59 protein-coding genes and 2 tRNA genes are annotated in these 51317 nt (G+C 60.7%); 38 read left to right on the top strand and 23 right to left on the bottom strand.

Annotated elements, in window-relative coordinates:
- The first annotated feature begins 282 nt into the window (after positions 1 to 282).
- On the top strand, positions 283 to 741 hold the full coding sequence (locus QZ650_RS02130) for a phosphopantetheine adenylyltransferase (protein ID WP_292520455.1): 459 nt from the start codon (positions 283 to 285) through the stop codon (positions 739 to 741).
- On the opposite strand, the gene pyrI is transcribed toward QZ650_RS02130, so the two are convergent.
- Together pyrI and pyrB are read right to left on the bottom strand one after the other, a co-directional pair.
- Positions 734 to 1201, bottom strand: a complete 468-nt coding sequence (gene pyrI / locus QZ650_RS02125; protein ID WP_292520453.1) for an aspartate carbamoyltransferase regulatory subunit — start codon at positions 1199 to 1201, stop codon at positions 734 to 736. The two genes, QZ650_RS02130 and pyrI, sit on opposite strands and share 8 nt — an antisense overlap.
- On the bottom strand, positions 1198 to 2094 hold the full coding sequence (gene pyrB / locus QZ650_RS02120; protein ID WP_292520451.1) for an aspartate carbamoyltransferase: 897 nt from the start codon (positions 2092 to 2094) through the stop codon (positions 1198 to 1200). The genes pyrI and pyrB overlap by 4 nt, the downstream gene beginning before the upstream one ends.
- 185 nt (positions 2095 to 2279) lie before the next feature.
- Between pyrB and QZ650_RS02115 the strand changes: the two genes are divergently transcribed.
- Entirely contained in the window at positions 2280 to 2468 is a 189-nt protein-coding gene (locus QZ650_RS02115; protein WP_292520449.1) for a hypothetical protein, read from the top strand.
- 4 nt (positions 2469 to 2472) lie between these two features.
- Here the strand turns inward: QZ650_RS02115 and QZ650_RS02110 are convergent, their stop codons facing one another.
- From QZ650_RS02110 to QZ650_RS02095, 4 genes are read right to left on the bottom strand one after another with little or no spacing between them, the layout of a single operon-like run.
- Positions 2473 to 3198, bottom strand: a complete 726-nt coding sequence (locus tag QZ650_RS02110) for a methyltransferase domain-containing protein (RefSeq protein WP_292520447.1) — start codon at positions 3196 to 3198, stop codon at positions 2473 to 2475.
- A complete protein-coding gene (locus QZ650_RS02105) occupies positions 3195 to 3536 on the bottom strand; it encodes a nascent polypeptide-associated complex protein (protein WP_292520445.1) in 342 nt (113 codons plus the stop codon). Before QZ650_RS02105 ends, QZ650_RS02110 begins: the two co-directional genes overlap by 4 nt.
- The gene (locus tag QZ650_RS02100) at positions 3518 to 4018 is read right to left on the bottom strand and encodes a PUA domain-containing protein (protein WP_292520443.1); all 501 of its coding nucleotides are present in this window, start codon (positions 4016 to 4018) and stop codon (positions 3518 to 3520) included. Before QZ650_RS02100 ends, QZ650_RS02105 begins: the two co-directional genes overlap by 19 nt.
- Positions 3960 to 5357 carry a DHH family phosphoesterase gene (locus QZ650_RS02095; RefSeq protein WP_292520441.1) on the bottom strand — a complete coding sequence of 466 codons (1398 nt, stop codon included), beginning with the start codon at positions 5355 to 5357 and terminating at the stop codon, positions 3960 to 3962. Before QZ650_RS02095 ends, QZ650_RS02100 begins: the two co-directional genes overlap by 59 nt.
- 637 nt (positions 5358 to 5994) lie before the next feature.
- On the opposite strand from QZ650_RS02095, the gene QZ650_RS02090 reads away from it, so the two are divergent.
- The 12 genes from QZ650_RS02090 (at position 5995) to QZ650_RS02035 (ending at position 12911) form a co-directional block, all read left to right on the top strand.
- Positions 5995 to 7398, top strand: coding sequence for an NAD(P)H-hydrate dehydratase (locus QZ650_RS02090; RefSeq protein ID WP_292520439.1), 1404 nt, complete (start codon positions 5995 to 5997; stop codon positions 7396 to 7398).
- Positions 7399 to 7455: 57 nt separating this feature from the next.
- Positions 7456 to 7950 (top strand): cyclic pyranopterin monophosphate synthase MoaC, encoded by a 495-nt coding sequence (moaC, locus tag QZ650_RS02085; RefSeq protein ID WP_292520438.1) that lies wholly within the window; start codon positions 7456 to 7458, stop codon positions 7948 to 7950.
- Positions 7951 to 8071: 121 nt separating this feature from the next.
- Positions 8072 to 8662 carry a 50S ribosomal protein L15e gene (locus QZ650_RS02080; RefSeq protein ID WP_292520436.1) on the top strand — a complete coding sequence of 197 codons (591 nt, stop codon included), beginning with the start codon at positions 8072 to 8074 and terminating at the stop codon, positions 8660 to 8662.
- A 33-nt stretch (positions 8663 to 8695) separates the two neighbouring features.
- On the top strand, positions 8696 to 9340 hold the full coding sequence (locus QZ650_RS02075) for an RNase P subunit p30 family protein (RefSeq protein WP_292520434.1): 645 nt from the start codon (positions 8696 to 8698) through the stop codon (positions 9338 to 9340).
- The gene (locus QZ650_RS02070) at positions 9337 to 9819 is read left to right on the top strand and encodes an Rpp14/Pop5 family protein (protein ID WP_292520432.1); all 483 of its coding nucleotides are present in this window, start codon (positions 9337 to 9339) and stop codon (positions 9817 to 9819) included. The genes QZ650_RS02075 and QZ650_RS02070 overlap by 4 nt, the downstream gene beginning before the upstream one ends.
- Positions 9819 to 10541 carry an archaeal proteasome endopeptidase complex subunit alpha gene (psmA, locus tag QZ650_RS02065; protein WP_292520430.1) on the top strand — a complete coding sequence of 241 codons (723 nt, stop codon included), beginning with the start codon at positions 9819 to 9821 and terminating at the stop codon, positions 10539 to 10541. The genes QZ650_RS02070 and psmA overlap by 1 nt, the downstream gene beginning before the upstream one ends.
- A 7-nt stretch (positions 10542 to 10548) precedes the next feature.
- Positions 10549 to 11253, top strand: coding sequence for a ribosome assembly factor SBDS (locus QZ650_RS02060; protein ID WP_292520428.1), 705 nt, complete (start codon positions 10549 to 10551; stop codon positions 11251 to 11253).
- A gap of 55 nt (positions 11254 to 11308) precedes the next feature.
- Positions 11309 to 11599 (top strand): 50S ribosomal protein L37ae, encoded by a 291-nt coding sequence (locus tag QZ650_RS02055; RefSeq protein WP_292520426.1) that lies wholly within the window; start codon positions 11309 to 11311, stop codon positions 11597 to 11599.
- 6 nt (positions 11600 to 11605) lie between these two features.
- Positions 11606 to 11737 (top strand): DNA-directed RNA polymerase subunit P, encoded by a 132-nt coding sequence (locus QZ650_RS02050; RefSeq protein ID WP_250987419.1) that lies wholly within the window; start codon positions 11606 to 11608, stop codon positions 11735 to 11737.
- Positions 11734 to 12138, top strand: coding sequence for a hypothetical protein (locus tag QZ650_RS02045; protein WP_292520424.1), 405 nt, complete (start codon positions 11734 to 11736; stop codon positions 12136 to 12138). The genes QZ650_RS02050 and QZ650_RS02045 overlap by 4 nt, the downstream gene beginning before the upstream one ends.
- Positions 12135 to 12383, top strand: a complete 249-nt coding sequence (locus tag QZ650_RS02040) for a KEOPS complex subunit Pcc1 (RefSeq protein WP_292520422.1) — start codon at positions 12135 to 12137, stop codon at positions 12381 to 12383. The genes QZ650_RS02045 and QZ650_RS02040 overlap by 4 nt, the downstream gene beginning before the upstream one ends.
- 162 nt (positions 12384 to 12545) lie before the next feature.
- The gene (locus QZ650_RS02035) at positions 12546 to 12911 is read left to right on the top strand and encodes a prefoldin subunit beta (protein ID WP_292520419.1); all 366 of its coding nucleotides are present in this window, start codon (positions 12546 to 12548) and stop codon (positions 12909 to 12911) included.
- A 182-nt stretch (positions 12912 to 13093) separates the two neighbouring features.
- Here the strand turns inward: QZ650_RS02035 and QZ650_RS02030 are convergent, their stop codons facing one another.
- Positions 13094 to 14638 (bottom strand): 2-isopropylmalate synthase, encoded by a 1545-nt coding sequence (locus QZ650_RS02030; protein ID WP_292520509.1) that lies wholly within the window; start codon positions 14636 to 14638, stop codon positions 13094 to 13096.
- 147 nt (positions 14639 to 14785) lie between these two features.
- Here QZ650_RS02030 and QZ650_RS02025 point away from each other — a divergent pair.
- The 4 genes from QZ650_RS02025 to QZ650_RS02010 all read left to right on the top strand — a co-directional run bounded on the left by QZ650_RS02025 (position 14786) and on the right by QZ650_RS02010 (position 16073).
- Positions 14786 to 14892: transfer RNA gene (locus tag QZ650_RS02025), tRNA-Tyr, on the top strand.
- 16 nt (positions 14893 to 14908) lie between these two features.
- A tRNA-Asp gene (locus QZ650_RS02020) sits at positions 14909 to 14981 on the top strand.
- Between the two features lie 215 nt (positions 14982 to 15196).
- Positions 15197 to 15322, top strand: a complete 126-nt coding sequence (locus QZ650_RS02015; protein WP_292520417.1) for a hypothetical protein — start codon at positions 15197 to 15199, stop codon at positions 15320 to 15322.
- A gap of 256 nt (positions 15323 to 15578) precedes the next feature.
- Positions 15579 to 16073, top strand: coding sequence for a HEAT repeat domain-containing protein (locus QZ650_RS02010; protein ID WP_292520415.1), 495 nt, complete (start codon positions 15579 to 15581; stop codon positions 16071 to 16073).
- A gap of 60 nt (positions 16074 to 16133) precedes the next feature.
- On the opposite strand, the gene QZ650_RS02005 is transcribed toward QZ650_RS02010, so the two are convergent.
- From QZ650_RS02005 to QZ650_RS01980, 6 genes are all read right to left on the bottom strand, one after another.
- Positions 16134 to 16865, bottom strand: a complete 732-nt coding sequence (locus QZ650_RS02005; RefSeq protein WP_292520413.1) for a protein phosphatase 2C domain-containing protein — start codon at positions 16863 to 16865, stop codon at positions 16134 to 16136.
- Positions 16866 to 16913: 48 nt separating this feature from the next.
- Entirely contained in the window at positions 16914 to 17852 is a 939-nt protein-coding gene (locus QZ650_RS02000; protein ID WP_292520411.1) for a radical SAM protein, read from the bottom strand.
- 184 nt (positions 17853 to 18036) lie between these two features.
- Positions 18037 to 18405, bottom strand: a complete 369-nt coding sequence (locus QZ650_RS01995; protein ID WP_292520409.1) for a hypothetical protein — start codon at positions 18403 to 18405, stop codon at positions 18037 to 18039.
- Positions 18406 to 18442: 37 nt separating this feature from the next.
- Complete coding sequence (locus QZ650_RS01990; RefSeq protein ID WP_292520407.1) at positions 18443 to 19066, bottom strand: ArsR family transcriptional regulator; 624 nt, start codon at positions 19064 to 19066, stop codon at positions 18443 to 18445.
- Between the two features lie 36 nt (positions 19067 to 19102).
- Positions 19103 to 20569, bottom strand: coding sequence for an IMP dehydrogenase (gene guaB / locus QZ650_RS01985; RefSeq protein ID WP_292520404.1), 1467 nt, complete (start codon positions 20567 to 20569; stop codon positions 19103 to 19105).
- A gap of 3 nt (positions 20570 to 20572) precedes the next feature.
- Positions 20573 to 21262, bottom strand: a complete 690-nt coding sequence (locus QZ650_RS01980) for a (5-formylfuran-3-yl)methyl phosphate synthase (protein ID WP_292520403.1) — start codon at positions 21260 to 21262, stop codon at positions 20573 to 20575.
- Between the two features lie 44 nt (positions 21263 to 21306).
- Here QZ650_RS01980 and QZ650_RS01975 point away from each other — a divergent pair, with 44 nt between their 5' ends.
- Positions 21307 to 21987: a HisA/HisF-related TIM barrel protein gene (locus QZ650_RS01975; protein WP_292520401.1), complete on the top strand. Its 681-nt coding sequence runs from the start codon at positions 21307 to 21309 to the stop codon at positions 21985 to 21987.
- Positions 21981 to 22598, top strand: coding sequence for a dTMP kinase (gene tmk / locus QZ650_RS01970; protein ID WP_292520507.1), 618 nt, complete (start codon positions 21981 to 21983; stop codon positions 22596 to 22598). The genes QZ650_RS01975 and tmk overlap by 7 nt, the downstream gene beginning before the upstream one ends.
- Here the strand turns inward: tmk and QZ650_RS01965 are convergent.
- Positions 22555 to 25146 carry a valine--tRNA ligase gene (locus tag QZ650_RS01965; protein WP_292520399.1) on the bottom strand — a complete coding sequence of 864 codons (2592 nt, stop codon included), beginning with the start codon at positions 25144 to 25146 and terminating at the stop codon, positions 22555 to 22557. The genes tmk and QZ650_RS01965 overlap by 44 nt on opposite strands.
- A gap of 193 nt (positions 25147 to 25339) precedes the next feature.
- Here QZ650_RS01965 and QZ650_RS01960 point away from each other — a divergent pair, with 193 nt between their 5' ends.
- Positions 25340 to 26536, top strand: a complete 1197-nt coding sequence (locus QZ650_RS01960; protein WP_292520397.1) for a DUF92 domain-containing protein — start codon at positions 25340 to 25342, stop codon at positions 26534 to 26536.
- Between the two features lie 152 nt (positions 26537 to 26688).
- Here QZ650_RS01960 and QZ650_RS01955 read toward each other — a convergent pair whose 3' ends face one another.
- Together QZ650_RS01955 and QZ650_RS01950 are read right to left on the bottom strand one after the other, a co-directional pair.
- Positions 26689 to 27516, bottom strand: a complete 828-nt coding sequence (locus tag QZ650_RS01955) for a hypothetical protein (RefSeq protein WP_292520395.1) — start codon at positions 27514 to 27516, stop codon at positions 26689 to 26691.
- Positions 27517 to 27518: 2 nt separating this feature from the next.
- A complete protein-coding gene (locus QZ650_RS01950) occupies positions 27519 to 28109 on the bottom strand; it encodes a pyruvate kinase alpha/beta domain-containing protein (protein ID WP_292520393.1) in 591 nt (196 codons plus the stop codon).
- 267 nt (positions 28110 to 28376) lie between these two features.
- On the opposite strand from QZ650_RS01950, the gene QZ650_RS01945 reads away from it, so the two are divergent.
- Complete coding sequence (locus QZ650_RS01945; RefSeq protein ID WP_292520391.1) at positions 28377 to 29546, top strand: redox-regulated ATPase YchF; 1170 nt, start codon at positions 28377 to 28379, stop codon at positions 29544 to 29546.
- A 112-nt stretch (positions 29547 to 29658) separates the two neighbouring features.
- A complete protein-coding gene (locus tag QZ650_RS01940; protein WP_292520389.1) occupies positions 29659 to 29979 on the top strand; it encodes a hypothetical protein in 321 nt (106 codons plus the stop codon).
- Between the two features lie 183 nt (positions 29980 to 30162).
- On the opposite strand, the gene QZ650_RS01935 is transcribed toward QZ650_RS01940, so the two are convergent.
- From QZ650_RS01935 to larB, 4 genes are all read right to left on the bottom strand, one after another.
- Positions 30163 to 30999: a hypothetical protein gene (locus QZ650_RS01935; protein WP_292520387.1), complete on the bottom strand. Its 837-nt coding sequence runs from the start codon at positions 30997 to 30999 to the stop codon at positions 30163 to 30165.
- A gap of 75 nt (positions 31000 to 31074) precedes the next feature.
- Positions 31075 to 32376, bottom strand: coding sequence for a hypothetical protein (locus tag QZ650_RS01930; RefSeq protein WP_292520385.1), 1302 nt, complete (start codon positions 32374 to 32376; stop codon positions 31075 to 31077).
- 44 nt (positions 32377 to 32420) lie between these two features.
- Entirely contained in the window at positions 32421 to 32927 is a 507-nt protein-coding gene (locus QZ650_RS01925; protein WP_292520383.1) for a nicotinamide-nucleotide adenylyltransferase, read from the bottom strand.
- Entirely contained in the window at positions 32924 to 33697 is a 774-nt protein-coding gene (gene larB / locus QZ650_RS01920) for a nickel pincer cofactor biosynthesis protein LarB (protein ID WP_292520381.1), read from the bottom strand. Before larB ends, QZ650_RS01925 begins: the two co-directional genes overlap by 4 nt.
- 47 nt (positions 33698 to 33744) lie before the next feature.
- Between larB and QZ650_RS01915 the strand changes: the two genes are divergently transcribed.
- The 4 genes from QZ650_RS01915 to QZ650_RS01900 are packed head-to-tail and all read left to right on the top strand — an operon-like array spanning position 33745 to position 38196.
- Positions 33745 to 34077, top strand: coding sequence for an ABC transporter permease (locus tag QZ650_RS01915; RefSeq protein WP_292520379.1), 333 nt, complete (start codon positions 33745 to 33747; stop codon positions 34075 to 34077).
- 16 nt (positions 34078 to 34093) lie between these two features.
- Positions 34094 to 35326, top strand: coding sequence for a histidine--tRNA ligase (hisS, locus tag QZ650_RS01910; protein ID WP_292520377.1), 1233 nt, complete (start codon positions 34094 to 34096; stop codon positions 35324 to 35326).
- Positions 35313 to 37115, top strand: a complete 1803-nt coding sequence (locus tag QZ650_RS01905) for a DNA topoisomerase VI subunit B (RefSeq protein WP_292520375.1) — start codon at positions 35313 to 35315, stop codon at positions 37113 to 37115. The genes hisS and QZ650_RS01905 overlap by 14 nt, the downstream gene beginning before the upstream one ends.
- Positions 37108 to 38196 carry a DNA topoisomerase IV subunit A gene (locus tag QZ650_RS01900; protein WP_292520373.1) on the top strand — a complete coding sequence of 363 codons (1089 nt, stop codon included), beginning with the start codon at positions 37108 to 37110 and terminating at the stop codon, positions 38194 to 38196. The genes QZ650_RS01905 and QZ650_RS01900 overlap by 8 nt, the downstream gene beginning before the upstream one ends.
- A 73-nt stretch (positions 38197 to 38269) precedes the next feature.
- On the opposite strand, the gene QZ650_RS01895 is transcribed toward QZ650_RS01900, so the two are convergent.
- Positions 38270 to 38629 carry a helix-turn-helix domain-containing protein gene (locus QZ650_RS01895; protein ID WP_292520370.1) on the bottom strand — a complete coding sequence of 120 codons (360 nt, stop codon included), beginning with the start codon at positions 38627 to 38629 and terminating at the stop codon, positions 38270 to 38272.
- Between the two features lie 87 nt (positions 38630 to 38716).
- Here QZ650_RS01895 and hcp point away from each other — a divergent pair, with 87 nt between their 5' ends.
- The 4 genes from hcp (at position 38717) to QZ650_RS01875 (ending at position 41676) form a co-directional block, all read left to right on the top strand.
- Positions 38717 to 40333, top strand: a complete 1617-nt coding sequence (hcp, locus tag QZ650_RS01890; RefSeq protein ID WP_292520368.1) for a hydroxylamine reductase — start codon at positions 38717 to 38719, stop codon at positions 40331 to 40333.
- Between the two features lie 202 nt (positions 40334 to 40535).
- Entirely contained in the window at positions 40536 to 40793 is a 258-nt protein-coding gene (locus tag QZ650_RS01885; protein WP_292520366.1) for a type II toxin-antitoxin system HicA family toxin, read from the top strand.
- Positions 40783 to 41037, top strand: coding sequence for a type II toxin-antitoxin system HicB family antitoxin (locus tag QZ650_RS01880; RefSeq protein WP_292520364.1), 255 nt, complete (start codon positions 40783 to 40785; stop codon positions 41035 to 41037). The genes QZ650_RS01885 and QZ650_RS01880 overlap by 11 nt, the downstream gene beginning before the upstream one ends.
- A gap of 228 nt (positions 41038 to 41265) precedes the next feature.
- Positions 41266 to 41676 carry a nucleotidyltransferase domain-containing protein gene (locus QZ650_RS01875; RefSeq protein WP_292520362.1) on the top strand — a complete coding sequence of 137 codons (411 nt, stop codon included), beginning with the start codon at positions 41266 to 41268 and terminating at the stop codon, positions 41674 to 41676.
- Between the two features lie 299 nt (positions 41677 to 41975).
- On the opposite strand, the gene QZ650_RS01870 is transcribed toward QZ650_RS01875, so the two are convergent.
- Complete coding sequence (locus tag QZ650_RS01870; protein ID WP_292520360.1) at positions 41976 to 42644, bottom strand: cyclase family protein; 669 nt, start codon at positions 42642 to 42644, stop codon at positions 41976 to 41978.
- A complete protein-coding gene (locus tag QZ650_RS01865; protein WP_292520358.1) occupies positions 42617 to 43291 on the bottom strand; it encodes an HAD family hydrolase in 675 nt (224 codons plus the stop codon). The genes QZ650_RS01870 and QZ650_RS01865 overlap by 28 nt, the downstream gene beginning before the upstream one ends.
- 391 nt (positions 43292 to 43682) lie before the next feature.
- Here QZ650_RS01865 and gmd point away from each other — a divergent pair, with 391 nt between their 5' ends.
- From gmd to QZ650_RS01830, 7 genes are all read left to right on the top strand, one after another.
- Entirely contained in the window at positions 43683 to 44759 is a 1077-nt protein-coding gene (gmd, locus tag QZ650_RS01860) for a GDP-mannose 4,6-dehydratase (protein WP_292520356.1), read from the top strand.
- Positions 44756 to 45823 (top strand): hypothetical protein, encoded by a 1068-nt coding sequence (locus QZ650_RS01855; protein ID WP_292520354.1) that lies wholly within the window; start codon positions 44756 to 44758, stop codon positions 45821 to 45823. Before gmd ends, QZ650_RS01855 begins: the two co-directional genes overlap by 4 nt.
- Entirely contained in the window at positions 45820 to 46764 is a 945-nt protein-coding gene (locus QZ650_RS01850) for a GDP-L-fucose synthase (RefSeq protein ID WP_292520352.1), read from the top strand. Before QZ650_RS01855 ends, QZ650_RS01850 begins: the two co-directional genes overlap by 4 nt.
- 210 nt (positions 46765 to 46974) lie before the next feature.
- Entirely contained in the window at positions 46975 to 48057 is a 1083-nt protein-coding gene (locus QZ650_RS01845; RefSeq protein WP_292520350.1) for a class I SAM-dependent methyltransferase, read from the top strand.
- 109 nt (positions 48058 to 48166) lie between these two features.
- Positions 48167 to 49357, top strand: coding sequence for an acylneuraminate cytidylyltransferase (locus QZ650_RS01840; RefSeq protein WP_292520348.1), 1191 nt, complete (start codon positions 48167 to 48169; stop codon positions 49355 to 49357).
- Complete coding sequence (locus QZ650_RS01835) at positions 49345 to 50214, top strand: N-acetylneuraminate synthase family protein (RefSeq protein ID WP_292520346.1); 870 nt, start codon at positions 49345 to 49347, stop codon at positions 50212 to 50214. The genes QZ650_RS01840 and QZ650_RS01835 overlap by 13 nt, the downstream gene beginning before the upstream one ends.
- 15 nt (positions 50215 to 50229) lie before the next feature.
- Complete coding sequence (locus QZ650_RS01830) at positions 50230 to 51087, top strand: hypothetical protein (protein ID WP_292522447.1); 858 nt, start codon at positions 50230 to 50232, stop codon at positions 51085 to 51087.
- The last annotated feature ends 230 nt before the right edge of the window (positions 51088 to 51317 follow it).

The raw sequence follows: 51317 nt of genomic DNA, 5'->3' as shown, positions 1-51317 counted from the left end.
CTCCCCTGTCTCAACTCACACAGATTTGCACTGCTCTCCCAACGATCCAAACTTCTTGTGTCACCCCCACCCCGCCCGGCCTTCGGCCTCCTCCTCTGCACCTAGCGGTGCTCATGCTCCGGCCCTGCGGCCCATCGCACCCCACACCATAGGGCGGGGGCAGTGCGTGGCGATACCCCACGGTCCAACTGCACGGGTTTCTCTATCGTCAGCCGTTTGACTTTCCCCCTTCTTCCGCCCCCAACCACTACCCATAAAACCCCTCACGGCAAACGCCTCCAGATGAAAGTGATGGTCGGGGGGACGTTCGATCCCCTGCATGCCGGGCACCGGAAACTCCTCGCCCGTTCCTTTGAGCTCGCCGGGCCTGACGGAGAGGTGATCATCGGGCTGACGACCGACGAGTTTGCCGGCGTAAAGGTGCACCCCGTCCACTCCTACAGCGAACGGCTGGAAAACATTGCGTCATTCGTCCGCGAGCACGGTTATACCGCAGCGTGGAAGGTCGAGCCGCTCACCGACCGCTACGGCAGCGCCCTTGATACGGACTTCGATATCCTCGTCGTCTCCGAGGAGACCTTCCCGGTTGCCGTGGAGATCAACGACCTCCGGCGGCAGCGGGGGCGAAAAAAAGTGGATCTTCACGAGATCTCGTGCGTCCTCGCCGAAGATGGCCGGCGGATCTCGAGCACCCGGATCTGCCGGGGGGAGATCGACCGGCACGGGCGCCTGATCAGATGATGTGGCTTGCGATATCGTTCTTAACCAGCCAGTCGCAGTAGAGGCAGTGCAGCCCTTTTGGAAGCACCTCGAACGTGCTCTCGACAGGCTCGTTTGCGTTCGTGATGCAGCCGGGGTTCGGGCACCTGACCACGCCTTTGAGGACTTTCGGGATCTCCACGCCCTTCTTCTCCACGACCTGGAAGTCCCGGATGATGTTGATCTTTGCCTGCGGCGCAAGCAGGGCGATCCGGTCGACCTCCTCCGTGCAGAGTTCGCGGTTCTCGATCTTGACGATATCCTTCCTCCCCATCCGCTTGCTTTTGACGTTCGTAGCGATACTCAGACACTCCCGCGTCGACCCGGTGATGCCGAGTATCCGCAGAACGTTTAACGCCTCACCGGCCGTGATGTGGTCGATGACGGTGCCGTTCTTGATCGGGCTGATGATCAGCCCGCCTGATGGGTCTTTCCTGGTCACTTCATCACCTCGTGGAGGAGCGCCATCCTGACGGGGACACCGTTCCTCGCCTGCTCAAAGTAGCGCGCATACGGCGTCTGATCTACCGCCGGGTCGATCTCCCCGGCGCGGGGGAGAGGGTGGAGGATCATCAGGTGATCCCGGACGCCGGCAAGGAGGTCGGGTGTTATCCGGTAACTGGACGCGACGTTGTAATACGATGCCGAGTCCGGGAACCGCTCGCGCTGGATCCTCGTAACGTAGAGGACGTCGAGGTCCCGGACCACCTCCTCGACATCCTCGTGCTCGACGACCTCCATCCCGCGCTCCCGAAGTTCGAGGGTGATGTTTGCCGGCATCTCGAGCCCTCCCGGCGCGATCGTGTGGAGCGTGACGCCGTAGAGGGAGAGGGCGAGGGCCAGCGAGTGCGCGGTCCTGCCGTAGCGGAGATCCCCTAATAGCCCGACGTCGAGCCCCTTGATCGGCATCGACTGCCGGATGGTGTAGAGGTCGAGGAGTGTCTGGCTTGGGTGCTGCCCCGCGCCGTCCCCTGCGTTGATGACCGGGACCGAGGCGAACTCGCTTGCGAGCCTCGCCGCCCCCTCCTTCGGGTGGCGCAGGACAATGGCGTCTGCATAGCCGCTCACCACCCGGATGGTGTCGGCCAGTGTCTCCCCCTTGACGATGGAACTCGCCTCCACGGAGTCCACGCTGATCGACCGTCCGCCGAGCCGTGCCATGGCCGTCGCAAACGACATCCTTGTCCGGGTGCTGGGTTCGAAGAAGAGGAGCGCCGCAAGTTTGTCCTCAAGCATCCGGGGCTGGTAGTTCCCGGTATCAAACTCCTGCGCCCGGTCCAGCAGGTAATCGAGTTCTTTTCGTTCAAGATCGCGGATCGATATAATATGGTACATCGTGTGGCTACCTTCCGGGGCCCGTCTCCTGCCGGCTCGTCCCGGACCGTCGCCGGGTTCAGGGAAAGCCCCTCTTCTCTCAAGAATAATGGTTCACCGCACATCCACTAATACCTTTTTTCCGATCCCATGCACAACAACCTTTCTCATCTCCCCCTCCTAACACTACACGGGAAGGAGAGTTCATGTCGGAAGATCCGGAAACATACGCCCCTGAGACCTGCTGCCACTGCGATGGGCTTGGCTGTCTGTACTGCAACAAAAAAGGCACGGTGATGGTGCCGCAGCCCGCACAGAAGTGCAGGCAATGCGGCGGCGACTGCTGTATCTACTGCGGCTACACCGGGTGGGAACGCCCGCTGAAGGAGTATTAACTCTCTATTTTCGTGCAATCGTGACGTAGCCGCTGTGGGCGACCCTTGTCGACGGCCGGGTTCCCCGGGCGGAGCGCGTCAGTTCCCGCTCCATGCACTCGTAACAGTGGACGTCGCGGAAGAGCGGCGTTGCGGCATCGAGCGCGGTGAACGTGTGCTCGAGAAACGGCGTGTAGCAGGCGAGGTAGCCGCCGGGCAAAAGGAGCGAGAAGGCATGCTCCACGTGTGCCGCGGTTATCGTGAGGTCCAGGTGGACGACATCGAACTTGCCGGTTGCTTCGAGCATATCGGCCGCGACCACCTCGACGTTATCGAGGCGGGCGTCCCTGACGTTCTTCTCCGCGAGCCGGGCAAACTCCGGGCGCACCTCGTAGGTCTTCACCTCGCGGGCGATCTTTCCAAAGTAGATCGCGGCGACTCCGCTCCCTGTGCCGGAATCAAGGACCGCGTCCTCGCGGTTCATCCCCGTGTAGGCGATGACGATCCCGATATCCTTCGGGAGCATGGGTGCTCCGCTCCGTTTCGCATGAACGAAGAAGTCGGTCGGCCGGGGACGCAGGACCCTGAACGGGACGTTGAGGTGGGTCCGGATCTCGTCTCCGGGGCTCATGCCCACGAGCGCCCCGCGGTCGATCATCCCGCGGTCGGTCGAGAACTGGCCCTCGCCTGCCGTTACGAAGTACTCGCGGTCCTCACTGACGAGCAGGAGACGTTCGCCCGTCTCGATCATTGCTGCGAGAGTTTCAGGATTGCCTCGGCGATATCACCGCGGGTCTCGATGAGCGCCGCTCTCGCAACCTCTTCCGCCGCTCCGGTCTGGGATGCGACGAGAGCGACGTCGTCGTCGGGGATCTCCGGGATAGCCTCCTCGAACCGGGCCTCCCCGGTGAGCTGGTAGGTGGTGACCCCCTGCATCGTCGTCGCGACGACCTGGGCATCGTCAAAGACGTAGTTTCCCGCGGGCGTGTAGATAACCACCTTCTCAACGCCCTCGATCTCCTCCATCTCCATGCCCATCTGCTTCATCATCTGCTTCATCTTTTTTGGGTTTATCTTGCCTGGAAACATTCTGATCCCCTTCCCTGTCGTACTTTTACCGCTACACCGTAATTAAATGCCAGCATCTCCCGGCCGGAGAGCAGGGCTCCCCCGGTGGCGAGGAGCACGTCGCCGGCGGTCACCACCAGCACCTCGTCGCCGGGGCGGATGCCTTCGTCGGCAGCGAGAACGTGCTTTGCCATCGCGTTCTTCCCGTCCGCGACGAACGGCGCCACGTCCTCCTGCACCGTCACCCGGTAGGCCGGGGGGGCAAGATGAGCGCAAAGCCGCGCCGCTCCGGTGATCCCGAGGGTCAGGCGGCCGTCCTGTGCCCTGACGGTTGCAAGCCTCTCCTTTCCGAGCCGCACCTGACGGATGCGCCCCGTCGTGGAGAACTGGAAGGTGCATTCGTCGGGGAATACCGCAACTCCGGCCCCGGCACCGAACTGGAAGTCAGCAATTGTCCGGATTCGCCGAAGCGAACTGTCTCTTGAGTATTCGGTTGACACCATCAATAAATTCCTCCTCTCTCTCGCGGGGGATGAATGCCCCGGCGGCGATCCGGTGCCCGCCGCCTGCGCCGCCCACCGCTGCCGATGCCTCGACGAGCGCTTCCTGAAGGTCGACCCCCTGGCCGAGCGCCCACTCGTTCGTCCGCATCGAGACCTTCGTGACCTCCGGCTCGTCCACCATCGCGGCGAGCACCATCATGGGTTTCTTCCAGTTCAGCTTGGAGAGCGCCATCCCTGCCCCGATACCGACGATGGTGTCGGGGAACCGGTCGCCGGTGTGGATGTACTGGAGGTGGGATAACTCGGTCACCCCGGCATCAAGGATGTACTGGAGCAGGTCGCGGATGATCGTCCGGTGATGGCTGAGCATGTGCCCCGCATCACGGTACGCGTCCCCGCGCTCCCCGCGGCAGATCCTCCCCCCGATACCGGGCTTTGCCCACCGGCCGCAGGCGTTCAAGAGGGTGGCGTACTCAGAGGCGTTCCGGAGCGGTGTCCGTTCCGGCTCGTCGGGGAAGATGTAGGTCTCGGCGAGCAAGCGGTCGGTTTCCCTCCCGTGTGCGATGAGCTGCTGGACGAGGGCACTGATGATCGTGCGCCGGTCCTCAAACGGGAGTTCCTCCCAGACGAGCCATCCGCCCCGTGGGTTCTTCAGTTCGACACCGAGCCTCTCAAGGAACCGGAGCGCCGCGTTTGGGTTGTTCGAGATCCCGTCGATGTAGGGATCGTCACAGTAGCCCAGGCAGATGTGGATCGGGCGGGTGGACGTCCCGTAGCAGTTTAAGTCCCGGTCCTGCACGACGATATTGCCGTACTCCACGCCGTCCTGGACGATCTCGCGCGCCGGGCCGACCAGCCCGCAGTTCTCTCTGGCCATCATGTCCCCGACGTTCCCGACGACGGCGAGTTTCGCAAGGTCGGTGCCTGTCGGGTCGATTGCCTTTGCAACCAGATAAGCGATCCCGGCGGCGCTCATGCGGGTGACGCCGTGATCGAGGCTGTTCACCTGGGGGTAGGCCGTGCCGCAGGGCTGGCTGACGTGGTGGTCGAGGATGAGGACTTCGTCCACCGAGAGCCCGTGCTCCTCAAGGAGACCCTGCTGGCCGGCACCGAGGTCGGTGAAGAGTTTCAGCGACCTGTCCTTTCGGACGTGGCGCATCGCCATCGGTTCGAGCTGGCGGACGAAGACGGAGTCGACCGGCATGCCCTCGCGGGTGAGTGCCTGCGCGAGGATCGACTCCGTGCTGATGCCGTCGGCGTCGATGTGGGAGACGATCGTCACCGTGTCCGCATCAAGGATGATGTCTGCCGCTCTCCGCACATCTGTTTCGAGGCCCATCTCCATAGTAGTGCGTCGTGAGGTGTCAATAAAGCATGGGAGTGTGAGAGACGGAGGGGTGTTTGGGCGGGTAGGTAATGGAAAGTTAGGGTTTGGGCTTGAGTCTTGGAATAAAGGTTGCCTGCTGGTAATAGGTTGGGATGCTGGAGCAACTGTAACGATGATGAACTCCGTACACTGGACCGTGGGAGTATCGCCTTTGGGGGAGGGGCTGGCGGGGAGGGGGCTTGTCCCCTCCCCTGTCTCAACCTACACAGATCAGTACTGGAATCACAAAGATCCACACTTCTCGCTAACCCCACCCCACCCGGCCTCCGGCCTCCTCATTCGCACCTAGCGGTGCTCCAACTCTGCTCCTACGGAGCATCGTTCCCCGCCCCTCCAAGGGGCGGGGGCAGTGGGTGGCGATAGCCGATGCAAATCCGTGCATGGGTTTATGCGGTCAAATGAGGCGTAAGCCGCACTTTCTAGGGTGAAAGAGCTTGTTTATCGAAAGACTGCATTGTGCATCTGTCATCAGCATCCCTCTGCACACCTGCCCTCTGGCCAGTTGCGCTCCGAACCGTCGCGTCTTCAAAAGATATCTATCAGAGAAACGCCATAGCACCAATCAGACAACGCTCCAGGAGGGCCATAAATGACACCAGACAGTATGTGGGAGTTTCTGGAGACCGGTATAATCGATGCCGGCAGGATGCGTGCAGTCGAAGGGAACGCTGTCGCGCTCGGGCAGCCGTCGCTTCTGATGATGGAGAGCGCCGGGCGGGCCGTCGCGGATGCCGTCCTCGCCGGCAGTCCCTCCCGCGTCCTCGTCCTCTGCGGGAGGGGGAACAACGGCGGCGACGGAATGGTGGCGGCCCGGTATCTCCAGCACCTCGATGCGGTCGACGTCGTCTACCCCGACTGCGGCTCGATGACCTCATCGACCGCCTCCCAGGTGTCCCTTCTCCGGCACTGCTCCGTCACCCTCCGCCCGGTCCGGTGCGCCGCCGATGTCGATCGGCTCACGCCGCTCTTTGACTCGGCCGACGTCATCGTCGACGCGATGCTCGGCACCGGGATATCGGGCGCAGTGCGGGAGCCGTTTGCAACCCTCGTTGCCCGGGCGAACGCGAGCGGCGCACCGGTCGTCGCCGTCGACGTCCCCACCCCCGGAATCCGGGCGGACCGGATCATATCGTTCCACCGGCCGAAGGTCGAGGGCGCGGATGTCGCGGATATCGGCATCCCGCTCGAGGCCGAGGTCTACACCGGCCCCGGCGATCTTGCACTCGTCCCGGCACGGGCAGAAGGGGCCCACAAGGGCGCCGGCGGCGAGGTTCTCGTCGTCGGGGGCGGGCCCTATCAGGGCGCGCCCTACATCGCGGCGATGGGAGCGCTCCGCGCCGGGGCCGACATCGTCCGGGTGGCCTCGCCTGCGTACATTCCCATGCCCGACCTGATCTACGAGCGCCTGGAGGGGAGGACGATCACGGGCGATCACCTGGAGACGATCCTCTCGCTCGTCGAGCGGGCTGATGTCGTCGTCTGCGGCATGGGCCTCGGGAAGGAGAGCCACGACGTCGTCCTCGCCATTGCGGAGGCTGCCAAGCGGGCGGTCTTTGATGCCGACGCGCTCGCTCGTCCCCTGCCGGTGGCCAAGGAGACGATCTACACCCCGCACGCGGGCGAGTTTGCCCGGATGACCGGGACGGAACTCCCGCCGGATCTCGTCACGCGGGGCCGGAGCGTGAAGGCTGCCGCGACGGCGGGGACCGTCCTGCTCAAAGGGCCGGTCGACGTCATATCCGACGGGAGACGGGTCAGGTTCAACCGGACCGGAACCCCCGCGATGACCGTCGGCGGGACGGGCGACCTGCTTGGCGGGGTTGCCGGGGCGCTCTTCTGCCAGCTCCCCGCGTTTGAGGCGGCCTGCATCGCGGCATACGTCTGCGGCAGGGCCGGGATGCGGGCCGCGGAGGAGCGAGCGAACGGCATGCTCGCGACCGATATGCTCGACCGCATCCCACAGGAACTCTTCCGACACGGAGCGCCGGAGTGACCATCCCCAAGACGCCCTCTTTTATCCCCGAAAAAACGAAACGATCTCCTGATACACATGAACGAGTCCGGCAAACAGAGCGAGAGCCCGGTCTTCACCCATATTGAGAACGACCGCGCGCAGATGGTGGACATATCGGGAAAGTCCGAGGTCACCCGGGAAGCGGTTGCGAGCGGGAGGATCTACCTGCGGGGCGAGACCCTCCGGGCCATCCGGGAGGGTACCGCGGTCAAGGGCAACGTGCTTGCGACCGCACGGGTGGCGGCCACCCTCGCGGTGAAGGAGACCCCGCGCATCATCCCCATGTGCCATCCCATACCGCTTGCGGGGATCACCATCGACTTCGAGGAGGGCGACGGCTACATCGAGGCGACCGCCCGCGTGAAGTCCTACGGGAGGACGGGCGTCGAGATGGAGGCGCTCACCGGGGTCTCCGTTGCTCTCCTCACCGTCTGGGATATGGTCAAGTCGGCGGAGAAGGACGAGAACGGACAGTACCCGGTCACCCGGATCGAGGCCATCCGCGTCGTTGAGAAGCGCAAGGGAGTCTAAGTCCCCCTGAAGGCGGGCAAAAGGAATCCTTTATTTGTGCTCTCGTCAACCTGTTAGGAACCACGGGATACGTCCCGGAAAGGAATGTGGCGGAAACGCTGAACCTGAGGTGATTAAAAGAATGGCAAAGTCAATGTATGCCTACGTTCGCGAGGCATGGAAGCGGCCTGACAGGTCCGAAGTGAAAGGTCTCCTCTGGGAGCGCCTCCAGACATGGCGGCGCGAGGGGAGCATCGTGCGCGTGGAGCACCCGACCCGGATTGACCGGGCTCGCTCGCTCGGCTACAAGGCCAAGCAGGGAATCGTCGTCGTGCGGGTCAAGGTCCGCCGCGGCGGCCGGAGGAAGCCCCGGTACATCCGCGGGCGCAGGACCGCACGCATGGGAATGCGCCGGCTGACCCCGGCAAAGAGCCTGCAGCGCATGGCCGAGGAACGTGCATCCCGCAAGTTCCCGAACATGGAAGCCCTGAACTCTTACTGGGTCGGGGAGGACGGACGGGCAAAGTGGTTCGAGGTGATCATGGTTGACGGTCACCACCCGTCGATCCGGAGCGACCGCAACCTCGCGTGGCTGGCCGACCCGGTTCACCGCGGCCGTGCAGAGCGCGGCAAGACCTCTGCCGGCATGAAGGGGCGCGGAATGCGGACGCGCGGACGTGGAACCGAAAAGACCCGCCCGAGCATCCGTTCCCACGCGAACCGCGGGAAATAAATAACCCTTTTTTTTACATACGGCCTGCCCACGATGAAGATCACAGATGCCAGTGTATACCCCTATCCTGCCGGTGACTCGACGCTTGCACGCATGGCGCTCGAGGCGGCGGAGCTCGGGTTCGATAGCATCGTTGCCGTCGGAGAGATCAGATCTCAACCCTCCGGGATAAAGATCCTCAGGGGGGCCGTTATCAATGCAGCCTCTCATAAAGAGGTCATCAAACGGGTGCGCGACCCCGCTGTCCGGCGGGCCGACGTGGTCTTTGTCAACGCCGGGGATATCTCCTTCAACCGGGCCGTCGTCTCGGTAAACGAGGTGAACGTCGTCAGGAACATCCATGCCGCCCGGCGAAACGCCTTCGATCACGTTGCTGCACGGACGGCGGCGGATCGTGGCGTTGCGGTGGACATCTCGCTTGCCCCCATCATCCAGTTCCGCGGGACGAAACGCCAGAAGGCGCTCCAGCGTTACGCGGATATCCTCTCGCTGCAGCGCCGCTACGGCTTCCCGCTGACGATATCGTCGGATGCGCGCTCGATCATGGAGCAGCGGTCGGTCCGGGAGGTCAGGAGCCTCTGCGCCCTCTTCGGGATGACCGGGGTGGAAGTGAGTGACGCTCTCGCTTCTGTCGGCCGGCTCACCGAACCGGAACTGCCGGTGAAGGTGGTCGCGTGAAACCGAGACCGCCGGCGATGCGGGCAAAGCGGCGCTACATCCTTGCACGGATCCTCCCGTATGGGGTGGCCGTGGACCAGAGACAGGCCTACTTCTCGGTCATCGAGGCCGCGACCTCCCTTCTCGGAGACGCGGCCGTCGGTCTTGCACAGCCCGCGGTGGTCTTCTGCGAAGGGGGGTATATCGTGGTCCGGTGCCGGCGGGGAACGGAGAAGGATATCGCCACCGCTCTCGCAACAATCACCACGATCGCCGATGAGCGGGCTGCACTGCGGACGGTCGCCACCTCCGGGACCATACATGCATTGCGGCGCCGGATGAGGCCGATCCGCCCCCTCTCTGAGGCCGGAGAAGCACAGGTCGGAGAAACTTATTTTACGGTGTACCGCTATCCCCGTCAAAAGGTTGATTTGGTCGAAAAGGGTATTAAACATCAGAAGTCATTGTTTTTCACCGAAGCCGATTTGGAGGAACGATAATGCAACCACAATATCAAATGGGATATGACCGGGCGATCACTGTCTTCAGCCCGGATGGAAGGCTCTATCAGGTTGAGTACGCCAGAGAAGCGGTTAAGCGGGGCACAACAGCCGTCGGAATCAAGTGCAGCGAAGGTGTCGTGCTGATCGTCGACAAAAGGGTGACATCCCGTCTCCTTGAGCCGGTATCCATCGAGAAGATCTTCAAGATCGACACGCATATCGGTGTGGCGTCCTCCGGCCTCGTCGGCGATGCGCGGTCCCTTGTGGATAGGGCGCGGGTCGAGTCCCAGATCAACCGGGTCTCCTACAACGAGCCGATCAACGTCGAGATCCTCGCCAAGAAACTCTGCGATCACATGCAGACTTACACCCAGTTCGGCGGTGCACGCCCTTACGGGACGGCTCTCCTGATCGCCGGGATCAGCGACGGGGAGGCCAGGCTGTTTGAGACCGACCCGAGCGGCACGCTTCTTGAGTACAAGGCGACCGGGATCGGCACGGGCCGGCCTGCGGTCATGAAGGTCTTCGAGGACGAGTACCAGGAGGAGGCGGACTTCGCCGGTGCCATCAAGCTCGGTATCAAGGCCCTGCATGCCGCGACTGAGGGGAAGCTGGACGTGAGCGCAATCGAGATCGGTGTCGTCTCCACTGCGACCAGGGAGTTTAGGAAGCTCGAGAGGGACGAAGTAAAGACCTACGTCGACCAGTTCGAAGAGTGACCTCCGTATGATACCCCTGGACCAGGCAGTTGTAGCGCGGCTTGAGAGTTACGGAGAACGGTTTGAAGTGCTCGTCGACCCCGACCAGGCCATGCGCATCCGGCAGGGGGAGGACGTCGACCTGGAGGACGCTGTTGCAGCTGACTCCATCTTTTCGAACGCCGCCCATGCCGAGCGTGCCTCCGACGAGGCGCTCCTGAAGGTCTTCAAGACGACCGAGTTCGAACCGGCAGCACTCCGGATCATCCAGAAAGGCGAGATCCATCTCACCTCCGAGCAGCGCCGCCATCTGATTGCAGAAAAACGGAACCGGGTCATCACGTTCATCTCGCGAAACGCCATCAACCCGCAGTCCGGTTTCCCTCACCCCCCGCAACGCATCGAGCTTGCTATGGAAGAGGCGAGGGTGAATATCGACCCCTTCAAATCGGTTGAGGAGCAGGTCAAAGAGGTGGTCAAAGCACTCCGACCCATCCTCCCCATCCGGTTTGAGGAGATCCGGATTGCCGTGAAGATCCCGGCGGACTATGCCGCGAGAGCATATGGAGAACTCCAGAGCGCGGTGACCCTTGAGCAGAACGAGTGGCAGAAGGATGGTTCCTGGATTGCTGTCGTCAGGATTCCGGCAGGTATCCAGGAAGAGTTCTACGACCTGATCAACAAGATATCAAAGGGCAATGCGGAGACCCGGATTATCGAACGCAAGTCGTGAGTAAGTATATTAATCGACAGCACAAAAATTAGAGGACATACAAGAGGTACGCTAAATGGCAAGTCGCAAACAGAGTGCCAAGGGCAGGGTAGTCGGAAGTTCCGGGCGTTTTGGCCCGCGGTATGGCCGGTTTATCCGGAAGAGAGTCAACCAGATCGAGAAGGTCTCTCGTGCGCGCCACGCCTGCCCGCGCTGCGATCAGGCAGCGGTCAAGCGTGAAGGGACGGGGATCTGGGCCTGCCGCAAGTGCGGATTCAAGTTTGCCGGCGGTAGTTACGTCCCCGAGACTCCCGCAATGCGTGTCGCTGTGCGGAGCATCGAGCGTTCACTGCAGAAGGAGGGCTAATCGGTCGTGGCTGCCTATAAGTGCGCTCGATGTAAACAGAAAGTGGAGATCGACGTCAATATCCGCTGTCCCTACTGTGGACACCGCATCCTTTTCAAAGAACGCGGCGCCGCAATAAAAGATCTGAAGGCTCGATGACGGTCGTCACGACGTCACGCAAACCACTCCCCGAGGTGCGCTCCCTCTCCCGGGACCTTGCGTTCGCGATCGAGGGAGAGTATGTCACCCGTGGCAAGGCGGGTATGGGTGACCTCTTCTCCCTTGACGACTCGATTCTGATAATCTCCAGATCAGGCCCTTTTTATCTCATTCAGGTCTTCTCTAATGCTGAGCTGGCAGCCGAGATCACCGTCCGGTCGTTTGCCGTCGGGGAGCGGCCCGGGGTGATTGCCCGCGGTCTCTTCGTCTCGGATCGCTCCGTGTACGATGCGCTCAGGGATCACGTCAACGCCGTCTTCGCCGGCGAGACCCTCCCGAAACACCGGATCGTCTTTGACGGAACGCAGCGGAAGCGTTACACGCTGGAGGTCGTCCCGTGAAGCACGCGGCAGTCTTCCGGTTCGTGACGGACGATGCCCGTGCCCTCTACCTCTCCGTCTGCCAGGAGATGGGCGACGTGGGGGACCGGTCGTCCGTCCGCGTACAACTTGCGGGCGAGGACACGCTCGTCCTCGATGTGGCCGCAAGCGACATACCGGCGCTTCGCGCGGCCCTGAACACCTGGCTGCGGCTGATCAGCATAGCAATCGAGATGCGGGAGATCGCCGCCCCGTCCGGAACCTGACGGGCTGAGAGTGGACCGGCGCGGTTCTCTTCCCCGAACCATCACATTTTATGGGCTTTACGCCCCTATCATGTAGAGAAAGGGCATCGGGCCGGGGTGGCCCCTGTCCGCATCCGAAATATTGTTACCGATCTTCGTCCCACTCTGGGAGGGTTGATGAATATGGAAAATATACCACCAAAAGTACAGAACCAGCTGGCGATGCTCCAGCAGATGCAGCAGCAGTTGCAGACCGTGGTCTCACAGAAAGCGCAGTATGAACTGACGATCCGCGAAGCCCGGCGGGCGGTCGAGGATCTGGCCGACGTCCCCGAGGATGCGGCGGTCTTCATGAACGTCGGCAGCGTCATGATGCAGAAGAGCAAGGAGCAGGTCCTCGCTTCCCTGAACGAGCGGGTCGAGACGCTCGAACTCCGGGTCAAGTCGCTTGAGAAACAGGAGAAGGCGCTGCAGGGCAGGTTCGAGCAGTTGTCCTCGCAGATCAGGGGAGCACTGGAAGGAAAGCAGCAGCCTCCCGGCGCTGCCTGAATCTTAATCAATTCTTTTTGGCTCCGGGAAAGATCCCCGCCGGGGCTATATCATCTGTTCCCATCACCGGCCTGATGCCCATACACTGTTCACCCAAATCCTGGAACAGTCGGCAGCCTGGAGTTCTCCTTCGCGTGAGGTGGCTGGAATGGGATGCTGACGAGACCGCAAAAGGGGGGAATTCACCCCTCCCGCTCGCGGTCGTTCTTCTGCGTCCGGCAGACGAGGTTGATGGCGTTGATCACCGCCTCGACCGATGCGAGGATGATGTCGTCGCTTGAGCCGCTGGCGTCAAAGACCCTGCCGCGCTCGTCTTCGACGGCGATGGTGACGTGCCCGAGAGCATCGGTGCCCCCGGAGATTGCCTCGATGTTGAACTCTTTGAGGTGGACCGGGGCCGGGATGATCCCGAGGATCGCCCGGACCGCCGCGTCCACCGGGCCGTTGCCGACGCTTGAGAAGATGTGCTCAACGCCATCGACGGTCGCCCGGACGCTTGCTGTCGGGATGACGTGGTTGCCGGTCATGATGGCGACGTCCTGGAGTTTCAGGGTCTTCTCGTCAGGCGCAAGTTGCATGACGCTCTCCGCAATCTCATAGAGGTCTGCGTCCGTCACCCGCTTGCCTTTGCCGGCAATCTCCTTCATTCTCAGCACGATCTCGTCGAGCTGCGGGTCGGTGGGCTCCATATGCACCTCGGCGAGCATCTGCCTGACCGCGTGCCTCCCGGCGTGTTTGCCGAGTTTGAGCCTGCGCCGGTGACCGACCATCTCCGGGGTCATGATCCCGGGCTCGAACGTATCCGACCGGGTGATCACCCCGTGGGAGTGGATCCCGCTCTCGTGGGCGAAGGCGTTCTCGCCGACGACAGGCTGCGTGGCGGGGATGCTCATCCCCGCGTAGCGCGCAACAAGCCGCGAGGTCTCGACGAGGCCCGTCGTCCGGATCCCGGTATCGATCCCGTGGATGGACGAGAGGACCATCACCGTCTGCGCGAGATCCGCGTTCCCGGCCCGCTCCCCGATCCCGTTCACCGTCACCTGCACCTGCGAGGCGCCGGCCTCGACCGCCGTGATGGTGTTTGCCACCGCTAGTCCGAAGTCGTTGTGGCAGTGGACGTCGATCGGGCAGTTCACCTCCCGGTCGATCCGGGTGATGAGCCGTTTCATGGCTGCCGGGGTGATCACGCCGACCGTGTCGGGGACGTTGATGACTGTGGCCCCGGCATCCACCGCAACGCGAAAGACCTCTATCAGGTAATCCCAGTCGGTCCTTGTGGCGTCCATCGCGGAGAACATGCACTGGCCGAGGTGGTCGCGGACGTAGGCGATGATATCGCCGGTTGCATCAAGGACCTGTTCGCGGGTCTTTTTAATGGTGTACTCCCGCTGGATGTCGGACGTCGGGATGAAGACATGAACCATATCGACGTCGCAGTCGATGCATGCATCCACGTCGGCCCGGAGCGACCGCGCAAGGCCGCAGACCTGTGTCGAGAGCCCGAGGGCCTTGATGGCTTTGACGATCTCGCGCTCGGCATCGGAGGATGCGGGAAAGCCCGCTTCGATGGCGTGTACTCCTATGCTGGAGAGCTGCTCTGCAATACCAAGCTTCTCCTCGATTGTGAACGAGATGCCCGGTGTTTGTTCACCGTCGCGCAGTGTGGTGTCGAAAACAGTGACGTTCTTTTTCGCACGGCTATCGGTGAAGAAGACAGTACGCTTCAGCGTTCCCAGGTGCTTTAGCGTTTGTAGGGTTCATATCTATCCATTATCAGAGGTTGTATATATAGAATAACGTCCTGACCGTGCAGTGCCGGGTGGGGCAGGCGAAACTTATATTAACTGCTCGTGACAACATTATTAGAGCAGAGACCCGCCTTAACTCAGACTGGTAGAGTGCGCGGCTGTAGTATAGTCTTCGCTCTCGGGCGAACTGCGCGGCTACCGCGATGTCCCCGGTTCGAATCCGGGAGGCGGGATCCACCAACAAAGAGTGCCCAGGTAGTGTAGTGGCCTATCATGACGGCCTGTCACGCCGTCGACACGGATTCGAATTCCGTCCTGGGCGTCAATTTTTCCCATTCTTCCAGCAAGCAGCGGAGCGCATCCTGCATCCCCGGTGCGGATGTTGCACGACTCCTGCGCCCCGATAAGCCTGGGAGATTGCCGGAAATCCCAAACCGCTCGAATAAACTATCCTCTGGAATTGGAAATGGTTATATACTCACATTTAATTTTATTTCTCGGATAAAATATATATACGTGGATGCAGTATCCGGTGTCATGCACGCTCTGGCAAAATGGATCGAGAGTGATCCCGTATTCAACAAACTGGGAACGCTCATCATTGCGATCGGTATTCTTGCTCTCGCAAGTCTGACGTTATATACCTGTGGAATCCTGATCTGACGACGGAACTGAGATACCGGGATACGAACCTGCAGCGGATCCCGGCGTCTGTGGAGATTGCATTCACTTCGTTTTCCGCCGGCTGTCACCCGCGCCGGGAAGGGAGTGGTCATGGTGAGTTGTCGGGGCAGGCGACACCGGACCTGCCTGAAACATTTTCCTGTCGGTTATCGCCCTTTGAGGCGAATGATCAACGCTTATTGCAAATCCCTCTCAACGTGATATACACGGCTATCACCCGTGGATGTGACACCTGATGACCGGGATTATGGATGAACAGGACCTGACAACCCATCTCTATCGGCTCTCTGACCCGGACAAGCGGATCCGGGCCGAAGCGACGCACAGGCTCGTAGAACTCGGGAGACCGGCCGTACCTGCCTGCATTGCCCTGCTCGGAAACAGCGACTGGAAAGTGCGTTACCGTGCGGCGGAGGCCCTTGGACTGATTGGCGATCGTGAGGCGTATGCGCCCCTTGTCAGTATCCTTGGCGATGAGAAAGACCATGTCCGCTACATGGCGGCAAAGGGGCTCGGGCTGCTCGGCGATTCGCGTGCAGTCACGCACCTTGGAGCCATGCTCGGCGACGAGAACGAGTTTGTGCGGCGGAGTGCCGCCTCCTCCCTCGGAAACCTCGGCGGCAGGGAGGCGGTCGGGATGCTGCGTGCAGCGCTGAGAGACGAGGCGGCCGAAGGCGTCCGCGCGGCAATCCTCGCGGCGCTCCGTGATGCGGGAGCGGATGAGGTTTAACGCCGGGGAGGCTGTTCAAGGGGATCGTAGCATCCGCCTGCCCGGATGGCCGAACCGCCCTCACGCTCTCGTGACGATCACCGTGATGTTGTCGGTGCTTGCGGCATCTTTGGCGGCATCGACCAGTCCCCGGCAGGCCTCGTCGGGGTCGCCGGCCAGAACAATGGCCTGGATGGCGCTCTCCGGGACGTAGTCGTGGAGACCGTCCGAGCTGATCACGAGGACCGCCCCGGCAATCTCCTGCACATCGACATCGACCCGCACCCGTGTCGCGAGGCCGAGCGCCTGGGTCAGGATGTTCTTTCCCGGGTGATGCATCGCCTCGGCCGGGGAGATTGCCCCCGATTCCACCAGGCTCTGGACGTAACTCTGGTCACGCGTATGCCAGACGGACGACGGGGTGATGATATGGGTCCTGCAGTCGCCGACCGTGCCGATCCAGCACCGGCCTGACCCGTCGACGATAGCCACCGAGAGGGTTGTTCCGGCGTTCAGGGCGTTCTCCTGATTATAGGCGTATATTGCAGCGTTTGCGCGCTGAAATGCGCGTTCAAGCACTGCAGGAAGTTCCATCGTGGAGAGAGACTCGCCTGCGGTCTCCCGGAGGGCCCGGATCGCCATCCCGCTCGCGACCTCTCCGCGGGCATGCCCCCCAAGGCCGTCCGCCACGGCGAATATGTGATACCCGTTCGCCCGGCCGATCCAGTAAGCGTCCTCGTTCTGCTCCCTCCCCCCGGTGTCGCTTATTGCCGCGTACCGGAGTTCTGACTCTCCCTTCACCTGTTCCTGCACCACACATCCTCTGGATGGCGGAGTGAATATGCTTTTGTGTTCCGTCTCTCAGGGGAACCCGCGGGAGAGCCTGTTCTCCTTTGCGCATTGAATGGCATACGCAAACTCCCGCGCGGTGACCGGGCGCTGGAGTGCTGCAAGCGCCGGGCTCCTCCCCCCCTCGGCCGCTCTCCATGCCGGGTGGTACTGGGCCATGATGTTCACGTAAGAGTCCCGCGATATCTCGTCGGCGATGAACTTCATCACGATCTCGCTGTTTGCGAGGTTCCCGGGGAGCACCAGGTGCCTGATGATCAGCCCCCGCACCGCAATCCCGTCCCTGACCTCCAGGTCTCCGACCTGCCGGTGCATCTCCACGAGGGCGGCCTGCATGCGGCCGGTGTAGTCGGCGGCATGGGAGAGTTCCCACGCTACATCGTCCCGCCCGTACTTCGCGTCCGGCATGTAGATATCGATGACGCCGTCAAGGAGCCGGAGGGTCTCCACGGAGTCGTAGCCGCCGCTGTTGTAGACCAGCGGGAGGTTGAGGCCGCGATCGGCAGCGAGAGCGACCGCACGAAGGATCTGGGGGACGACGTGCGAAGGAGAGACGAAGTTGATGTTGTGGCATCGGCGTTCCTGCAGGCGGAGCATGACTCCGGCAAGGTCTTCGCACGAGACTGCGTAGCCGACCCCGCACTGGCTGATCTCGAAGTTCTGGCAAAACTCACAGCGCATATTGCAGCCTGCGAAGAATATCGTCCCCGACCCGTTCTTCCCCACGAGCGGAGGCTCTTCACCGAAGTGCGGGCTGTAACTCGAAACTCGCGGCAAAAGGCCGGTCCGGCAGAACCCCTGTTCCCCCTCAATCCGGTTCACGTGGCATTCCTGGGGGCAGATGACGCAGTCGCGGAGCACCTCGTGCGCTTGCTCTATCCGCTCCTCCAGTTCGCCGCTCCGGGACAGGCGTATATACCCGGGCAGTTGGACTCGTTCCGCCTCAGTCATGTTCCCCACACCGGGCATGAAGCAGGAGGTACTTAACTCTTGCCCGGCCTGAGAGCAGCAGGGTTGCGGCCCACCAGAGGCTATCGCCGGTGGGGGCAGCAGGCAGGAGCGGAAGATGGGTGACGGCCGACTATACCGTTTGGAACCGGCTGGAAAAAAAGGGGTTTGAGTCCCGGGCCTGACCCTACGAACGGGCAATCTCGCCCGGCATGCTCTTCTTCCGGCAGACGGCATCGATCACGCCGTGCTGCACGTTGTAGAAACTATGGGGGACGTCAATCTCGCAGTCGAGATCGATGACCGTCTCCTCTTCACCGCCGACGCAGAGGGTCACGGATTCCTTCTGGAACGTGACGTAGGGAGCGCCCTGTGCCCGGGTATCCACCGCTGCGGTGATGTAGATGCAGTCGTCCCCCTCGATCACCTCAAACTCGGACTCTTCCTCCTCATCAGACAGGTCGAGATAGGGTGCGCCTTCGGGTGACCCGCTGATGATGGTGAACCCGATGATCTTCGGGTCATGGAGAGGCATATCGCTCAGGATCTTCTCCATTAACCGCGCAATATTCCTGAACATTTCGTCGTATGGATTATTCGCCATGTGTACCACGTATCTTGTATCGGTTGTTGGTCCGTTCGACAACTCCAGTGTACATGAGGTTGCCGAGTCTCTGTTTCAGTTCATCCGTGGGCAGGCTGCTCACTTCTTCGAGTTCAGCGAGCGTCAGGTCGGCGTGAGAGAGGGCAAGGATGATCGCCAGATCGCCGTCGTCGGAGATGAAGTTCCCCCTCGTGCGCATGATCTCGGTGAACCTCGATTCGATCTCCCGTTCCAGTTGTTCGAGATTTTCCAGAAGTTCGTCGCGTACCCGGACCATTCTCCTGAATGTCTCGAGGTTTCTCGTAAATCTTGTCTTCTGGTTCTCTTCAACCAGGGGGAGCGTAACCCCGTCCTGCTTCTGCAGGTTTACGATGACATTGATGTCATGCGAGAGATAGTAATACTTTCGCCTGCGCTCGTCCTGGCAGGAGACGAGGAGTTCCTCGCGCTCCATCAACTGCAGGTGCTCTATCACTGCTTTTGGACTGATCACCAGACGTTCTGATATCTCGGTCACAAAACACGGCTTCTGCCTCAGCAGTTCTATTATTCGCCGCCTGTTCCGGTTTCCCAGAATATCAAGAAGGCGGGAAACCTCACTGCCCTCAAGCATGTTTACTAAACGTTAGTGCTTTTGGTATAAAAAAGGTTACTCGAAGAGGCGGTAGTTCGGTGCCTCATCGGTTATCATGATGTTGTGCGGATGGCTCTCGCCGTAGCCCGCAGACGTGATCCTGAGGAATTTGCCGTTCTTCTTCAGATCAGGTATCGTCTTTGACCCTGTATAGCCCATTGCTGACTTCAGGCCGCCGACGAGCTGGTAGATGACGTCCGAGACCCTGCCGACATAGGGAGTGACCCCCTCGACGCCCTCGGGAACGAACTTGGTCCTCCCGATCTCCTTCTTCTGGAAGTAACGGTCGCTCGACTCACCGCTGCTCATGACACCAAGCGACCCCATCCCGCGGTACTGCTTGTAGCGCCGGCCCTTGATCGTCGTAACCCTTCCCGGCGCTTCGTCGGTGCCGGCAAAGAGGCTGCCCGCCATGATACAGTCCGCGCCTGCGGCGATTGCCTTCGCGATATCCCCGGAGTAGCGGATCCCGCCGTCCGCGATGACCGGCACTCCGGCCTTGTGCGCCACCTCTGCGACATTTGCGATCGCCGATACCTGCGGGACGCCGACGCCCGCGACGATCCGTGTCGTGCAGATGGAGCCCGGTCCGATGCCGACCTTCAGCCCGTCGATGGTATCGACCAGGGTTTCTGCCGCCTGCCTTGTTGCGATGTTCCCGGCCACCACATCGACGGCGACGCTCCCCTTGATCTCTTTGACCGCGTTCACGACGTTCATGTTGTGGCCGTGAGCACAGTCCACCACCAGGGCGTCGACACCCGCCTCAACGAGCATCATCGCCCGATTGAAGTCGAAGGGTCCGACCGCGGCGGCGACACGGAGTTTCCCGTTCGCGTCGCGGTTCGCGCGGGGATACTGCCTCTTTTCAAGGATGTCCCGCATCGTGATGATGCCGACGAGGCGCCCTTCGCCGTCCACGACGGGAAGGCGCTCGACTTTGTTTGCATACATCGTCTCGAGCGCACTCTCCGCCGTGATGTCTTCGGAGGCCGTGATCAGGTTCTTGGTCATGTACCCGGTGATCTTCGCCTCGCCCTTCTTGGGCAGGATTGCCCTGATATCCCTGCGGCTGACGATACCGATCACGCGGTCGTCCTCGATGATGGGGACGCCGCCGATACCGTACTGTTTCATGACCCGCTCGACATCGGTGACGGTGGATTCCGGGCCGACCGCCACGACCTCACGCTCGATCAGGTCCTCGGCCTGTTTGACGACCCGGACTTCGGCGACCTCACGTTCCGGGGTCATATTCCGGTGAACGACGCCGATACCCCCCTCCCGGGCTATTGTTATTGCCATCAGCGACTCGGTCACCGTGTCCATGGCGGCGCTCACGAGAGGGATATTCAGGGGGATGTTGCGCGAGAACCGCGACCTGACGTCGGCCTCGTCGGGCTCGACCCATGACTCGGCGGGCTCGAGCAGCACATCATCAAATGTGAACGTCGTTTCCAGTTTCATCTTCTCGGTATACATACATCACCTGATCATCATCATTGCTTTCTCGACCAGTTCGGCCCTGACGGCGGTGGACCGGTCGCCCCCGCAGACCATCCCCCGGACGCCGATGATCTCGGGGTCGATCCGCTTTAAGGCATCGAGGTCCTCGAACTTCAGCGAACCGGCAAGGGCCGTCTGTAGTCCCAGTTCACGGTTCCGTTCGGTGAACCGGGTCAGCGTCTCCTCGTCCATGAACTCAAAGAGGCTCTTCCCGTCTTTAATACCTGTGTCGATCATGGCGACATCCGCTCCGGCGTCCGCAACCAGCGGACTGATGGCGAACGGAGAGATCGTGCCCATCCTCTCAAAATCGGCGTATGCGGCGATGACGACGTATTTCTCGGGAAACTCCCGCTTCACCGCCGTTGTCACCGCCTCGATGACGTCGCGGGCACGGTCGGCCCCGTCGAACATCAGGCCGACCTTGATATAATCAGCGCCTGCATGTGCGGCACCGTAAGCAGAGAGAGCAGCCGTTCCCGGTTTATACTCATTGTCCCCGATTGCAGCACTGACAGGCTTGGCGCCGGCGATCTCCTTGATCCCCCGGATGATCCAGGGAAAATTCGCACCCAGCGACCCCTCTGAGGGTTTTTTCACGTCGATGATGTCAGCGGAAAGCGAGCTTTTTGCCTCCTCAATGCTGCTTGGACTGACGAGTAATTGCATAGAAATTAATGATCCTTCACCCTAATAGTGATTGCGTTGAGGACATGGAACTAATTCTTGCAGTCGATCTGGCAGGCGGTCTTGTTGTGCATGGGAAGTCCGGGATGCGCGCCGGCTACCGCCCCCTCACCTGGGGGTTGGCCCCTTCCGCCGAGCCGGAGGCCTATATATCCGCCCTGCAGCCGCGGTATATCTACATCGCGGATCTTGAGAGTATCCAGGGCAGAACCCCGCAGGACGACCTTGTCCGGCGCTGCGCTGCCCTGGTCGAACGGTGTTACCTTGACCGGGGCTGCCGGTCGCCAGGCGAATGCATGGCGGTCGAGGGAGTGACGCCGGTCGTCGGGACCGAGACGGCGGCGAGAGCGATCGAGGACCTCGCAGCATACCGGGCCGGCTATCTCAGTATCGATATCAAAGGGGGCCGGGTGCTTCCCTGGGGCATCCGGCCGGTGGAGATACTGCGCCACGCATCAACTCTATCGTTTGAGGGGTGCATCATCCTCAACATCGGGGCTGTGGGGACAGAGCGCGGCCTCATCCGGGAGGAACTTGAGGAGATGCGGGCGTGTTATCCCGGTCGCCTCCTCTACGGGGGCGGCGTCGCCGGGGTCGACGATATCCGTCTCCTCACCGACATCGGGTTTGACGGGGCGATCATTGCAACTGCCGTCCACCACGGCACGGTGCCGCTCGAATGGGTCCGGAGGGGACACCCGTGCTGATCACCATCGAGGGGATCGACGGGAGCGGGAAGAGCACGCTTCTCTCCAGTCTCGGGGAACTGCTCGCCGACCTCGACCCGCTCTTCACGCGCGAGCCCGGCGCCACCTGGGTCGGCGCCTCGGTGCGGCGGGCGATCGCCGAGCGGATGGACCCGATCACCGAGGCGCTGCTCTTCTGCGCCGACCACGCAGCGCATATCGAGGGGGTGATCCGGCCGGCGCTGGATGCGGGAAGACTCGTCATCTCGGACCGCTACTCCGACTCACGGTTTGCCTACCAGCCAGTCGTCCTCGATGGTGTCCTCCCCGACCCGCTCCAGTGGCTCCGGCAGATCCATGAAGGGTGGTCGATCCGGCCCGACCGTACGTTCCTCCTGGTCCTGCCGGTTGAGGATGCCGTCGCAAGGCTTGATCCTGCAAAACAGAGAGAGTATTTTGAAAATGCCGGGATTCTCGAGCGGGTGCAGGAGAACTACCTGGACCTTGCAGCCCGGGACCCCGCGCGGTTTGTCATCGTCGATGCGCTGCTAAAAAAGGATGAGGTTGCGGAGTTCATCGCGGGCGAGATCAGGACGAGTGCCCGATCGTCACAATCACGTCCCCGAGCGTGAGGACGTCCACCTCTTCTCCCGCCACCTGGTAGGCGACCTTCGGCGTGAAGGAGTCTGGCGGGACCGGGATATCCTCACCGTCGACTGTGACGGTTGCGGGCGGGTTCTTGAGCAGGTCTGGCGGGAGGGCCTCCACGGCCTGCATGAATCCCCGTGCCTGCTTTCTGAGCGCCGGGCCGATGACCGCCATGTTGAAGTTCACGCCGGTCGTGACCTCTTCGAGCCGGGGCGTGCCGGTGCTCCACCTGGCGTCAGCGGCAAGCGCCCGCCCGGCATCGCCGGCGTCATCGACCGGTTCCGGCGCGTAGATCATGACGTGGCCGAGCGGCGCGTTCAGCGCCATGCCTTTGTCGTGCTTGTAGCGCCGGAGTTCGGCGACCGTCTTCACGAGGAGGTCGCCGTGGCGCCGCGCCTCATCGTCGGCATACGCAAAGTCCGGCCAGGCCTCTTTGTGCACGCTTCTTCCGGTGAGGTTGTGGTAGGACTCTTCCGCGAAGTGCGGGATGATCGGGGCAAGGAGGCGGCAGAGTACGTCCACGGTCGTCCGGAGTGCACTGCAGGCGCTGGCACTGCTCTCATCCTCGGCATACAGGCGGCCCTTTGCGATCTCGATGTAGTCGTCGGCGAGCGTGTTCCAGGCAAACTCCCGGATCGCCCTGAGCGCCCGGTCGAACTGGTAGCCTTCCATCGCGGCAGTCACCTCAGCGACGGTATCCGAGAGCCGGACAAGCAGCCACCGGTCGGTGAGTTCTGTCACCGGTGCCGGATTCTCCGTCCCGGAGTCCAGGTGCCCCATGACGAACCGGAAGATGTTCCAGAGTTTGGTCTGGAAACGGGACGCTGCGACGACGTCGTTCCAGTTGAACATGATGTCCGAGCCGGTTGCGGCACCCCCGGCACCCCACTGCCGCAGCGCGTCCGCACCGTACTGCCCGACAATCTCCTCGGGGGAGATGATGTTATTGCGGCTCTTGCTCATCTTGAACCCGTCTTCCCCGAGCACCATGCCGTTGACCAGGATCTCGTCCCAGGGATGGCCGCCGACCAGAGCGTTCGCCCGGAGGATCGTGTAGAACGCCCATGTTCGTATGATGTCGTGGCCCTGGGGGCGGATCTGTGCCGGGAAGAGCGGGGGTTTGCCGGTCCCGTCCCACCCGGTGACGTGGAGCACCGATATCGAGGAGTCCATCCAGGTGTCGAGGACATCTTTCTCGCCGTTGAACTCCGATCCCCCGCACTTCGGGCAGGGCGTCTTCGGCTTATCGACCGTCGGGTCGATCGGGAGATCTTCCTCGGCCGGGAGGACCATCTCGCCGCAGGTGGAGCAGAACCAGACAGGGATCGGGGTCGCAAAGATCCGCTGCCGGGAGATGCACCAGTCCCACTCCATCGAGTTTGCCCAGTTCTCCATCCGGGCGAACATATGCTCCGGCGTCCAGGAGATCTTTTTCGCCTGGTCAAGGATCTGGTCCTGGTGAACCTTCACGAACCACTGGCGCTCCGAGAGGATCTCGATCGGGGTCTTGCACCGCCAGCAGGTCCCCACCCGCTGTTCGAGTTCCTCCTGCCGCTTCAGGATCCCCGCTTCCTGCATATCGTGAAGGATCGCCTCCCTGCAGTCCTCCGACGTCATCCCCTCGTACGGGGCCGCCGTCGCGGTCATGACCCCCTGCCGGTCGATCGCTTTGCGGAGGTCAAGGCCGTGCTGCTTCCACCAGTAGACGTCCGTCTTGTCGCCGAACGTACAGATCATCACCGCACCGCTGCCGAACTCCGGGTCGACCACGACGTCCTCGATGACCGGCACCTGGTGCCCGAAGATGGGGACCTTGAGTCTCTTCCCCGCAAGATCGCGGTAGCGCTCGTCTTCGGGGTGGACCGCCACGGCAACACAGGCCGCGAGCAGTTCCGGCCGGGTGGTGGCAATCTCGACGCCGTCGAAGTCGAAGTAATTGAGTTTGGTCGTCCGGGGAGCGTAGTTGACCTCGGCAAAGGCGATGGCCGTCTCGCACCGGGTGCAGAAGTTCACCGGATGCTCGCTCTGGTAGATGTCGCCGGCTTTGAGCATCTGCAGGAACGACGCCTGGGTCTTTCGGTAGTACTCCGGGAGCATGGTGATATACTCGTGGCTCCAGTCGGTGGAGAACCCGAGCCGGCGCATCGTCGTCCGCATCTTCTCGATGTTTGAGAGCGTGAGGTCGCGGCACATCTCCCGAAACTTCTCCCGCGGTACGTCGTTCTTGGTGATCCCGTAGGTCTCCTCGACCTTCACCTCGGTGGGAAGGCCGTGGCAGTCCCACCCCTGCGGGAACATGACGTTGTAGCCGCGCATGCGTTTGTATCGCGCGATGAAGTCGATATAGCACCAGTTTAAGGCGTTTCCGATATGGAAGTTGCCGGTGGGGTACGGCGGCGGCGTGTCGATGATGAACCGGGGTTTTTGCGAGTTGGGGTCGAAGTAATTGTCCTCATCCCGCCAGGCACTCTGCCAGCGCCTCTCCACTTCTTCGATATCGTAGTTTTTGGGTAGTTGATGTGACGGCGACATTTTCAGCGTATGATCTCTCTTCTTCCTGTGAAATATATTGTTCGACGGGGCTTTGGCGCTGCCGGGTGCTCTGTGCCGCGCGCGGATTGCCGCTCATGATCGGGACTTTCTCGACTTTCGCCGTCAGAAGCGGTAAAGTCAGCAGGCGCCCGGATCCTAAAGGCTTTTTCCCTGCACCGCCAATGATGTTAGAATGATAAAGCCGCTGGGGTTGGTTCTGGCATCGGCGCTCACCCTCGCCTTTATAGGCCTTGCCCCACTGCTCCAGCCGGCATGGCTGCTCACGCTCCTCCTCGTACCGTTCTCGCTCGTCCTCTTTCTTATCAGGGACACCCGGTATGTCTCGCTCTCGATCATCGCACTTGCGGCGCTCTACGGGCTCGGGTGGCTCTCGACGTTCGTCTTCACCTGCACGCTCGGCATCGTCGTGATCGGCGAGCTCGCGTTCCGGATTGTCGGGGAGAGGCAGGCAGCGTACCTCTCCCACCTGATTGCCGCCATCGGCATATCGCTCGCGGTGATGCTCTACCTCCAGTATACCGCGCCGCTCGTCGTTGTGATGGGTGTGGTTGCCGCGGTCCTCCTCCGGGCGGCTCTCCGGGGGCGGGACGACGCCCTGATGATCGAGGCGCTCGGTGTGGCGATGACCATGTTCCTCTTTGAGGAGATCAACTTCGAGGTCGACCTGACCATCCTCGCTGCTGCGGCCGCGATAGCGTTCGGGTTCGGCTACACATCCTACCGGCTCAGAGTGGCCGACGTCAGCGGGCTCTTCTCGGGGGCGATGATCGGCATCATCCTCATCGTCTTTGCGGACGTCCGGTGGTTCCTGATCATGCTCACCTTCTTCATCATCGGCGCCGGGGCTACCCGCTACCGCTACGCCGATAAAGAGCAGCTCGGGGTCGCCCAGGAGCACGGGGGTGTGCGCGGCTACTTCAACGTCTTTGCGAACGGTCTGGTGGCGACCGGCGCCGCCATCCTCTTCGGTGTGACCGGGCATCCTGCCTTCGTGGCGCTCTTCATGGGGAGCGTCGCCTCCGCCGCCGCCGATACCGCGGCAAGTGAGATCGGGGTCACGGGAAAGACGCCCTACCTGATAACGACGCTCCGCCCGGTCCCCCGGGGGACGAACGGCGGGGTGACTCTCCGGGGCGAGGCAGCGGCCATCCTTGCGTCTGTCATCGTTGCCGCGGTCGCGTGGGTTATGGGCGTCGCCGATCCCTGGATGGTCGTCGTCACGGTCATTGCAGGGTTCGTCGGCACCAACGTCGACAGCCTCGTGGGCGCAACGCTCGAGAACCGCGGCAGTATCGGGAACTCGGGCACCAACCTCGCGGCGACATTCTCCGGCGGCGTCTCGGGGATGCTGCTCTATCTGCTGGCGTGAAGGGGTGCCCGGTGCAGTTTTGAGAAGGTATGGCCCGGTTGACTGCAGAACTCAATAGGGCCTATGCCCGTGGTGCGATAACAAGTATTCAGAAGAGCCTGAGCGCCCAAACAACGCGCTAAAAAAGGAATTCGGTGTCCACCGGACACCCGTCAGTACTTATACCACCGGCCCTTCTCGTCGTACTCGCCCTGCTGCATGATCGCGCCTTCCGAATGGCTGCGGAAGAAACTCGCCTTGTAGGCATACAGGAATGCCGAGAAGAGCATGATCACGACCGCATAGACCGCCGCGGTGATCCAGATCCCCTCGGTCCCGATGAGAGCGAGGATATCCTGCGGCATCATCGTCTCGAGTTCGGCGGGGCTCATGCTGGTGAGCGGTTCGAGTTTGTTCACAAGGAGCGCAGTCCAGGCGAAGAGTGCCGCAAACCCGAGCACCACAAGGGCGGCGATGTTTACCAGGTAGAAGATGAGGACGCTGCCGAGGTTGTTCATGACGAACTCGATGCTCCGCCGGATCGACTCAAAGACATTCGTCTCTTCAAAAACCGCCACGGTATCGTAGAAGAACGTGAAGAAGACGATCGAGACGAGCACCCCGAAGAGGAGCGGCGCCATACCCGCGGCGGCACCGGCTCCGAGGAGCGCGAGCGGGATCGCGAGCAGAAAGACCGTCAGGATGACTGCAAAGAAGATGACCAGCGCGGGCAGGAGTATCCGGAAGTAGTGAGTCTTGCCGGACTGCAAGAATTCTCCCGCGGAGAATCTCTCTTCCTTGACCATGCCGTAGACCCCGCCGGCCAAAAACGGCGCCACGAGGAGCTGCAGGAGTGCCAGTGGCTCTGCGTAGAACGTCCCGCCGTATACGGGGATGACGAGGTTGAGGACCGCGAGGACGCCCATGACGAGGCCGACCGACCAGAGGACCGGGTGCTGCCGGAGGAGCCCGGCGGCATTCGTGACCGATTCAAGCGTCATGGTCACCGGTTCCTCGGCATGGCGACGATCTCGCGCACCTGCAGGTCAAAGAACGCCGCAGTATGTGCCGGGCGGATGACGCAGACGGTATCCGCGCCGCTCATGGTGCCCCCCACCGCGATCACCTCTTCATCGACGCCGACTGCACCCTGGTCCGCCGCGATGAGGGCGCACTCCACCGCGACCTTCAGGCCGACCGCGACGGTGCGCCGCAACGCTTCGGCGATCGCTTCGGTGCGGGAACTCCCGCCGAGTCTCGGCGAGCGGGAGATCGCGCGTTCGAGCCCGGAGAGCGCGTGCGTCCCGGTGACGATCGTTGCACCATCGGCACGGAGGGTCTCGGCCGCCTCCGGTGAGAACTCCCACTCACCGGGCTTTGAGAACCCGACCGCGTGGGTGACGACGATCAGGTCGAGATCCTTCCCTGCCATGGCGTCCCGGAAGGCAAGCGCCGTCTGGCCGCTCGAGCTCGCGACCACAATCTTTCGGACGCCAAGTTCCTGCGCCCTCTCGACGGCGAACCGGGCGGCGTCGAGAGTGTTCTCGGCGCCCGGGGCATCGAAATAGTAGGCATTTCTGGTTACGAAGCCCATACAGTCATGTTGTTCTCGCTCCTAATTCAATCCCCCGTTTCGGCGGCGCCGGATGATCTGGAGTGGGAAGGCGGTGCCTCGGCTTGTGGCAGCGGGTCCGGCGAACGCCGGGCCGGACGGTTCATCCGGGCCGGAAGTTGGGATGGCGGACGTACCGGCGACGACGGATACAACGGCACGGCCGCGGTCGCACTACCGGCGAAAGAAGGTGATAAATGGTGTATAGCTCAACACTACTCTCAACCGAACGGTGCGGTAGGAGTTCTCATGATCACACTGGCCATTGCAGGAAAACCAAACTGCGGGAAATCGACGTTTTTCAGGGCAGCGACCCTGGCCCAGGTAGAGATTGCCAATTACCCGTTCACGACCATCGATGCCAATCACGGTGTCGCGTATGTCCGGACAGCCTGCCCCTGTCAGGAGATGCGCGTCCCGTGCGAGAACTGCCTGGACGGTGTCAGGTTTGTTCCGATCGGGCTGATCGATGTGGCGGGCCTTGTCCCCGAGGCGCACATGGGAAAGGGGCTCGGGAACCAGTTCCTCGATAACCTCAGGCAGGCGGACGCGATACTCCAGATCGTCGATGCCAGCGGGGCAACGGACGCGGAGGGGAATCCGATCGATATCGGCTCGCGCGACCCGGTGAAGGATATCGAGTTCCTCCAGTACGAGATGTCGATGTGGATGTACGGTATCCTCTCGCGGAACTGGGCGAAGCTCCAGAGGCAGGCCCAGGCAAGGGACTTCTCCCTTGCGGGCGCGATCGCCGAGGTCTTTGCCGGTCTCGGGATAACCTTCGAGCACGTCCGCGACGCCGTCGAGGCGACCGACGTCGACCTGCGGACCGCCGGGGAGGAGGACCTGATCCGGTTCTGCCGGGAACTGATGACGATCAGCAAACCGATGCTGATCGTCGGGAACAAGGCCGACCTGGCGCCGAAGGCGTGCCTTGACCGGCTCGCAGAGCATGACGTCGTCTTTGCGAGCGCGGCAGGTGAACTCGCGCTCCGGATGGCTGCGGAAGGGAAGTTCATCCGCTACCTCCCCGGCGACCGCGGTTTCACCGAGAGCCCTGGAGCAAACCTCAGCGCCGCGCAGCGTGCCGGGCTCGCGAAGGTGGCGGAGTTCATGCAGACGTTTGGGGGCACCGGTGTCCAGAAGGCGCTGGATGCCGCGATCTTCAACCTCCTTGACCGGATCGTCGTCTTCCCGGTCGAGGACGAGCACAAGCTCACCGACGGTAAGGGTCGGGTGCTCCCCGATGCGTTCCTCATGAAGCGCGGGTCGACCCCTCGCGACCTTGCTTATCAGGTCCACACCGATATCGGTGAGGGGTTCCTGTACGCCATCGATGCGAAGACCGGGATGCGGATCAAGGACAGCCACGAACTGAAGAACGGCGATATCATCAAGATCGTCAGCGTCCGGAAGTGAGCCGGAGCTGACCGGACCCCACCGTTCCCCCCCCTGAACGCGAACCGGGAGTTTACATGGATGAGCATGAACCGGCACCCTTTTATAGGGGATTGAGAAATACTCGATCACCATGAGCGGCGAGGTCTACCAGGCGCAGGTCCTCCGGAACTTCTTCGATACCATCACCGGAACGGACAGGAACCTGACCCGGATCTACATGTGCGTGATGAGCCTCGCCAAGCTCCGTATGGAATCTCCCGAGAGGATGACGTTCCTCGTGGACCAGCTCCGCAAGTCCAAACAGAGGCGGGAACTCTCGGTCGATATCATCGATTATATGTGCGACGTGGCGCGCGACCTCGAACTCGCCACGGTCCAGACCGCGTTCGGCGTGAAGGACATCAACGCGGTCGCCGACGAGTTCACCGGGATCAGCCTCGACTCACTCTGATTTCTGGTGCCGGGAGGGGGGGCCGGACCGTGCACCATGACGGACCGGGCCGCCCATCGCCTCCCGGCCGTCCGGCGAAGAAGAGGTCGATCCGTTCGAGGCCGCTCTACAGCAGATTCACGGCCACGAAGAGCGCCGCTATTGTTATGAGCCCCGGAAGAGATTGCCTCCTGTCAGGCTCTATCATGCAGTCAGTTTTTCCCTGTAGGACTCCAGGATCTGGATGACAAAGCGCTGGTGCTCCTCCAGTGCCTGCTCATCATCGGGGGAGGTCTCGATCCCGACGGCGTAGAGCAGGATCAGCGCGTTGTCGAGGTCAAGGGCCGCAGGATCCTCGATCTGGTCGGGCCGGAGGCGGATGGCGAGATCGTCGTAGTCCGCCTCCGTGAAGGTATGCTTGGGGTTGGTCGTCACCCGGGAATCGGCGAAGTTGCCGGCACGCTCCCGGAGGATCAGGAGGGCGCGTTCCAGCGCGTCTGGATGCGGGGTGATTCTCTCAAGCCGGGCAAGCGCCTCCGTGCTCTTCTCTCCTGCGTTCTCATAGAGCCCGAACTTATACGTCAGCAGGGACTGCGCGACCTGATGGCCGGTCTCTTCATCGATCACGGCGAGGAGCGGCTCAATCCTGCCGATATATTCGTTTAACATCTGCTTCATTGTTATCTCCTGTCGTTTCGGCGCATTAAACACTTTTTCTACCCGCACCGCAAGGAAGGTGATCGTTGCCGCGAAGATCGTCTGCACAATTACGCCGCCTGAGCTGATCTCGTTTGGTATGACCAGGATGAGAAGCGCAAAGAGCGGCGTGAAGAGCGAGACGAGATCCTTGCGAGGTTTCAGATACGCCTGGTAACAGAGGATGCACGAGGCGATCACGCATCCTGCGACGCCTGCCCAGATTGCATGGGGAAAGCCGGCGGATGCGAGCAGCAGCTCGATCCCGATTCCCAAAAATGAGACTGCAGGAACCGCTATCCAGAGGCGTGGGTTTGACTCTGGTGTGGTAGTGTTTGTTGTCATTGGCTGTTCTCAGCAAGTGTTTGTACGCGGTGGATAAACAGGGTTTCCTTTTTTGGCGGGTTTAGCATATCCCGGTCAGGTGGACGGGGGCGGGAGATCGGGGATTGCCATCTCCACATCCTGGCCGGCAAGAGCGTTCGTGCGTGATCGGAGATTTTCGCGTTCTCTGGCATACTCAGCCTGCGCCGTCTCCCGCTGGCTCTCCGCCCGGGTGCGGGCCGCATCCTTTGCTTCGCGCTCCCGCCGCAGCTCCGAGAGCGCGAGCGCGAGGCGCTGCTCTTCGACCACTCCCGGGAGTGCGGCCAGAGCGTCCTGCAGTGCCGCCCGCTGCTCCCGGACTTCACGCTCCCGCTCAAGGACGCGTCTCAGCCCGGCCGGCAGGGTGTCGGGGTCTGAGAAGAGACGGATCTCATCCTGGTTCTTGAGAACAAGGTCACCCTGTCGGATCATGGCGAGCGTCGCCGGCATCACCCGTTCGGTCAGGCTGACCTGGTTCTCCTCGTCATCCGGCGAACTGCCTGTGTACGCATCGAGGACCCGGCCGATCGTCGCGGTCACAGTGCTGCTCCCGGTCTTTCCCGCAACCTTCTCGGCTTTTCTGAAGACATGGATGGCGGGGATCCGGAGAGTTGCAATCTCTCGCCCGACCTCTTCTTCCATGACCTCAAGTTCCCGGATCTTCTCCTCAATCTCATCTTTTTTAGCGTAATCCGGGCGCAGTTTGAGGGCGGCCAGGTCTTCTTCCGTCTCCCTGATCTTCCTGTCCGCCACATCGAGTGCCGTCCCGCATTCCCGCACCTGGCCGGAGGCGACCGCGTACTCCTCCTGGATCCTGACAAGGGACCCATACGACTTCCGGGCCTCTTCCACCTGCTGCCGGCCTGCCCGGGCGCGGGTGATCGCCTCTGTCATTGTGTTGATCTCCCGTCCCAGATCCCTGACGGCGGCGCGCACCTCCTTCATATCGTCCGGGTAGAGGGCGGCGAGGTACTTCCCCTGCCCTTTCACCGCCCGGAGCGCGCTCTTTAAGGTCTCGGCTGCGGTGGCGTAGAAGGCCTCCGGGTCGCCGGAGGGCTCGCGGGAGAGGATCTGGGCCATTGACTTCGTAAACTGAGGAAGTGCCTTCTTTGATATGTCGCGGAGCCGGGGATGGACCTCCTCATCGCCCTCCGCCGTCTCCATACGGGCGACGATCTCCCTGAGACGTTCGAGAGCGCCCCTGATTGCCTCCCTTGACGGCTCCGTCGCATCGGAGAGTTCGCGCCCGATCTCCTCCTCGTGGGAATCCAGCCATGCGGGAAGTTCCTCAAAGGAGAGTTTAAGGATCTCTTCCTCCGGTTCGGCTCGCCTGAAGAGGTCTCGCAGTTGCTTGAACATGACTCACCTGATTATGACGGCGGTTCCCATCAGGGTTTTGTCCATCAGTCGCTCCTCGCGATCTGCCGCAACCGCTCTACTCCATGGACCTCCCGGATGACGTTCACCACGGCAGGGGGAACCAGGTGCTCCCAGGGCTCGCCGTCGAGCATCCGCTGCCTGATAACGGTGCCGGAGTGTGTCAGCCGCTCGTGCATGTCGGGCGACCGGACGTTCACCCCCGCCTCGGTGAAGAGCTGGACGACGAGGGGGTTTGCCGAGTAGACCGTATCGAACGGCGGGGTCATTGCCCGGACGTGGGCGACCCAGAGAGCGTTGCGCTGGACGTCCTCGATAGGGATGACATAGAACGGACATTCGAGGTCGGCGAGGGACCGGGTGAGCATCAGCACCCGTTCTCCTGCCGTGAAGGGGTTCGCCACGGTATGGGACACCTGGGCGCTCCCCACCCCGATGACGATCTCGTCGGAAGAGCAGGCTATCTGCTCCAGCACCGATTGGTGCCCGTTATGAAACGGCTGGAACCGTCCGACGTAGAACCCCCTGCTCATGCCCGGTCGCCCCCGTGCGCGATCTGTGCGGCAAACGCGCCCGCCGTGAACCCGGCGTCGATGTTCACGACCGCCAGGACCGAGCAGGCCTGGAGCATACTTGCAAGCGCCGCCTCGCCGCCGCCCATGTAGCCGTAACCGGTGCTCACGGGGACGCCGATCACCGGTTGATCGACGAGCCCTGCGACGATCGCGGGGAGCGTCCCCTCCCGGCCGGCAGCCACGATGAAGACGTCGGCCGGGATCAGGTCCCGGAGCGCCGAGAAGAGGCGGTGGATCCCCGCCACGCCGACGTCGTATGCGGTCCTGACCTCGCACCCCATCTCCTCGGCGATCAGCCTTGCCTCTTCGGCGACAGGGATATCGGATGTCCCTGCGGTGAGGATGGCGACGGTTCCGCGCCGGGGGGCGGGTCGATCCCCCGTCGAGAGGATGACCGCCCGCGCTGCCTTCCGGTGCTCCATCCGGACCTCCGGCGGCAGCCGGGCCTGCAGGGCCGCGAGGTGCTCCGCCGAGACCCTTGTTCCGACGCACCGGCCGGCCGCCTTCACCTGCGCGAGCATGATCTCGGCAAAGGCTTCCGGCTCCTTCCCTTCGGCGAGCACCACCTCCGGCATCCCGCAACGCACGCTCCGCCCGGTGTCGATCCGGGCCATCCCGTCGATCACCTCGATGCGGAGCCCTTCGAGGGCGCCCGCCGCCTCGTCCTCTGATACCTCGCCGTTACGATACATCCGGAGGATGTCCCTGATGGTGGCATTCGGCAGCATAGTTCGATAACAAAAATAGGGGTGGAAGTATAATATTACTTCATCTCATGTCCTATCTTGCCTACGTTGCAGGGTTCGGCGTTGCCGTCACTGTTTTCCTGTGGCTGCGCGACCTGCGGATATTCTACCGGACTGGCCTTCCCGGCTACCGGACGGCGGCATACCGGGGGGTTCCCTACACGGCGCTCGCCCTGCTCGGTTTATCCGTCACCGTGTACGCCGAAGCCTGGGAGTACCTCGGCCTCGGCCTGGTCCTGTTAGCCCTCTACCTCCAGGGCCGGGTCGACCGGGAGAACGTCTGGCACGGCGAGAGCACGGCCGAGCGATTCTTCGGCAGGGCGGAGCGCACAAATGATAAGGGTTCACACAAGAGACTTTAGTTCAGGAGATTACCGAATGCTTCAGAAACCACGGGGAACACGGGACTTTTTACCCGACGAGATGGAACGGCGGCGGCTGATCGAGCGGCGGATGCGAGGAGCGGCGCGCCGGTGGGGATACCGCGAGGTCTGCACGCCCGACTTCGAGCACCTGGAACTCTTCACGATGAAGTCCGGCGAAGGGATCATCCAGGAGATGTATGTCTTTGAGGACAAGGGCGGGAGAAAGATGACGCTCCGGCCGGAGGTGACGGCAGCAGTCCTCAGAATGTACGTCAACGAGGGCAAGGTGCTCCCGAAACCGCTCCGGTGGTGCTACTTTGCCGACTGTTTCCGCTATGAGCGCCCCCAGAAAGGCCGCTACCGGCAGTTCTGGCAGTTCGGCGTCGAGCTCATCGGTGCGGACACGGCACTCGCCGATGCCGAGGTGATCATGCTCGCCGACGACACGCTCCGGTCGACCGGGGTCACCTTCGATCTCCATGTCGGCCACCTCGCGCCGATGAAGCATCTCCTCTCCGATCTCGCCCCCGGCGACCAGCGGGCGATCATGGCATACCTCGACAAGCACGATCCGGAGGGGCTTGAGGCGGCGCTTGTGGAGAAGAACCTTGCCCACCTCGCCGAACCGCTCGCGGCCCTCTCGGAATGCCGCGACGTCTCCGAGGTCTTTGAGGTCGCGGGCGACGTCCCGGATCGCGCCCGGATCGAGGAGACGTTCTCGCTCCTTGACTCCCAGAACATCAACTACCGGCCGGACTTCGGGATCGCCCGGGGGCTCGACTACTACACCGGGATGGTCTTTGAGGGGTTCGCGAGGAACCTCGGCGCGGAGAACCAGATCCTCGGCGGCGGCACCTACCGGCTTGCCCACCTCTTCGGCGGCGACGACGTCGCCTCCTGCGGGTTTGCGATAGGGTTCGACCGGGTCATGGTCTCGGTCGGGGATTTCGAACTCGCGCACGAGCCCGTTGTCGGCGTCGTCTGCACGCCCGACGCACGGGCGCGGGCTCTCGAGGTCGCCCGGGCCTTCCGGGACGCCGGTATCCGGGCAGAGGTCGACCTGATGCAGCGGGGGATGGGCGCCCAGGTCTCCCACGCCGCAAAGACCGCGGACTTTGCCGTGGTTCTCGGAAAGCGCGAGGTTGAGGCGGGCACGGTGACCCTCAAGGACCTCCACTCCGGGGAGCAGCGGGAGCAGAGCCTGGCGGACGCCATCGCCGAGGTGGCACGGCATGGTGCTTGCTGAGGATCTCGCCAAACAGCAGCGGAGTATCAGCGTCGCGGAGTTCTTCGAGAAGAACAAGCATCTGCTCGGCTTCGACTCCCCGACGCGGGGCATCATCACCACGATCAAGGAGGCGGTGGATAATGCGCTCGACGCCTGCGAGGAGGCGGAAGTCCTCCCCGATATCTTTGTCGGCATCAAAAAAGTCGACGCCGAGGTCTACCGTATAACCGTCGAGGACAACGGCCCCGGGATCGTGCCGGAGAACGTCCCCCTGGTCTTCGGGAAACTCCTCTACGGGTCCCGGTTCCACCAGATCCGGCAGAGCCGCGGGCAGCAGGGTATTGGCATATCGGCGGCGGTGCTTTATGCTCAGCTCACCACCGGCACCCCGGCGCGGGTCACCTCCCGGACGGGGGCGAAGGCGAGGGCTCACCAGTTTGAGTTGATGATCAAGACCGAGACGAACGACCCGGAGATCGTCAGCCACGAGGAGATCGACTGGGACCGGACGCATGGCACCCGGATCGAGATCCAGTTCAAGAGCACTCTCGCCGCAAAGAAGCGGCTGGTGGACTACCTCCGCCTCACCGCGATCGTCAACCCGCACGCCCGGATAACGGCTGATATCGACGGCGAGGTGACTGTCTTCGAGCGGGTGAGTGGCGAGGTCCCGCCGTGCCCGAAGTCCATCCTCCCCCACCCGCACGGGATCGAGTTCGGGGCATTAAAGCGGATCGCGGCCGCGAGCACCGGGACCGTTGAGGAGTTCCTCATCGGCAGTTTCTCCCGGGTCGGCAAGAAGACCGCGGACGAGATGATCGCGCTCGCCAACCTCAAGCCCACCCGGAAGGTGAACAAACTTGAATCCGAAGAATTGAAAAGCCTCCTCGACGCCATGCAGGCCGTGAAGGTCCCGGCCCCGCCGGCGCAGCAGTGCCTCTCCCCCATCGGGGAGGACCTGATCTGCAAGGGGCTTGAGAAGGAGATTCAGCTCGACTTCATCAAGGCCCGGACCCGCCCGAGCGCGGTCTACGGGGGGCACTCGTTCATCATCGAGGCGGCGATAGGCTACGGCGGCAAGATCCCCGCCGAAGGGAGCGCCCAGATATTCCGGTTCGCAAACCGTGTCCCGCTCCTCTACCAGCAGGGCGCCTGCGCGATCACGAACTGTGTCACGCAGGTGAACTGGAAGAGTTACGGCCTCTCGCAGCAGGGCCTCCCCATGGGCCCGGCACTCGTCATGGTCCATGTGGCGTCCACGAACGTCCCCTTCACGAGCGAGAGCAAGGACGCGGTCGCCTCGATCCCGGAGATCGAGCGGGAGGTCGTCCTCGTCCTCCAGGAACTCGGGCGGGAACTCAAGACCTACCTCTCCCGCCGGGACAAAAAAAAGCAGCAGGACGACCGTGCCCGTGCGATATGCTCGGTCATCCCCGCGATTGCCATGAAAGTGAGCGAGATCGTGGAGCTTCCCCTGGTGGATACCTCCCCGATCGAGGGGAAGATCATGCGAAAGGTCGTCGCGAAGAAGCGGACGAGCGACGGAAAGGTCCGCATCGACGTGAACAACTACACGGCAAAGGAAGTAACCCTCGTCCTCTACAACCTCTCCGGCGACGCTGCGGTGGATGCAGAGCCCCGGCCGGACTTCGTGGACGATATCGGCGGGGAGTACAACAAGGTCTGGCGGTGCACGCTCGCTCCCGGCGCGGCCTGGCAGGTCGCCTACACGGGTTCGGGCGACGGTTCGCTTGATCTGCGCGGCGTGGAGGACGGCATGAAAGTGGTGGTGGATCTCGATGTCTAGGGAAGAGATGGATGCGCTGGCAAAGGAACGGCTCGTCGGTATCGCCCGCACCTGGTACGACCAGATGCGGGACGGCATCGTGCCCTATATCCGGCTGCCGACGCGGACGAAACAGAATATTGCATACGACGACGAGAGCGAGGTCTGGAAATACGGCGAGCGGGAGAGCACCCGGGCGGCGACGACTGAAAAAGGCGCGGTGCACCTCCTGAAGATGGCCTATGTCATCTGGTTCTTAAAGCAGCAACTCGTGGAGAACCGGTCGTCGACCTTGAGAGAGTTGTATTACATCTCTGAGGGCTGGAAGAAGGGGAAGTTCGCCGCCCAGGATGAGAGCAATCTCCTGATCGAGGATCTCGAGATCATCACCGAGGTGCAGCGAGAGGCGTTCCACCTCCGGCCGGAGGAGGACGGCGCATCGATCTTCGGCCCTCTCCGGATCCGGGAGACCACCCGCCGGGGCGTCAAAGAGATGCACTGCCAGGAGGACGTCGGGGAGGCGGGTTATCCCATCCCGAACAACGTCGATAACCTCGAGTTCGTCGACCACGACGCGAAGTTCGTCATCGCCATCGAGACCGGCGGTATGTACGCCCGTCTGATGGAGAACGGGTTCGATGAAGACTACGGGGCGATCCTGGTCCACCTCAAGGGGCAGCCGGCCCGCTCGACACGGCGGGTCCTACGAAGGCTCAACGACTCGCTCAACCTTCCTGTCGTGGTCTTCACCGACGGCGACCCCTGGTCCTACCGGATCTACGCGAGCGTCGCCTACGGCTCGATCAAGAGCGCCCATATGTCGGAACTCCTGGCGACCCCCCAGGCGCAGTTCATCGGGGTGCAGCCCTCCGATATCGCCGACTACAACCTCCCCGCCGACCACCTCTCCGAGCAGGACATCAACGCCTTAAAGGCTGAACTGACCGATCCGAGGTTTGCAACCGACTACTGGCGTAACCAGATCAACCTGCAGCTCGATATGAAGCTGAAGTCGGAACAGCAGGCGTTCGCGAGCCGGGGGCTCGACTTCGTGACGAAGGAGTACCTGCCGACGCGGCTCTCGGAGATGGGAATTATCTGAGGGGACCCACGGGCTCCTGCTGGAGAGGGCCCGGCCCCATATTTTTGTGCGTACAGCGCCAACTCCATAACTCTTACAGCACGCACCTCCGGCAGTCCTGCGCCCCGCACGCGAGGTTCTCGATCTTCCACTTGAGCGCCCACCGCTTGATATCCTTGATCACCCCGACCATCTCAAGCCCGCTTGCGGTGAGCGTGTACTCGCTTCTGACGGGAACGGTCCCGACCTCCACCCTCTTCTCGACGAGGCCTTCCTCCTCCAGTTCCTTCAGCCGGGCGGAGAGGACCTTTGCCGTTATCCCCGGGAGCCGCTCCTTCACCTCGGTGAACCGCCGGGTGTAGTTCTCTCCTTTGTAGAGTTCGAGGATGATCAGGAGCATCCACTTCTTCCCGAGGTACTTGACGGTCTGATTGACCGTACACTCGTCCTGCATGGTATAATTAGAGAAACCTCCTCCTACTTATATCTGAGTATCTAATTGATACTTTGTATCAAAAAGATACTATGGAGTGAAGTGTGAATGTTCTGCAACCAGTGTGAAGAGACGGCAAAGGGACTCGGCTGCACCGTACGCGGCGTCTGCGGCAAGGACGAGGAGACTGCGGGGCTCCAGGACGTCCTGATCTACACCCTCAAGGGCCTCTCGGTCCGGAACCTCGCGGCGATGAAGAATGGCGGCGGAAACCCGGAGGTCGGGAGGTTCATCGCGGGGTGCCTCTTTGCCACCCTGACCAACGTGAACTTCGATCCCGCACGATTCCGCGACGCGATCGGCGAGGCCGTCCGCCTCCGCGACGCTCTCCCGCCCGCCGGGAGCGCGGAGCCCGATGCCTGCACCTGGGTGCAGGCAAGTCCCGCGGCGATCGCGGCAAAGGCACAGGAGATCGCCGCCGCCCGGGAGAGCGTGGATGCCGACCTGCAGTCGCTCCGCGAGCTTCTCGTCTACGGGCTCAAAGGCGTGGCAGCCTACTCGCACCACGCTGCCGTCCTCGGCTATGAGGACGAAGGGGTCATGGCGTTTCTGCAGGAAGGCCTCGCCGCCACACTGCAGGACCTCTCCGCCGAAGAGATGGTCGGCTGCGTGCTCAAATGCGGCGAGGTCGGCGTGAAGACCCTTGCTCTCCTCGATACGGCGAACACCGCGTCTTACGGGACGCCGGTGATCACGACTGTCAGCACCGCGGCGGGAACGCGCCCGGGCATCCTCGTCACCGGCCACGACCTCAAGGACCTCGCCGACCTCCTCGAACAGACCCGCGGAGCGGGCGTCGACGTCTACACCCACGGAGAGATGCTCCCGGCGCATGCCTACCCGGAGCTCAAGAAGTACGGCCACCTCGTCGGGAACTACGGCGGCTCCTGGCCCTTCCAGCGAGAGGAGTTCGAGCGGTTCAACGGCCCGGTCCTCATCACCACGAACTGCCTCGTCCCCCCGAAGGAGTCCTACCGCGACCGGGTCTACACCACGGGGCTTGTCGGGTATCCGGGGTTAAAGCATATCGAGGATTCGCCGGACGGAAAGAAGGAATTCTCGGCCCTGATCGAGCACGCCAAGCGTTGTGAGCCCCCAGAGGACATCTCCCGCGGCGACCTCATCACCGGGTGCGCCCACGCCCCGGTCCTCGCCATCGCGGATGCGGTCGTCGGTGCGGTGAAGTCCGGCGCAATCAGGCGGTTCGTCGTGATGGCGGGCTGCGACGGCCGGCACAACGGACGGGACTACTACACCCGGTTTGCAGAGGCCCTCCCGGCAGACACGATCATCCTCACCGCCGGCTGCGCGAAGTACCGCTATAACAGCCTCGGTCTCGGGGATATCGGCGGCATCCCCCGCGTCCTCGACGCCGGCCAGTGCAACGACTGCTACTCCCTGGTGGTCATCGCAAAAGCCCTCGCGGAAGCTTTCGGCGTCGGGATCAACGAACTCCCGATATCCTACAACATCGCCTGGTATGAGCAGAAGGCGGTACTCGTCCTCTTAAGCCTCCTCTCGCTCGGTGTCAGGGATATCACCCTCGGCCCCCGCCTCCCGGCCTTCGTCTCGCCCGGGATCCTGAAAGTGCTCGTCGAGAACTTCGGGATCAAGGGGATCACGACGGTCGAGGAGGACCTCGGCCGGATGGTGCCGGGGAACTGAACACTTTTTTAGAGGGAGTAGAGCCTACAAGTTTGCCCGGCACATAGAGGAGGGCCTGATCCGGGGGTTACTGTTTTCGTTGTAGGTATGGCCCCCCAATATCTCCGGCAGCGAGATCCAGGCTCCCGGATGGGATCCCCGAGGCATAAAGGAATGCTTAAGCGCTCTGACCCGGGAGAAACTTTATGCGAGGGTCCGGGGCATGGAGCGAAGGCAGGTCTACGAAAACTTGAAGCGGAACGTGAAAAATGTGCGATTCGAAGACCTCTGCCGTGCAGCAGAGGCATTCGGGTTCCGTTTCAGGGGCGGGAAGGGGAGTCACAGGGTTTATGCGCGGCAAGGGGTTGCGGAGCTCCTGAACTTCCAGAGCGTAGGCGGGAAAGCAAAACCCTATCAAGTACGTCAACTGCTTAAAGTGATTGAGGACTATAATTTTCTGGAGGATGAGGATGCCACATAGATATGCAATCGAGATAATCTACAGCGATGAGGACGAGGGATTCATCGCTGTGGTCCCGGAACTTCCGGGGTGCTCTGCCTTCGGCGAGACCGAGGAGGAAGCGCTCCGCGAGGTGAAGGTTGCCGTCTCCGTCTGGCTTGAGGCCGCCAGCGAAGAGGGCAGGAGAATTCCGGAGCCTGTTGGGAGGGAGCGGCTTCGGGATATTCTTGCCGGGAAGAGTGCTGCATGTGGGCCGGGGGCGTGAACGGCAACCTTTTCGTGCACGCGATCTCCCGGTGTCCGGCAACCACAGGACCGATTCATGGTTTTCCAGTTCCCCCCCGGCAGATGTCCAGGGCCGCCGGATAGCAGGTTATTTCATAGGGAAAGGATTAATTGGCCGGAAGGGGCCACCATTTTTTGCTAACAGGTCCGGTTCCACACGGGGACAACCCCGTGCAAAGATCAGCCGGCTCGTGAGGGGAGAGGAGAAGTGGACGATGCTGACCGGGAGCGGATCATCGACCCGCTCCGCCGGTGCCTCGCCGGCAGGGAGGAGATCCTGCTCGGGTATCTCTACGGCTCCTTCCTCCGTCACGGCGAGTTCAACGATATCGACATAGGGCAGTTTGTATCCGGGGAGAGGGAACCCTATGAACTCTATAAGTGCGCCATGGGGTTCGCATCCGACCTGGAGCGGTGCATCACACCGCGGCGCGAGATCGATCTCCGTATCCTGGACGCTGCACCCGTTGAGTTCCAGTATGAGGTGGTGAAGACCGGGCGCCTTCTTGTCGCCCGGGACGAGGATACGCGCATCGCCTTTGAGGCCGGCGTGATAGCGAGATACCTGGATCTGAAATACCTTTACAGCAGGGTTCTCCTCGCCCGGGTGGGAGAATGAGGGTTCTCCATCATATGCGAACTTGAGGAGGCGCTCGGTGATTGGGGACGATACCAGCGCATCCCGGAGGAGCAACTTCTGCAGAACCGGGATACGCAGAATATGGTTCTCCATGCCATGCTGGTGTCCATCCAATCGGCCGTCGATATTGGAACCTGGATCTTAAGCAGGTATACGCAATTCTGTAACACGACCTTGCTGCTCTCAAGACGTTCTCCGCTGCCATGCAGGAATATATTGCAAGGGGCGGTCCGGCCAGTCTATAGGCGGACTCCTGCCGAAAACCCGGCAACAGCCTGTTATCCGAACTCCGCGAGCGCAACCACCGGCACCCCCTCGAGGTCGTCGAAGATCACCGGATAGACCCGCAGGGTCCAGCCCCCCTCGAGCAGCCGGTCGTAGGAGAGGTCCACGTCCTCGAGAACGAAGATGTGCGGGGACCGGCAGAGGAACTCGCGGTGGACGTTCATCCCCTCCTCCGGCTGCGACGGTGTCGCGATGGATATGGTATCGATCCCGAACAGCCTGAGGGCCGGGTTCTCCTTACAGAGGAAGTCCGGCACCTCGGGATGCACCCAGGGGTGCTCCCTCGCGTAAGTGTCGGGGTCGCTCTCCCGGAGCCGGCCGCTCCCGGTCCGGATAAAGAGCGCACGGGCGCACCGGATTTTATCAAGTTGTGGGAGAAGATCGCGGATCCGGATCGGCTCTTCCCCCTCTTTCGGCACCTCGATGCACTGCGCGGGCTCAAAGATCGCCTCCGGCGCAAGGAGGGCACTGACCGAACCCCCGCCAGGGCAGAAGTGCCGGGGAAGGTCGATATGCGTCCCGGCGTGGCTTGATACGGCGATCAGGCTCTTTTCCTCCGCATCGCCCCCTTCAAAGGACTTTGTGGGGGTGATCGTGAGCGGTTCCGTTCCGGGGTAGAGCGGGGTTGCCCGGTTCAGGGGGTACGAGATCGGGATGAGCATATGCTCTCCCGTAAATACTCCCGGAGTTGATGAAGGTTCTCCACGATCCGCTCCACCCCCGGCCGGCCGACAAACCGGTTCGGGTCACCGGGCGGAATCCTCGCCACAAACCGAACCCCTGTCTCGTAGGCCGCCTGCCAGTCGTTCGGGGCGTCGCCGACGAAGAGGGCCTCTTCGGGCGAGGCGCCGGTCTCGTTGAGGATCTCTCTGATGCACTCGGCCTTCGTCTTCGGCGAGCCGTAGATCCGGACGAAGTACTTCGTGAGGTCCCGGCGCCGGGCGATCTCGTGCATCTCGCCCTCCGGGGTTGCGGAGACGATGTAGAGCGGGAGCGCACTGGAGCAGTCCCGGAGAAGGTCTTCTGCTCCTTTGGTGTACGGGACGGTGAGCATGGATTCAAAGATCATCCCGACGTACTCGCTCGCAAGCCGCTCCTCCTGCTTGGGGGTGAGCGGTTCGTGGAGGATGTTTGCGTATATGTGGCGGAACTTGTCGTACCGGGACATCCCGCCGTTCTCAAGGTGAAAGGCGATGATCTCATCGAGGTGCTCTGGGGCGAAAGAGAAGATCTTTTTGAACGCCGCGGTCTTTAAGGGGAGGGATTCGACGATGACGCCGTCGAAGTCGAGGATGAGGGTGGTGAGCATGATAGTTATCTCATCGATTGCCGGCTACTAGTACCTAACGGCCGGGTGGGGTTGTGGCTGTGTTCTTTTGTCTCCTGGGGAGCCGGTTGGACGGGGTGATACCATGTTCTGGTATATCCGCTGGAGTTCTGACCCGCCACGGCCCGGGTGCACGTTTCAAGAACCGCCTGCCTCCCGCATGAGCACCGAGAGGCACGATGGATTATCCCGGCAGGTGGGTTAAGAAATGGTTCGGTTGGGATGGATCCGCAAATCGTGTAGAGATCTATCGCCTCATTCGAGCCTTCGAATGCAAATGTGGTTCCCTGTTTGCCTCAATCTTTCTAATACTTCATTTTGCACAGGTATTCCCGATACAATATTCATATATCGCGGGCGTACAAACTAATTATTGATTGTCAAAGACGGGAAGGTGAGCAATATATCTAAAAAAGCTTTAATAACAGGCATCACCGGGCAGGACGGCTCGTATCTTGCCGAGTTCCTCCTCCACAAGGGCTACGAAGTGCACGGGATCATCCGGCGGGCATCGACCATCAATACTCCCCGGCTTGACCATATCTATACCGACCCCCACGACGCAGGCGCACGCCTCTTTCTTCATTACGGCGACCTCTCCGACGACGAGCAGATCTCCCACCTCATCTACAATATCAAACCGGACGAGGTTTACCACCTCGGGGCCCAGAGCCATGTGCGGGTCAGTTTCGATACTCCGGAGTACACCGGGAACGTCACGGGTCTCGGGACGACCCGACTCCTTGAGATGATCCGTCGGAGCGGGAACGGGATGAAGTTCTACCAGGCCTCAAGCAGCGAGATGTTCGGGGCGACGCCGCCGCCGCAGAGTGAGACGACGCCCTTCTGGCCGCGAAGCCCCTATGCCTGCGCTAAACTGTACGCCTACTGGATGACGCGAAACTACCGCGACGGCTATAAGATGTTCGCCGCAAACGGGATCCTCTTCAACCACGAGTCCCCCCGGCGGGGTGAGACGTTCGTGACACGGAAGATCACGCGCGGGATCGCCCGGATCCTTGCGGGGAAGGATAAATATCTCTACATGGGGAACCTGGATGCCCGGCGGGACTGGGGGTTTGCCCCGGAGTACGTCGAGTGTATGTGGAGAATCCTCCAGCAGGAAGAGCCTGATGACTATGTCATCGGGACCGGGGAGAGCCACTCGGTCCGGGAGTACCTTGAGACCGCTTTCTCATACGCAGGCCTCGACTGGGAGGAGCATGTCCGGATCGATCCCCGGTACTTCCGGCCGACCGAGGTCGAGGACCTCATCGCGGATGCCGGGAAGGCCCACGAGAAACTCGGCTGGAAGCCCTGCGTGACGTTTACCGACTTAACAAAGATCATGGTCGATGCGGACCTGAGGGAGGCCGGGCTTGAGCCCCCGGGCGAGGGGGACGAGTTCCTCGCCCGGAAGTATCCGGACCGGTGGTGGACAAGGGATTGAGGCGGCCGAAGGTCTGCTTCTACTCAAGCGACTTTGGTTACGGCCACGCGGCCCGGGATATCGCTCTCGCCCGGGAACTGCAGGAAGCCCTGCATGCTGAAGTGGTCGTCAGGACCGGTTCACCTGCGGAATTCATGGCCCGGTCGCTTCCCGGCGTCGAGGTTATCCCGGGGCCAAATGACCCCGGGGTTGTGATGAACGGTGCCGCCGTGGACGGGGAGAGGACATTTTCAGCGGTTGAGCAGTGGATCACCTCCTGGGATGACTACATCGCCGCCGAGAAGGCCCTCCTCCGTGACCGCGGGATCGATCTCGTCCTCTCCGATATCGTCCCGCAGCCCTTCCTCGCCGCCGAAGAACTCGGGATTCCGTCGCTCGGCGTCTCGAACTTCACCTGGCATCTCATCTACACGCATCTCTTTGGGAAGAATGAACTGACCGACCGGATTGCCGAGGCCTACCGTGCCGCAGACGGCGCTCTTCTGCTCCCGCTCCACGAACCGATGGACGTCTTTTCCAACCGGCGGGAGGTGGGGCTCGTGGCGCGGCCAGCGACCCGGGACCGGATGGAGATCCGGCGGCGGTGCGGCCTTACCGACGGGGAGCCGCTCGTCTATCTCGGCGGCGGGCAGTCTCTTGGCCCCAACGTTTTCCGGGGCCTTAGAACCGCTCTTACCGGGTGCACCCTCTTTGTCCCGTCATGGGCCGAGATCCCGGGTGCAATCAGGATCCCGCCCGGCGAGACTGAGACCCAGGACTGGATTGCGGCCTGTGACCTCGTCGTCTCAAAGCCCGGCTACAGCACCATCGCCGAGGCTATCCAGGCCGGTGTCCCGATGGCCCTCTTCCGGAGGGATGGGTTTTGCGAGGATGACTATCTCATTGGCGGCGTTGAGGAGATGGGGATCGGGAGGGAGGTCTCTATGGAGGCCGTCCTCGACGGATCGTGGGCGGATGACCTCGAATGCCTGATGGGGCTTCGCGCGAACTTCGATAAAATCGATGGTCTCTTCAAGAGAGACGGCGTAAAAGAATGTAGCAGCATAATCGGTGAGATCCTATGAGGTTTGAGGACGGGACGGAGGTCCTCGTCACGGGTGGGGCCGGGTTCCTTGGCTCCTCCCTGGTGCGGACGCTTGAGCAGCACGGACTTACGAAGGAGAATATCCGGGTGCCGCGGAGCCGCGACCTTGACCTGCGGCGGTGGGAGGACTGTATCGCCGCGGTCGAGGGCGTCGACCTTGTCATCCACCTCGCGGCGAAGGTCGGGGGTATCGGCTACAACATGGCAAACCCGGGCTCCCTCTTCTACGACAACGCCGTCATGGGGATCCAGTTGATGGAGGCTGCGCGGCAGGCCGGCGTGCCAAAGTTCGTCGCCGTCGGGACGATCTGCGCCTACCCGAAGTTCACGCCGGTCCCGTTCCGGGAAGAGGACCTCTGGGAGGGGTATCCCGAGGAGACCAACGCACCCTACGGCCTCGCAAAGAAGATGCTCCTCGTCCAGGCCCAGGCCTACCGGCAGCAGTACGGCTTTGATGCCATCTACCTCCTCCCGGTGAACCTCTACGGACCGGGGGACAACTTCGACCCGGCGAGTTCGCACGTCATCCCGGCCCTGATTAAGAAGTTCGTCGAGGCGGTGGAAACCGATGCGGAGAGTGTCGAGGTCTGGGGGACCGGGGCGGCATCGCGGGAGTTCCTCTACGTCGACGACGCCGCGGAAGGGATCGCGCTCGCCGCCGAGCGCTATGACAGGCCCGACCCGGTGAACCTCGGGGCGGGCTTCGAGATCACCATCCGCGACCTTGCTACCCTCATCGCGAACCTCACCGGGTTTACGGGCGAGATCGTCTGGGACACGACCAAGCCCGACGGCCAGCCCCGGCGGTGCCTGGACGTCTCGCGCGCGGAGCGGGAGTTCGGGTTCCGGGCGAAGACGGGCTTTGAGGACGGGTTGAGGGAGACGATTGGGTGGTATAGGGGTATAAGGCATAATTCATGAAGTACGGCACAGTATCTATAGAGCAGAGCACAGGCTTGAATAGTGGTGATTTTTCATCATGGGCGAGTACAATTCCAACCTTAAACAGGTTATCTGCCCGAGGGTACTGTCTTTTCAACTTAAGTTTGAGGAAATGCCTTCTTGGTCTGCACAATGAGCTAAGAATGCGATCATACAAATCATCAGAAGAGAATCATAAAGGATAAGATTTTGCTCGCCAAGTATCTTTTGAGATATCCTCACATAAAACGCAGAACGAGGCAAAAAATGATGTATTGGATGTTAGCCAGATTGTTCAACCAGACTGAATCGGTAGAACAACTGAATGCTACACAACAACAAGCTCTTGAGTCATTCAAACGTAAGATAGCGAATAACGAATACTCGTTTGAAGATGTCCCCTGCTTATGTGGTGAGGGCGAGGGCATACTAATCGGCACACGTGATAGATATGGCCTTGAAGTCCATACTCACCTCTGTGAGCATTGTGGTGTGATGTGGACAAGTCCGCGGATGACGGAAGATAGTTTGAAAAAATTTTATGAAGATGACTATCGCTCAATCTATGTAGGAGAGCCCAGAGCACCCGAGTCCTTCTTTAAAGAGCAGGTTAACCATGGAGAGAGAATATACAATTTCGTCAAACCACATACTCTATGGTGGGACAAAAAGTCATTAAAAGCTTTTGATATCGGTTGTGGTGCAGGAGGTGCCCTCATACCTTTTAAGAGGAATGGTTGGCTCACCTTCGGCTGTGATTTAGGGGAAGAATACCTTAATCGTGGAAAAGAAGAGGGGCTTGTACTAGAGTGCGGAGAAGCGACATCATTATCCCGTTATGGCCCAGCTGACTTAGTAATACTCAGCCATGTTCTGGAACACTTCTCACATCCGATAAAAAGCCTTAATGAAATTTCGAAATTGCTAACCGATGATGGGTATCTCTATGTCGAAGTTCCAGGCATTTTTAAGGTTCATAGTTCTTATGGGGATTTCCTGTTGTTTTTACAGAATGCTCACTTATACCATTTTACCCTGAGTACACTATCATCTGTAATGAATTTAGCTGGGTTCAAGCTGATTGGTGGAAACGAACAGATCTGTGCTTTATTCCAGAAAAAAAGAGAGATCGAGATACAAAAGGAGAAGAGCCCATCGTCTAAAATACGGAGTTACATATATCTCACAGAAATCTACCATAGGTTATATATAGATGAGATTGTTTTTTCCTCAAAAAAGAGCGCAGTTTGGTCATATTACCACATACGCGATTGGATAAGAGCGCATTCATAACTTAGCACTTCTTACCTAAATAATGATTCTCGAGCCGGATCTTATCTGTGACCGGTACGTAACTTCTGCTGGAGATTATATAGGGAATTAGGATTTGGAGGCAGTAAACATGAATTCACTGGCAATCATCCCGGCCCGGGGGGGCTCCAAAGGCATCCCCCGCAAAAATGTCTGTCCGCTTGCTGGAAAACCGTTGATCGCCCATACCATCGAGTCTGCCCGGCAATCAAAAACCATAACTAGGATCATCGTGTCCACTGACGATCCTGAGATCACCGCGGTCTCAAGGCAGTACGGTGCAGAGGTCATCTGGCGCCCGGCAGAGATCAGCGGCGACACTGCATCATCGGAGACTGCACTCCTTCACGTACTGGATTACTTGAAGACCACCGAGAACTACCGGCCCGATCTCATCGTTTTTCTCCAGTGTACTTCACCCCTGACCTCTCCGGAGGACATTGACGGCACTGTCAATGTCCTCCTCAACGAGGATGCTGATTCCGCTTTCACGGCAACACCTTTCCATTACTTCCTCTGGAAAAACGACCAAAATAACGAGGCAGTCGAGATCAACCATGACAAACACGCACGACCGATGCGACAGGAGAGGAAACCGCAGTACATCGAGACCGGTGCAGTCTACGTGATGCGCACCGAAGGGTTTCTGAAGGCGAAGCATCGCTTCTTCGGCAAGACCGTCATGCACATAACGCCTCCAGAACGGCGCTGGGAGATTGACGAACCCATCGACTTCAGGGTTGCTGAGGTGCTGATGCAAGATCAGAGACGACGCCAGAATCTTCAGGCGCTTCCAAGCCCCATCTCGGGTCTGGTCATGGACTTTGACGGCGTGTTCACCGATAATAAGGTGGTAGTCTTTCAGGATGGGAGAGAGGCGGTCATCTGCGATAGAGGAGATGGAATGGGGTTGGACCGACTGAAAAGGTCAGGGCTACCCCTACTGGTGCTCTCCACCGAGAAAAATTCCGTGGTGCAGGCACGCTGCGAAAAACTTGGCATCCCCTGCCGACAGGGGATATCAGATAAAGTCAGTGTATTAAATGAATGGCTAAAGGAGAATAATATAAATCCATCCGGGATAATTTATGTTGGGAATGATATCAACGACCTCCCCTGCCTGAGGTCTGTGGGATGTGGTGTCGCCGTGGGGGATGCATATCCTGAAGTGAAAGCATCGGCACGGCTTGTTCTCTCGGCACATGGCGGTAAAGGAGCTATTCGGGAATTAACTGAACTAATTATACAACGATTGGAAGAGGATAAGATATGCCAGATGTAATCGAGATCGGCGGTCGATCTATAGGTGAAGGCCATCCAACCTACATCATCGCGGAGATCGGGATCAACCATAATGGCGATCTTGAGATCGCTAAAAAACTCATCGATGTAGCGGCGCTGGCCGGTTGCGATGCGGTCAAGTTCCAGAAGCGAACTCCTGAACTCTGTGTGCCTCGAGATCAGTGGGAGATTCCCCGGGAGACGCCCTGGGGGTGCCTTCCATATATCGAGTATAAGAGACGCACCGAGTTTGGCCCGGAAGAATACAAAGAAATTGACCGATACTGCGGTGAGAAGGGTATTGCCTGGTTTGCCTCCTGCTGGGATGTACCATCTGTGGGTTTCATCGAGCAGTTCAAGCCGGCCTGCTACAAGATTGCATCGGCATCCCTCACCGACGATGACCTGTTAAAACACATCAATGAGATGGGTCGGCCTATGATCCTGTCCACCGGGATGTCCACGATGGATGAGATCCGGCATGCCCTCTCTCTTCTTGATAATGATCAGCTCCTCATCTCCCACTGCACCAGTACCTACCCCTGCAAACCTGAGGAGCTGAACCTGCGCATGATCCTGACGTTGAAACAGGAGTTCAACTGCCCTATTGGATACTCAGGGCATGAAGTTGGCCTGCAGACCACCCTTGCATCAGTGGTTCTTGGAGCGTCCTTTGTCGAGCGGCATATTACCCTTGACCGTGCCATGTGGGGGAGCGATCACGCGGCCTCAGTGGAACCCGGGGGATTGATGCGGTTGGTGCGGGATATCAGAGTTGTTGAGGCAGCGATGGGGGATGGGGTGAAACGGGTATATGAAAGCGAACAACCATCCATTAAAAAGCTCAGATATAAGTAATGGAACTTGGCCTCTATGAGTAATTTCAAGGAAAACGTCGCATATTGGCTTGTCCCCCAGGGCTTCCAGGCGCCGGTGTACAACTTTATGGAAGAGTGCCGCCAGATATTTAGTAGTGACAATCAGGGGAAAGCACTCCTTAAAAAGAACATCGCATTGAGAGAGACTCGTAAAGGTGAGCGATGTTTTATCCTTGCTACAGGTCCATCAATAAAACGTCAAAATTTGAAATTATTGCAAAATGAGATTTGTATCGCTGTCAGTAATTTTTTTGTCCATCCCGATTATACAATAATCAACCCGGAGTACTATTGTATAGCTCCTTATCACCTCCCCATCACCGAAGGTGCATGGCAAAAATGGATGGATGAGATTGAGAAGAATACTGGAGAAGCAAAATTATTCTTCGGCATATCCGACAAAAATCGGAATGAGATGCATGAGCGTTTTAGAAAAAGGGACGTCTATTATTTAAAATTTGGGGGGTTGTGGGGTAGAAACACCCCTCGTAGTATCGATATTTCGCGAATGATTCCTGGACCTCAATCAGTTAGCATAATGGCTCTATATGTTGCTTTATATTTAGGGTTTAAGGAAATTTATCTGCTTGGTTGCGATCACGATTGGCTTCTACATGTAAATAAGAGTGTTCACTTTTATCCTGAAAACAATCATGCCATGGTAAAATCTGGCTATAATGAATGGTTCCAGGGGGATTTAGAAGGGCAATTCCAAGATTACGTAACATTGTGGAGACAATATAAGTGCATACGTGAAATCGCAAGTGAGAATGATGTACAGATATTTAATGCAACCGATGGAGGTTTATTAGATGTTTTTCCTAGAATAGAATATGAATCACTTTTTATGTGAATCTGGTATGAAGGCAAACTGTAAAAGATCCTGAGACATTACCTTTTAGTTGCGAAATATCCTCTATTTCGTATGAAAATGACCCCAACTATTTTTATCCGGTATGCCTGTGGCCGATCATCCGCAGTAAAAATCACCCCTCTCTGAATATCCAAAACCGCAAGATCTTTGTACTTTCAGCAAATAACCTTCCATATGCCTCTCGTTGATGGTTTTGATGACTCTTCGAT

The sequence above is a fragment of the Methanoculleus sp. genome (genome assembly GCF_020696975.1).
Classification (GTDB): domain Archaea; phylum Halobacteriota; class Methanomicrobia; order Methanomicrobiales; family Methanoculleaceae; genus Methanoculleus.
This window is presented reverse-complemented; position numbering and strand designations above follow the sequence as displayed.

Excerpts from the sequence above, each read along its gene's own strand:
- QZ650_RS02035 (WP_292520419.1), top strand. The coding sequence starts at position 12,546 with ATGGAAAATATACCACCAAAAGTACAGAACCAGCTGGCGATGCTCCAG.
- QZ650_RS01940 (WP_292520389.1), top strand. The coding sequence starts at position 29,659 with ATGAGCGGCGAGGTCTACCAGGCGCAGGTCCTCCGGAACTTCTTCGAT.
- QZ650_RS02055 (WP_292520426.1), top strand. The coding sequence starts at position 11,309 with ATGGCAAGTCGCAAACAGAGTGCCAAGGGCAGGGTAGTCGGAAGTTCC.
- QZ650_RS01990 (WP_292520407.1), bottom strand. The coding sequence starts at position 19,066 with ATGCTTGAGGGCAGTGAGGTTTCCCGCCTTCTTGATATTCTGGGAAAC.
- QZ650_RS02130 (WP_292520455.1), top strand. The coding sequence starts at position 283 with ATGAAAGTGATGGTCGGGGGGACGTTCGATCCCCTGCATGCCGGGCAC.
- psmA (WP_292520430.1), top strand. The coding sequence starts at position 9,819 with ATGCAACCACAATATCAAATGGGATATGACCGGGCGATCACTGTCTTC.
- QZ650_RS01925 (WP_292520383.1), bottom strand. The coding sequence starts at position 32,927 with ATGAGCAGGGGGTTCTACGTCGGACGGTTCCAGCCGTTTCATAACGGG.
- QZ650_RS01960 (WP_292520397.1), top strand. The coding sequence starts at position 25,340 with ATGATAAAGCCGCTGGGGTTGGTTCTGGCATCGGCGCTCACCCTCGCC.
- QZ650_RS02010 (WP_292520415.1), top strand. The coding sequence starts at position 15,579 with ATGACCGGGATTATGGATGAACAGGACCTGACAACCCATCTCTATCGG.
- QZ650_RS02095 (WP_292520441.1), bottom strand. The coding sequence starts at position 5,357 with ATGGGCCTCGAAACAGATGTGCGGAGAGCGGCAGACATCATCCTTGAT.
- QZ650_RS02110 (WP_292520447.1), bottom strand. The coding sequence starts at position 3,198 with ATGATCGAGACGGGCGAACGTCTCCTGCTCGTCAGTGAGGACCGCGAG.
- QZ650_RS01995 (WP_292520409.1), bottom strand. The coding sequence starts at position 18,405 with ATGGAGAAGATCCTGAGCGATATGCCTCTCCATGACCCGAAGATCATC.
- hisS (WP_292520377.1), top strand. The coding sequence starts at position 34,094 with ATGCTTCAGAAACCACGGGGAACACGGGACTTTTTACCCGACGAGATG.
- QZ650_RS01865 (WP_292520358.1), bottom strand. The coding sequence starts at position 43,291 with ATGCTCACCACCCTCATCCTCGACTTCGACGGCGTCATCGTCGAATCC.
- QZ650_RS01965 (WP_292520399.1), bottom strand. The coding sequence starts at position 25,146 with ATGTCGCCGTCACATCAACTACCCAAAAACTACGATATCGAAGAAGTG.
- guaB (WP_292520404.1), bottom strand. The coding sequence starts at position 20,569 with ATGTATACCGAGAAGATGAAACTGGAAACGACGTTCACATTTGATGAT.
- QZ650_RS01850 (WP_292520352.1), top strand. The coding sequence starts at position 45,820 with ATGAGGTTTGAGGACGGGACGGAGGTCCTCGTCACGGGTGGGGCCGGG.
- QZ650_RS01945 (WP_292520391.1), top strand. The coding sequence starts at position 28,377 with ATGATCACACTGGCCATTGCAGGAAAACCAAACTGCGGGAAATCGACG.
- QZ650_RS02015 (WP_292520417.1), top strand. The coding sequence starts at position 15,197 with ATGCACGCTCTGGCAAAATGGATCGAGAGTGATCCCGTATTCAACAAA.
- QZ650_RS02080 (WP_292520436.1), top strand. The coding sequence starts at position 8,072 with ATGGCAAAGTCAATGTATGCCTACGTTCGCGAGGCATGGAAGCGGCCT.
- QZ650_RS02060 (WP_292520428.1), top strand. The coding sequence starts at position 10,549 with ATGATACCCCTGGACCAGGCAGTTGTAGCGCGGCTTGAGAGTTACGGA.
- QZ650_RS02090 (WP_292520439.1), top strand. The coding sequence starts at position 5,995 with ATGACACCAGACAGTATGTGGGAGTTTCTGGAGACCGGTATAATCGAT.
- QZ650_RS01895 (WP_292520370.1), bottom strand. The coding sequence starts at position 38,629 with ATGCAGGACGAGTGTACGGTCAATCAGACCGTCAAGTACCTCGGGAAG.
- QZ650_RS02115 (WP_292520449.1), top strand. The coding sequence starts at position 2,280 with ATGTCGGAAGATCCGGAAACATACGCCCCTGAGACCTGCTGCCACTGC.
- moaC (WP_292520438.1), top strand. The coding sequence starts at position 7,456 with ATGAACGAGTCCGGCAAACAGAGCGAGAGCCCGGTCTTCACCCATATT.
- QZ650_RS01930 (WP_292520385.1), bottom strand. The coding sequence starts at position 32,376 with ATGTTCAAGCAACTGCGAGACCTCTTCAGGCGAGCCGAACCGGAGGAA.
- QZ650_RS02105 (WP_292520445.1), bottom strand. The coding sequence starts at position 3,536 with ATGTTTCCAGGCAAGATAAACCCAAAAAAGATGAAGCAGATGATGAAG.
- QZ650_RS01935 (WP_292520387.1), bottom strand. The coding sequence starts at position 30,999 with ATGACAACAAACACTACCACACCAGAGTCAAACCCACGCCTCTGGATA.
- QZ650_RS02075 (WP_292520434.1), top strand. The coding sequence starts at position 8,696 with ATGAAGATCACAGATGCCAGTGTATACCCCTATCCTGCCGGTGACTCG.
- QZ650_RS01980 (WP_292520403.1), bottom strand. The coding sequence starts at position 21,262 with ATGCAATTACTCGTCAGTCCAAGCAGCATTGAGGAGGCAAAAAGCTCG.
- QZ650_RS01955 (WP_292520395.1), bottom strand. The coding sequence starts at position 27,516 with ATGACGCTTGAATCGGTCACGAATGCCGCCGGGCTCCTCCGGCAGCAC.
- QZ650_RS01900 (WP_292520373.1), top strand. The coding sequence starts at position 37,108 with ATGTCTAGGGAAGAGATGGATGCGCTGGCAAAGGAACGGCTCGTCGGT.
- QZ650_RS01975 (WP_292520401.1), top strand. The coding sequence starts at position 21,307 with ATGGAACTAATTCTTGCAGTCGATCTGGCAGGCGGTCTTGTTGTGCAT.
- QZ650_RS01905 (WP_292520375.1), top strand. The coding sequence starts at position 35,313 with ATGGTGCTTGCTGAGGATCTCGCCAAACAGCAGCGGAGTATCAGCGTC.
- QZ650_RS02000 (WP_292520411.1), bottom strand. The coding sequence starts at position 17,852 with ATGACTGAGGCGGAACGAGTCCAACTGCCCGGGTATATACGCCTGTCC.
- QZ650_RS01830 (WP_292522447.1), top strand. The coding sequence starts at position 50,230 with ATGAGTAATTTCAAGGAAAACGTCGCATATTGGCTTGTCCCCCAGGGC.
- QZ650_RS02045 (WP_292520424.1), top strand. The coding sequence starts at position 11,734 with ATGACGGTCGTCACGACGTCACGCAAACCACTCCCCGAGGTGCGCTCC.
- pyrB (WP_292520451.1), bottom strand. The coding sequence starts at position 2,094 with ATGTACCATATTATATCGATCCGCGATCTTGAACGAAAAGAACTCGAT.
- QZ650_RS01880 (WP_292520364.1), top strand. The coding sequence starts at position 40,783 with ATGCCACATAGATATGCAATCGAGATAATCTACAGCGATGAGGACGAG.
- hcp (WP_292520368.1), top strand. The coding sequence starts at position 38,717 with ATGTTCTGCAACCAGTGTGAAGAGACGGCAAAGGGACTCGGCTGCACC.
- QZ650_RS01840 (WP_292520348.1), top strand. The coding sequence starts at position 48,167 with ATGAATTCACTGGCAATCATCCCGGCCCGGGGGGGCTCCAAAGGCATC.
- QZ650_RS01885 (WP_292520366.1), top strand. The coding sequence starts at position 40,536 with ATGGAGCGAAGGCAGGTCTACGAAAACTTGAAGCGGAACGTGAAAAAT.
- QZ650_RS02100 (WP_292520443.1), bottom strand. The coding sequence starts at position 4,018 with ATGGTGTCAACCGAATACTCAAGAGACAGTTCGCTTCGGCGAATCCGG.
- larB (WP_292520381.1), bottom strand. The coding sequence starts at position 33,697 with ATGCTGCCGAATGCCACCATCAGGGACATCCTCCGGATGTATCGTAAC.
- QZ650_RS01950 (WP_292520393.1), bottom strand. The coding sequence starts at position 28,109 with ATGGGCTTCGTAACCAGAAATGCCTACTATTTCGATGCCCCGGGCGCC.
- QZ650_RS01870 (WP_292520360.1), bottom strand. The coding sequence starts at position 42,644 with ATGCTCATCCCGATCTCGTACCCCCTGAACCGGGCAACCCCGCTCTAC.
- QZ650_RS01835 (WP_292520346.1), top strand. The coding sequence starts at position 49,345 with ATGCCAGATGTAATCGAGATCGGCGGTCGATCTATAGGTGAAGGCCAT.
- QZ650_RS01915 (WP_292520379.1), top strand. The coding sequence starts at position 33,745 with ATGTCCTATCTTGCCTACGTTGCAGGGTTCGGCGTTGCCGTCACTGTT.